Source organism: Neisseria sp. P0001.S005, assembly GCF_051963715.1.
In genome coordinates this window covers 1-57,671 of sequence record NZ_JBQCTZ010000004.1, presented here as the reverse complement: position 1 = coordinate 57,671, position 57,671 = coordinate 1, and the positions used below count along the sequence as shown (strand labels likewise).

At 45.5% G+C, this 57,671-nt stretch carries 51 protein-coding genes, 1 tRNA gene and 2 pseudogenes (1 of these 54 running past the window's edge); 40 read left to right on the top strand and 14 right to left on the bottom strand.

The window, feature by feature from the left end; translation table 11 throughout:
• The 23 genes from ACTHSP_RS01515 to ACTHSP_RS01405 all read left to right on the top strand — a co-directional run.
• Nucleotides 1-131 carry the 3' portion of an SH3 domain-containing protein gene (locus ACTHSP_RS01515; RefSeq protein WP_049352417.1) on the top strand. Its footprint begins 613 nt before the window's first position, so the window shows 131 of its 744 coding nt (coding positions 614-744); its start codon lies off the left edge, out of view; the stop codon is at nucleotides 129-131.
• A 28-nt stretch (nucleotides 132-159) separates the two neighbouring features.
• Entirely contained in the window at nucleotides 160-1,074 is a 915-nt protein-coding gene (locus ACTHSP_RS01510; protein ID WP_440345495.1) for an ABC transporter ATP-binding protein, read from the top strand.
• Nucleotides 1,071-2,324: an ABC transporter permease gene (locus ACTHSP_RS01505; RefSeq protein ID WP_440345494.1), complete on the top strand. Its 1,254-nt coding sequence runs from the start codon at nucleotides 1,071-1,073 to the stop codon at nucleotides 2,322-2,324. The genes ACTHSP_RS01510 and ACTHSP_RS01505 overlap by 4 nt, the downstream gene beginning before the upstream one ends.
• A 633-nt stretch (nucleotides 2,325-2,957) precedes the next feature.
• Entirely contained in the window at nucleotides 2,958-3,641 is a 684-nt protein-coding gene (locus ACTHSP_RS01500; protein WP_318250377.1) for a lytic transglycosylase domain-containing protein, read from the top strand.
• A gap of 67 nt (nucleotides 3,642-3,708) precedes the next feature.
• Nucleotides 3,709-4,020, top strand: coding sequence for a hypothetical protein (locus ACTHSP_RS01495; protein ID WP_250591381.1), 312 nt, complete (start codon nucleotides 3,709-3,711; stop codon nucleotides 4,018-4,020).
• Between the two features lie 22 nt (nucleotides 4,021-4,042).
• Nucleotides 4,043-4,477, top strand: coding sequence for a VirB3 family type IV secretion system protein (locus ACTHSP_RS01490; RefSeq protein WP_049351095.1), 435 nt, complete (start codon nucleotides 4,043-4,045; stop codon nucleotides 4,475-4,477).
• A complete protein-coding gene (locus ACTHSP_RS01485; protein WP_049351080.1) occupies nucleotides 4,377-6,791 on the top strand; it encodes a TraG/VirB4 family ATPase in 2,415 nt (804 codons plus the stop codon). The genes ACTHSP_RS01490 and ACTHSP_RS01485 overlap by 101 nt, the downstream gene beginning before the upstream one ends.
• Nucleotides 6,792-6,840: 49 nt before the next feature.
• Nucleotides 6,841-7,545 (top strand): type IV secretion system protein, encoded by a 705-nt coding sequence (locus tag ACTHSP_RS01480; RefSeq protein ID WP_049351081.1) that lies wholly within the window; start codon nucleotides 6,841-6,843, stop codon nucleotides 7,543-7,545.
• A gap of 62 nt (nucleotides 7,546-7,607) precedes the next feature.
• A complete protein-coding gene (locus ACTHSP_RS01475; RefSeq protein ID WP_049351082.1) occupies nucleotides 7,608-8,522 on the top strand; it encodes a type IV secretion system protein in 915 nt (304 codons plus the stop codon).
• Between the two features lie 23 nt (nucleotides 8,523-8,545).
• Nucleotides 8,546-8,737: a hypothetical protein gene (locus ACTHSP_RS01470; protein WP_152333321.1), complete on the top strand. Its 192-nt coding sequence runs from the start codon at nucleotides 8,546-8,548 to the stop codon at nucleotides 8,735-8,737.
• An 18-nt stretch (nucleotides 8,738-8,755) separates the two neighbouring features.
• Nucleotides 8,756-9,250 carry a hypothetical protein gene (locus ACTHSP_RS01465; RefSeq protein ID WP_049323729.1) on the top strand — a complete coding sequence of 165 codons (495 nt, stop codon included), beginning with the start codon at nucleotides 8,756-8,758 and terminating at the stop codon, nucleotides 9,248-9,250.
• Between the two features lie 192 nt (nucleotides 9,251-9,442).
• A complete protein-coding gene (locus ACTHSP_RS01460) occupies nucleotides 9,443-10,147 on the top strand; it encodes a virB8 family protein (protein WP_152333322.1) in 705 nt (234 codons plus the stop codon).
• Between the two features lie 27 nt (nucleotides 10,148-10,174).
• Nucleotides 10,175-11,008, top strand: a complete 834-nt coding sequence (gene virB9 / locus ACTHSP_RS01455) for a P-type conjugative transfer protein VirB9 (RefSeq protein ID WP_065425730.1) — start codon at nucleotides 10,175-10,177, stop codon at nucleotides 11,006-11,008.
• Entirely contained in the window at nucleotides 11,005-12,327 is a 1,323-nt protein-coding gene (gene virB10 / locus ACTHSP_RS01450; RefSeq protein WP_053090729.1) for a type IV secretion system protein VirB10, read from the top strand. Before virB9 ends, virB10 begins: the two co-directional genes overlap by 4 nt.
• A gap of 54 nt (nucleotides 12,328-12,381) precedes the next feature.
• Nucleotides 12,382-13,509 (top strand): ATPase, T2SS/T4P/T4SS family, encoded by a 1,128-nt coding sequence (locus ACTHSP_RS01445; protein ID WP_049351086.1) that lies wholly within the window; start codon nucleotides 12,382-12,384, stop codon nucleotides 13,507-13,509.
• A gap of 9 nt (nucleotides 13,510-13,518) precedes the next feature.
• Entirely contained in the window at nucleotides 13,519-13,887 is a 369-nt protein-coding gene (locus tag ACTHSP_RS01440; protein ID WP_049323733.1) for a single-stranded DNA-binding protein, read from the top strand.
• Nucleotides 13,888-13,957: 70 nt separating this feature from the next.
• Nucleotides 13,958-15,970, top strand: coding sequence for a type IV secretory system conjugative DNA transfer family protein (locus tag ACTHSP_RS01435; protein ID WP_049351087.1), 2,013 nt, complete (start codon nucleotides 13,958-13,960; stop codon nucleotides 15,968-15,970).
• Between the two features lie 61 nt (nucleotides 15,971-16,031).
• A complete protein-coding gene (locus ACTHSP_RS01430; protein ID WP_440345493.1) occupies nucleotides 16,032-18,467 on the top strand; it encodes an LPD7 domain-containing protein in 2,436 nt (811 codons plus the stop codon).
• Between the two features lie 69 nt (nucleotides 18,468-18,536).
• On the top strand, nucleotides 18,537-19,901 hold the full coding sequence (locus ACTHSP_RS01425; RefSeq protein WP_049351088.1) for a hypothetical protein: 1,365 nt from the start codon (nucleotides 18,537-18,539) through the stop codon (nucleotides 19,899-19,901).
• Nucleotides 19,902-19,963: 62 nt separating this feature from the next.
• Complete coding sequence (gene mobC, locus ACTHSP_RS01420) at nucleotides 19,964-20,479, top strand: plasmid mobilization relaxosome protein MobC (RefSeq protein WP_049351089.1); 516 nt, start codon at nucleotides 19,964-19,966, stop codon at nucleotides 20,477-20,479.
• 10 nt (nucleotides 20,480-20,489) lie between these two features.
• Nucleotides 20,490-21,554, top strand: coding sequence for a relaxase/mobilization nuclease domain-containing protein (locus tag ACTHSP_RS01415; protein ID WP_049351090.1), 1,065 nt, complete (start codon nucleotides 20,490-20,492; stop codon nucleotides 21,552-21,554).
• Nucleotides 21,555-22,393: 839 nt separating this feature from the next.
• Entirely contained in the window at nucleotides 22,394-23,068 is a 675-nt protein-coding gene (locus ACTHSP_RS01410; protein ID WP_049351092.1) for a Fic family protein, read from the top strand.
• A gap of 8 nt (nucleotides 23,069-23,076) precedes the next feature.
• On the top strand, nucleotides 23,077-23,703 hold the full coding sequence (locus ACTHSP_RS01405) for a recombinase family protein (protein ID WP_049351093.1): 627 nt from the start codon (nucleotides 23,077-23,079) through the stop codon (nucleotides 23,701-23,703).
• Between the two features lie 412 nt (nucleotides 23,704-24,115).
• Here the strand turns inward: ACTHSP_RS01405 and ACTHSP_RS01400 are convergent, their stop codons facing one another.
• Nucleotides 24,116-25,123 carry an IS5 family transposase gene (locus ACTHSP_RS01400; protein ID WP_440345492.1) on the bottom strand — a complete coding sequence of 336 codons (1,008 nt, stop codon included), beginning with the start codon at nucleotides 25,121-25,123 and terminating at the stop codon, nucleotides 24,116-24,118.
• Nucleotides 25,124-25,418: 295 nt separating this feature from the next.
• Here ACTHSP_RS01400 and ACTHSP_RS01395 point away from each other — a divergent pair.
• The 8 genes and pseudogenes from ACTHSP_RS01395 to ACTHSP_RS01360 all read left to right on the top strand — a co-directional run.
• Nucleotides 25,419-32,590: pseudogene (locus tag ACTHSP_RS01395) on the top strand (two-partner secretion domain-containing protein); the annotation flags it as partial.
• Nucleotides 32,591-34,016: 1,426 nt separating this feature from the next.
• Nucleotides 34,017-34,427, top strand: a complete 411-nt coding sequence (locus ACTHSP_RS01390; protein ID WP_371464953.1) for a hypothetical protein — start codon at nucleotides 34,017-34,019, stop codon at nucleotides 34,425-34,427.
• Nucleotides 34,428-34,479: 52 nt separating this feature from the next.
• A complete protein-coding gene (locus tag ACTHSP_RS01385) occupies nucleotides 34,480-34,890 on the top strand; it encodes a hypothetical protein (protein ID WP_440345491.1) in 411 nt (136 codons plus the stop codon).
• A gap of 221 nt (nucleotides 34,891-35,111) precedes the next feature.
• Nucleotides 35,112-37,382, top strand: a pseudogene (locus ACTHSP_RS01380) (hemagglutinin repeat-containing protein); the annotation flags it as partial.
• A gap of 8 nt (nucleotides 37,383-37,390) precedes the next feature.
• Nucleotides 37,391-37,852 carry a hypothetical protein gene (locus ACTHSP_RS01375; RefSeq protein ID WP_049351615.1) on the top strand — a complete coding sequence of 154 codons (462 nt, stop codon included), beginning with the start codon at nucleotides 37,391-37,393 and terminating at the stop codon, nucleotides 37,850-37,852.
• Nucleotides 37,853-38,279: 427 nt separating this feature from the next.
• Complete coding sequence (locus ACTHSP_RS01370) at nucleotides 38,280-38,429, top strand: hypothetical protein (protein ID WP_349267077.1); 150 nt, start codon at nucleotides 38,280-38,282, stop codon at nucleotides 38,427-38,429.
• The gene (locus ACTHSP_RS01365) at nucleotides 38,430-38,924 is read left to right on the top strand and encodes a contact-dependent growth inhibition system immunity protein (protein ID WP_049351614.1); all 495 of its coding nucleotides are present in this window, start codon (nucleotides 38,430-38,432) and stop codon (nucleotides 38,922-38,924) included.
• Between the two features lie 157 nt (nucleotides 38,925-39,081).
• The gene (locus ACTHSP_RS01360; RefSeq protein ID WP_049351613.1) at nucleotides 39,082-39,714 is read left to right on the top strand and encodes a hypothetical protein; all 633 of its coding nucleotides are present in this window, start codon (nucleotides 39,082-39,084) and stop codon (nucleotides 39,712-39,714) included.
• 257 nt (nucleotides 39,715-39,971) lie between these two features.
• Here ACTHSP_RS01360 and ACTHSP_RS01355 read toward each other — a convergent pair whose 3' ends face one another.
• The 5 genes from ACTHSP_RS01355 to ACTHSP_RS01335 form a co-directional block, all read right to left on the bottom strand.
• Nucleotides 39,972-41,771 carry a ShlB/FhaC/HecB family hemolysin secretion/activation protein gene (locus ACTHSP_RS01355; protein ID WP_049351612.1) on the bottom strand — a complete coding sequence of 600 codons (1,800 nt, stop codon included), beginning with the start codon at nucleotides 41,769-41,771 and terminating at the stop codon, nucleotides 39,972-39,974.
• Between the two features lie 103 nt (nucleotides 41,772-41,874).
• Nucleotides 41,875-42,417, bottom strand: a complete 543-nt coding sequence (locus ACTHSP_RS01350; protein WP_080974660.1) for a hypothetical protein — start codon at nucleotides 42,415-42,417, stop codon at nucleotides 41,875-41,877.
• 365 nt (nucleotides 42,418-42,782) lie between these two features.
• Nucleotides 42,783-43,337, bottom strand: coding sequence for a hypothetical protein (locus ACTHSP_RS01345; protein ID WP_049351611.1), 555 nt, complete (start codon nucleotides 43,335-43,337; stop codon nucleotides 42,783-42,785).
• A gap of 17 nt (nucleotides 43,338-43,354) precedes the next feature.
• Nucleotides 43,355-44,143: an N-6 DNA methylase gene (locus tag ACTHSP_RS01340; protein ID WP_440345490.1), complete on the bottom strand. Its 789-nt coding sequence runs from the start codon at nucleotides 44,141-44,143 to the stop codon at nucleotides 43,355-43,357.
• Between the two features lie 53 nt (nucleotides 44,144-44,196).
• Nucleotides 44,197-44,595 carry a phosphoglycerate kinase gene (locus tag ACTHSP_RS01335; RefSeq protein ID WP_440345489.1) on the bottom strand — a complete coding sequence of 133 codons (399 nt, stop codon included), beginning with the start codon at nucleotides 44,593-44,595 and terminating at the stop codon, nucleotides 44,197-44,199.
• A gap of 707 nt (nucleotides 44,596-45,302) precedes the next feature.
• On the opposite strand from ACTHSP_RS01335, the gene ACTHSP_RS01330 reads away from it, so the two are divergent.
• Nucleotides 45,303-45,686, top strand: a complete 384-nt coding sequence (locus tag ACTHSP_RS01330) for a hypothetical protein (protein ID WP_440345488.1) — start codon at nucleotides 45,303-45,305, stop codon at nucleotides 45,684-45,686.
• Between the two features lie 46 nt (nucleotides 45,687-45,732).
• On the opposite strand, the gene ACTHSP_RS01325 is transcribed toward ACTHSP_RS01330, so the two are convergent.
• The 4 genes from ACTHSP_RS01325 to ACTHSP_RS01310 all read right to left on the bottom strand — a co-directional run bounded on the left by ACTHSP_RS01325 (nucleotide 45,733) and on the right by ACTHSP_RS01310 (nucleotide 47,728).
• Nucleotides 45,733-45,996, bottom strand: coding sequence for a Txe/YoeB family addiction module toxin (locus ACTHSP_RS01325; RefSeq protein WP_079453728.1), 264 nt, complete (start codon nucleotides 45,994-45,996; stop codon nucleotides 45,733-45,735).
• Entirely contained in the window at nucleotides 45,993-46,241 is a 249-nt protein-coding gene (locus tag ACTHSP_RS01320; RefSeq protein WP_223169026.1) for a type II toxin-antitoxin system Phd/YefM family antitoxin, read from the bottom strand. The genes ACTHSP_RS01325 and ACTHSP_RS01320 overlap by 4 nt, the downstream gene beginning before the upstream one ends.
• 507 nt (nucleotides 46,242-46,748) lie before the next feature.
• Nucleotides 46,749-47,510 (bottom strand): hypothetical protein, encoded by a 762-nt coding sequence (locus ACTHSP_RS01315; protein WP_440345487.1) that lies wholly within the window; start codon nucleotides 47,508-47,510, stop codon nucleotides 46,749-46,751.
• A 2-nt stretch (nucleotides 47,511-47,512) separates the two neighbouring features.
• Nucleotides 47,513-47,728 (bottom strand): helix-turn-helix transcriptional regulator, encoded by a 216-nt coding sequence (locus ACTHSP_RS01310; protein ID WP_049351607.1) that lies wholly within the window; start codon nucleotides 47,726-47,728, stop codon nucleotides 47,513-47,515.
• A 112-nt stretch (nucleotides 47,729-47,840) separates the two neighbouring features.
• On the opposite strand from ACTHSP_RS01310, the gene ACTHSP_RS01305 reads away from it, so the two are divergent.
• Nucleotides 47,841-48,473, top strand: a complete 633-nt coding sequence (locus tag ACTHSP_RS01305; RefSeq protein WP_440345486.1) for a helix-turn-helix domain-containing protein — start codon at nucleotides 47,841-47,843, stop codon at nucleotides 48,471-48,473.
• A gap of 706 nt (nucleotides 48,474-49,179) precedes the next feature.
• Nucleotides 49,180-49,476 carry a hypothetical protein gene (locus ACTHSP_RS01300; RefSeq protein ID WP_371464962.1) on the top strand — a complete coding sequence of 99 codons (297 nt, stop codon included), beginning with the start codon at nucleotides 49,180-49,182 and terminating at the stop codon, nucleotides 49,474-49,476.
• A 273-nt stretch (nucleotides 49,477-49,749) separates the two neighbouring features.
• Here ACTHSP_RS01300 and ACTHSP_RS01295 read toward each other — a convergent pair whose 3' ends face one another.
• The gene (locus ACTHSP_RS01295; RefSeq protein WP_371464963.1) at nucleotides 49,750-50,370 is read right to left on the bottom strand and encodes a hypothetical protein; all 621 of its coding nucleotides are present in this window, start codon (nucleotides 50,368-50,370) and stop codon (nucleotides 49,750-49,752) included.
• Nucleotides 50,371-50,509: 139 nt separating this feature from the next.
• Between ACTHSP_RS01295 and ACTHSP_RS01290 the strand changes: the two genes are divergently transcribed.
• From ACTHSP_RS01290 to ACTHSP_RS01265, 6 genes are all read left to right on the top strand, one after another.
• Complete coding sequence (locus tag ACTHSP_RS01290; RefSeq protein WP_168167216.1) at nucleotides 50,510-50,677, top strand: hypothetical protein; 168 nt, start codon at nucleotides 50,510-50,512, stop codon at nucleotides 50,675-50,677.
• A 111-nt stretch (nucleotides 50,678-50,788) separates the two neighbouring features.
• Nucleotides 50,789-51,340 carry a TrbM/KikA/MpfK family conjugal transfer protein gene (locus ACTHSP_RS01285; RefSeq protein ID WP_371464964.1) on the top strand — a complete coding sequence of 184 codons (552 nt, stop codon included), beginning with the start codon at nucleotides 50,789-50,791 and terminating at the stop codon, nucleotides 51,338-51,340.
• Between the two features lie 29 nt (nucleotides 51,341-51,369).
• On the top strand, nucleotides 51,370-52,248 hold the full coding sequence (locus ACTHSP_RS01280) for a conjugal transfer protein TraL (protein WP_371464965.1): 879 nt from the start codon (nucleotides 51,370-51,372) through the stop codon (nucleotides 52,246-52,248).
• A gap of 1 nt (nucleotide 52,249) precedes the next feature.
• The gene (locus ACTHSP_RS01275; protein ID WP_049351573.1) at nucleotides 52,250-52,684 is read left to right on the top strand and encodes a hypothetical protein; all 435 of its coding nucleotides are present in this window, start codon (nucleotides 52,250-52,252) and stop codon (nucleotides 52,682-52,684) included.
• Nucleotides 52,685-52,950: 266 nt separating this feature from the next.
• Nucleotides 52,951-53,280 carry an excisionase family DNA-binding protein gene (locus ACTHSP_RS01270; RefSeq protein ID WP_080974654.1) on the top strand — a complete coding sequence of 110 codons (330 nt, stop codon included), beginning with the start codon at nucleotides 52,951-52,953 and terminating at the stop codon, nucleotides 53,278-53,280.
• Nucleotides 53,190-54,182 carry a site-specific integrase gene (locus tag ACTHSP_RS01265; protein ID WP_318250515.1) on the top strand — a complete coding sequence of 331 codons (993 nt, stop codon included), beginning with the start codon at nucleotides 53,190-53,192 and terminating at the stop codon, nucleotides 54,180-54,182. The genes ACTHSP_RS01270 and ACTHSP_RS01265 overlap by 91 nt, the downstream gene beginning before the upstream one ends.
• A gap of 37 nt (nucleotides 54,183-54,219) precedes the next feature.
• Here ACTHSP_RS01265 and ACTHSP_RS01260 read toward each other — a convergent pair.
• The 3 genes from ACTHSP_RS01260 to glyS all read right to left on the bottom strand — a co-directional run bounded on the left by ACTHSP_RS01260 (nucleotide 54,220) and on the right by glyS (nucleotide 57,660).
• A tRNA-Lys gene (locus ACTHSP_RS01260) sits at nucleotides 54,220-54,295 on the bottom strand.
• Between the two features lie 59 nt (nucleotides 54,296-54,354).
• On the bottom strand, nucleotides 54,355-55,434 hold the full coding sequence (apbC, locus tag ACTHSP_RS01255; protein ID WP_440345485.1) for an iron-sulfur cluster carrier protein ApbC: 1,080 nt from the start codon (nucleotides 55,432-55,434) through the stop codon (nucleotides 54,355-54,357).
• A gap of 162 nt (nucleotides 55,435-55,596) precedes the next feature.
• Nucleotides 55,597-57,660 carry a glycine--tRNA ligase subunit beta gene (gene glyS / locus ACTHSP_RS01250; protein ID WP_440345497.1) on the bottom strand — a complete coding sequence of 688 codons (2,064 nt, stop codon included), beginning with the start codon at nucleotides 57,658-57,660 and terminating at the stop codon, nucleotides 55,597-55,599.
• Between the last annotated feature and the right edge of the window lie 11 nt (nucleotides 57,661-57,671).

Below are 57,671 nucleotides of genomic sequence, written 5' to 3'. Positions count from 1 at the left end.
ATTACCGCCACAGCGATAAGACACTTTATCTGTTCGGCAGACAAGGTTCGGACGGCAATCCTTTCGATGTCTGCTTTATATTTAAGGACGGTAAATTCCAGCGCCGTTATTTATGGGGTGCTGCGATATAAATATCGCTCGAAAAGGTCGTCTGAAACCATGATTCAAATCCAATCCCTCTCCCACCGTTATCCCAAAACCGAAACCGCCGCGCTGGACAATGTGTCGTTCGATATTGCCGACGGCGAATGTTTGGGGCTGCTCGGCCACAACGGTGCGGGGAAAACAACGCTGATGTCGCTTTTGGCAGGCTTGCAGGAAGTACGGCAGGACGAAATTTTATTTGACGGCAAACCGTTGCGCCTGTTGAGCCGCAGCGAGCGGCAGAAAATCGGTTTGGTGCCGCAGGATTTTGCGTTTTATCCGCAGCTTTCTGTGTGGGACAACTTGCTGTTTTTCGCTTCGCTTTACAAAGTGCGCGACAAAGGCCGTCTGAATGCGCTGTTGGAACAGACCGACCTGACCGCCCATAAAAACAAGGCGGCGAAGCATCTTTCGGGCGGGCTTAAACGCCGTCTGAATTTTGCCATCGGCCTGATTAACACGCCGCAACTGGTGTTCCTAGACGAAATCACGGTCGGCATCGACCCGCAGTCGCGCCGCTTTATCCTCGACAGCGTGGCAGATTTGACGCGGCAGGGGGTAACGGTGGTTTACACCTCGCACTATCTGTCGGAAATCGAGCAGCTTTGCGGCAAAATCGCGCTGCTGCAACACGGCAAACTGGTGTATCACGGCGGTTTGGACGAGCTTTTAAGTACGCAAACCGGTGTCGTGCGTTTTACCGTCGAACCACCACTGCCACCTCAAACGCTGACCGCTTTGGGTGCCAAGCAAGTGGACAGCCGCGGTATGATGGAAACGGCGCACGATGCCGCCGCCGTTTACACCACCCTGCAACAAAGCGGCGCGCAAATCCGCTACTTCCAGCAGGGACACGGTTCGCTGGAAACGTTTTACCTCGATTTCCTGCGCAAAGACGAACCGGCAACAGATAAGCAAAATCCACAATGACGACTTCCTCCCTCCTCAAAGAACTCAAATTGCTCTGCCGCGACCTGCACGGTTTGGCCGTGTTGTTTGTGATGCCCATCGCCTTCATGCTGATTATGTCGTTGGCGCTGAGCCGCGACCAAGACCCGCACACCGACAGCCGCATCGCGCTGGTCGGTGCGGCAGACGACAGTGTCAATACCGCACTAGCCGCTGCGCTGAAAAAAGAACAAATCCATGTCACACTGATGCCGTCTGAAAAACTAACCGACGCGCAAAACGGCCTGCACAACAAGCGTTTCCAACTGGTGCTGCACAACCCGAACGCCTCTTCCGACAAAATCGCCGACAACAAAGCCTTGCCAATCTATGTACCGCCCGATACCGAGCCTTCATGGCTGGCAGCGGTCAAAGGCGTTTTGCAGCAACACTATACCCAAACGCGGCTGGACGCCTATTTCGACAACAACGACGGCATCAAAATCGACAATAAAAAACTGCCCCGCTCCATCCGCAAAGACATCCAGAAAAAAGTCGATGAAAAAAACGACGAACAATTCGCCGCCGTGCGCAGCTTTTTAGATAAAAAAATGCTGGAAGAACACTACCTGAGCGCAGGCAGCGGCACGGTGGAAAAACCCAACGCCGTACAGCACAGCGTTCCCGCATGGTTGATTTTCGGTATGTTTTTCATCATGATACCGCTGTCGAACGTCATGGCGCTGGAACGCCAGACCAACACCATCACCCGCCTGAGTCTCGCCCGCGCCTCCGCGTCCGGCCTGATTGCCGCCAAACTCATCCCCTATTTCCTGATTAACCAACTTCAGTTTGTCGGAATGCTGCTGCTCGGCCGCTACCTACTGCCCGAAATCGGCGTGCCCGCCCTCATACTCAACGGCAGCCTTGTTCCCTACGCGCTGCTGTCCGCCGCCGTTAGCGCCGCCGCACTCGGCTACGCGCTGTTAATCAGCGTCTGCGCCAAATCCACCGAACACGCCGTCGTCCTTGGTGGTGGCGGCATTATCCTGATGGCGGCAATCGGCGGCATTATGGTGCCCGCCCACGTCATGCCCGAAACCATGCAGCAACTCACTTGGATTTCCCCAATGGCTTGGGGCTTGAAGGCTTTTCAGGAATTGCTGCTCAACCGCAGCGGACTGGACGGAATCGGCCGTTATCTGCTTTTATTGTCTGCATTCTCTTTTGCCACGCTGACTGCTGCCGTATTGGTTTATCGTAGGCAGTTGCAGACGCAGGTTAGGTTTTAAACGTTTGTCTGCCAGGTAGAAAGCTTATTTCTCAAAATCATTCCTATAAAACTTCAGGCCGTCTGAAAATATCTTTCAGACGACCTGATGCTTGATGTGCTATGTATTGTTTTAATAACAAAATATGCTCAACAAAATCTTAAAATCCAAACGTAAAAAAACCTGCTTTTTTCAAAGCAGGTTTTCATATTTGGTGGGTCGTGAGCGATTCGAACGCTCGACCAACGGATTAAAAGTCCAAATAATAAAATATAACTAATTGTTTCTAAAAAGAGTTGAGGCCAGCACCTTCAATCTGATACAGTTTAATCTTGCCTTATCTCGGCACAAACTAGACACATACCACAGAACGAAAATCCAAGCATTTTTACTCAATTTGCTTTGATTTTCGTTTTTTCTTTTCAGAATAAATAAAGGAAAAATAATGGGTAGAACAATTCGTAACGAACAACCCGATGGTTGGAACGGTTCGCATCTTCTTGAATGTATGCATTCATTAAATAGTCGGTCTCGGATTGATTACTTGATGTATTGCAACGTGTTGAAAACTATGTCTGACGGTCGTCTGAAAGTGTATGTTTATGGAACACGGTATCACTCAATTAAGGGCGGCCGTATCCGTTATGTAAACGATTGGCAGGTGTCCCCTGCCTAGAAATGGGGTGTGAAAAAAACATGAAGAGAATATTGATATTGACAACATCACTCTTTGCTTTTTACCAAACATCAGCGATTGCCGATGCTCCATACCCTCAATACGCTGCATTAGTTGAAAAGCATGCAGCATTACAGCGTTTGGACAAAAACATTGTATGGGCGGTTATGGGACGGGAAAGCTCAGGTAATCGTTTCGCAATATCTAATAAAAACGCCAGAGGTTTGTTACAGGTTATACCGCCGACGGCCGCAAGAATGGGGGTGAATCCAAAACATCTCTACGATCCGGAACAAAACATCATCGCGGGTACACGTTACCTGCGTTTTTTATGTAACCACTTTCCTGACAAATCCAGCCCACATGGTTGCAATATTGATTTGGTACTGGCTGGGTATAACGCCGGTGAGGGAGCTGTCAGGAAATATGGTGGCATTCCGCCTTATCGGGAAACGCAGCACTACGTTCGCAATGTGAAAGAACGTTACGCACGATTGAGCGGCAATCGTACAGTTTTGGCATCACACTCTGTTCAGCATTTTAAGCCGAAGCCTATACCTGCTGTTGCCCGATCTGATAGCTCGTCTGAAAACATAGTCAAAGTAGCAGCCCAAACACCCGTCAAACGATACGCGGAATGGGATGTATTTAAAGAGTTTTAACTGCCTTCGGGCAATTCTTACTTACCGCTAAATGCGGTTTTTTTTGTCTTTTAAAAAGGAAATGATGATGAATTACATCAAAAAAGCTGTAACCAATACACAAACAGTTGCAACAGTTGCCTTGTTAACGGTTGCGCAAATGACACTCGCAGATGGGTTTAATGAAGTTACAACAATAGCCACAAATATCAGGGCAGGTATGTATACATTGGTAGGTGTTCTTGCCGGTGCTGTCTTACTTTGGACTGTTTTTCAAATCAAGGCCGGTCGTAAAACGTGGTCTGATTTTTTAGAAACAAGTTTATTAACTTTCGTTGCTGGTGGTGCAATCGTATTTGCAACCTACTTGTTTACCAAAGGTGGCTCTATTAGCTTGTAAGTTGATTGAACTGGTTAACTTTATGAAAAAAGAAGATATTCATACAGAGCAGGCAACATTCAACGGTTTAAGTCGTCAGGCTATGCTTTGGGGTATTCCCCTTCCAGCGGTTGTAGCCTGCATATTTGTAGGAATGATGACTGCAATGCTCTCAATGCCTTTCCTCCAAGGGAAGGCATTGTTTTTTCTACTGTTGCCTTTTCCAATTTTGGCTTTCTTCCGCACCATCTGCGTTAACGACGATCAAGCCCTAAGAATTTATTTCTATGAAACAAAATACTTCTTACGTCGCAGAAACGCCAAAATGTTCAACGGCACCAATACCATTCTCGCTACAAAATTCGGGAGACAACAAAGTGATTATCAGCGATTTTTTGAGCAACGCTCTAAAAGCGCAACCGGCACAGTCGGATTTTCTACCGAAAATCTGCCAACACGTTACAAACAACATCGTTAATTACAAAACTGGACATCACGCCTTCGTTATCCGCATGGAAGGCCTGCCGTTTGACGGTGTGGACGACAAGCACCTGTTCACGCAGTTTGTATCGTTACGCAACCTGCTCGCCGGTATGGGCAAAACCTTGGGCAACCGTTTGGCGGTGTGGGGAACGCTGCAACGCCAAAAGATTGTCTTTGACCGTGAGTACAAGTTTCAGACGGCTTTCTGTCAGCAGTTTGCTGACAAGTATCTGAAACGCTTTCAGGAAGCGGATTATTTTGAAAACGTGTTCCATTTGACGGTTTTGATTAAGAACGACTATTTGGAAGCAGGTATTAAAGAAGCAGAGGAGCAAATTCAGATTCTGATGCGTTCACTCGAACCATACGATCCGTATCTTTTGACTGCCTATAAGAATGAAAACGGTGTTGCCTTCTCGGAGGTGTACTCGTTTTTTGGTAGCCTAATTAATGGAACACGGGAAGAGATTCCTTTGTCTTTCGTTGATGCTTATCAGACTATTCCAGGAGCTAATCTGCATTTTGGCTCGGATTTGTGCGAAATTCGTTCCCAAAACGGGACTCGTAAGTTTGCACAAATGTTCGATCTGAAAGACTTTGGGATTAGTAAACCTAAAATCTTGACATCAATCTTGCGCTTGCCTTGTGAGTTCACATTCACTCAAAGCCTTGTGTTCATCAATCCGTATGATATGCAGGGCGAAATTAAGAAACAGTTGAACAATCTGACATCGGTCAATGACAAAGCGACCGCGCAACAGGAAGAGCTGGAAGAAGGTCAGGGCTTGCTGGTATCGGGCGAACTTATGTTCGGCGACTATCATGCGGCGTTGGTTGTGTACGGTAAGACGGCGGAAGAGGCGGCGGCAAACGGTGCGCGTGCTTATTCCACATTCCTGAATGCGGGTGGCTACCGCTTTACCAAGGCTGGGCTGTCTGCTCCGGCGACATTTTTCAGTCAGGTGCCGGGCAGTAAGGAAAGACCTCGCTCTTTCCCGAAAACGACAACAAACTTTGCGACAACCTTCGGCATACACAACTACTCGCACGGTAAAAAACAGGGCAATCCGATTGGTGACGGCTCAGCAATTATGCCGCTGCAAACCACATCCAAGACGATTTACGATTTCAACTTCCATTTCTCAAATCTGAAGGAGGACAACCTTGGTGAGAAAATCGCCGGACACACACTGATGTTGGGTGCAACCGGTACGGGTAAAACCACTTTGCAAACATCAATGATGGCGTTCACAGAACGCTTCAATCCTTATATGTTTGTGATGGACTTGGACAGAGGTATGGAAATCTTTATCCGCGCCATCGGTGGTTCTTATTTTGCCTTAGAAGCAGGTGTGCCTACCGGGTTAAATCCTTTTCAACTGCCTGATACACCTTCAAATCGTGAATTCCTGTACAGCTTGGTCGGTATGTGTGGAGCGGACGAGAACGGCAAATTGACGGCTACGGAAGAAAAAGAGATTCAGGCTGCTGTCGATACCTTGTTCAGTATGGATTATGAAAACCGCCGGTTTAGTCATCTACTGCAAAGCATCCCTGTTGTTCCTGATCCTAACTCACTTCGTATGCGCCTTTCTAAATGGTGTGAAAGTGAAGGTGGACGGTTCTCATGGTGCCTGGACAACCCAACAAACATGTTTGATGCTGAAAAGTTCTTCCGTGTTGGATTTGACCTGACCGATATTCTGAAGGACGACTATCCGCCGACCGCTCCGGTTTTAGCGTATATGTTCCACCTGAGAAATATCATGATGGACAAAGTTGCTAAAGAAGACGGCATTCTCGCTTCCATCATTGAAGAATTTTGGTATGCGGCACGTTTTGAGGCATTGCAGGACATCATGCTCAAGATTCTGAAAACCGACCGTAAACGCGGCGGCTGGTTGATTTTGGTGTCGCAATCACCGGAAGATGCAATTTCTTGTCCTATTTTCCCGGCGATTGTGCAACAAACGCCAACTAAAATCTTTCTGCCGAATCCTGATGCCGAATTTGAAAACAGCTACGAACGTTGTGGCCTGACGCTAAAAGAGTTTGAGGAACTTTCCAAACTCTCGTTGGAAAGTCGCACATTCTTGGTTAAGCAGTCGAAACAATCGGCTTTTGCCATGCTGGATTTGTACGGTTTTCATGATGAAATGGCTTTCCTGTCAGGTTCATCTGATAACGTTGAGTTGTTGCATCAAATTATGGAAGATGTTGGCAGTGAAAATCCGGATGTTTGGTATCGCCCATTTCTTGAAACCCTGCGAGAACGCCGTGCAGAGAAGAAAAATGTGCGAGCCGCATAATATTCTTTTAATTTAACGAAGGCTGTTTGAATTTCAAACGGCCTTTTTTTTGCCGCTTGATGCGGCTTTCAACAAGGAACTTATGATGAAATTGAATCTGAAGAAATTATCCGCTATGGCTCTTCTTGTTACGAGTTTAGCAGCTATGCCTTTAGCAGTTACAGCTAGTGGTATTCCGGTAGTTGATGGTGCAGCAGCAGCTCAACGCGCCCAAAACTTCATTCAGCAGATGATGGAGATGGCTAAGCAACTCGCACAAATGAAACAGCAGTACGAACAACAGGTTAAACAGTTTAAAGCGATGACAGGTTCGCGCAATATGGGCAATCTTTTGAAGGATACGCTCAAAGACCAAATTCCGTCCGAGTGGAGCGAGATTTATAAAGGCGCAAAAAATATCGACTATAAGTCTGTAATTAATAGTAAGGCTTATAACCCTGAAACGGCGCAACGAATGGCTGTGCATAACATGAAGGAGATGGAAAAAGTCTTTAACTCGATGGAGACACAACTTAAATCTCTGTCGCGCTTGATGGACGAAGTCAACAATACACAAGACATCAAAGCCGCTACTGATCTGCAAAACCGTATTTCTGTGGAACAGGCAAAAATCGCCAACAATCAAACCAAGCTGGATATGCTCGATCGGTTGTATAAACGACAACAAGAAATCGAACAGCGCCAGTATGCTTCCCGTGAAGAATGTATGGCACGTCATATCCGTGATCGCAACTATGCGGTCTGCAATCAGTAGTAGCTTTATTGTGCTGCATTCGGGAGTAAGCGAATGCAGCACTAAATAAAATAGGGCAAATTATGGAAACAACTTCTTATTTTTCCGAACTCGCCAACTTTCTACTAAACGGTATGGGAACTAATCTGTTCCAAAAATCAAACAACATGATCAGCGGTATTGCTCCGGTTTTTCAAATCGGCTTTGGGATTTATATCCTGTTGATCGCGTTTGACTATTACAAACGGGGGTTTGATGAAAATGTCGTGGATTTGGGTAAGCGCATGATCGGCTGGTTGCTAATTATCGCTTTTGCGTTCAATTCCAGTCAGTATCAGAAACTCGCCAATATCATGTGGATGTTGCCCGAAAATCTGAGTGGATTGTTGGGGACTTCAACCTATACTGCAAGCGCGTTGGATACCCAAAGCAACAATATCTTAAAGATGATGGAGAATATTTTTGCGTATGCCTCTTCTTTGGATATGCTACAAGTATCAGATAAGCTGATGCTTTATATTGGTGGTACGGTTGCTGTTATATTGGCTTATTTGTTCTTTCTCATTACATTTGCTTATTACCTAATTGCCAAACTATCATTGGCGATGGTAATCGTCATCGGACCTATGTTTATAGGTTCAATGTTGTTTCCTGCAACACGGCAGTGGGGCATGAATTGGATAGGACAAATCCTTAATTACTCAGTTACAGTAGTGTTTTACGTTATTCTAGGTGCATTGCAGAATGATTTTTTCAAGAACCAATTAGAAAGAGCAGTAGTTGGAGAGATCGGATCAGTTGCTCAGGTAGTCGGTTTGATTCCGCTCTTTTTCCTATCAACAACAATTTTTATTTTGGTTGCCTGGAGTATTCCTTCGATTTCTTCCGCTTTAACGGGTGGGGCATCTGTAAACGGTTTCAGTCGAACCGTTATGTCTGTGGCAAGATGGGCAAAAGGTGTGGAACTTCCCGGTGGCGGGAAAGTCAAAAAGGAATAATCCAATTTTAGGAGAATATGATTATGACTTTCGTAACTAAAATGCTTTGGTGGATGTTGTTGCTTTCTGTGAGCACATTGATGTTTATCGGTATGTTCGGCAACTTGATGGAAAGTTCTTTGGCCAGATTAGCCGGGCTATGTATCGGTTTATCGATTTTTGGATTATTTTTTAAACTGCTTGACCGACCAGTACCGGTTCGTTTTGATGATTAATACTCTAAGGGTTTAAATATGGATTATCGCAAGATTACTAAATTTGCTGCTATAACAGCCCTGAGTTTGGGCTTGAGTGCCTGTGCTGAACTGACTGACGGCCTCAGCGCCATCAACGGTACTTTGGCGGGCATTAATTCAGGTATGGCCGGTTCGGGAGCAGGGCAAGCTAAAGACACTTTGTCTTTAGGCAGTAAATCGACAGCTCAATACGAATTAAAAAACTTGAAAATGCTTGTTGTCCAAAGAGGTGGCAGTTATAAGGGGGCGATTCCACAGGCAGATATAACCTTTACTGGTGAGGCTTTAAACAAAACCAATCGTCTGATTGTGGTTAATGTGTCCGTTCCTATTTATGACAAACAGGGTTATTATGTGTCGGCAGTATCAACCGACATCCACATACCTCCTAAAGAGAAAGTCAAAATTGACAACTTTCGTACAACTCTTTCTCTAACCGATGATAATCGTTTCAATATTCAAAAAACGCAATATCACGCAACAACCTATTAATCTATCTGTGAAGAACACCCCAATCGGGGTGTTTTTTTTGGGCTTATCGATTCATAAATCAAGGAAATTCCCGTGAAAACCATCCTTCTTCTCTCCCTTTCTATCGCACTTTGTGCATGTTCCGGAAAAAAGCCTCCTCAACCTCACGGTACGCCTTTTCCGATTAATTCAACTATTCAAGCAAGAGGATAAATGATGCCTGACAATTCACAAAAAGCCAGCAATAACAAAATGGCTATTGAGTTTATTAATGCCGCAAAAGGTTTTGAAAGCGCAGAAATTGTGCGTGTTCATAAATCAGCAAAAATTGCATGGCGCATCAGTGGTGCGTGTCTCTTGATCACAGGCTTGGCAGTTGGAGCAGTAGCAGGTCTGACACCTTTAAAAGAGACACGGCCTTATGTAATCAAGGTCGATAACAACACCGGACAAACGGAAATTGTAACGATGATGAAAAATCAGGAACAGTCATACGGCGAAGTCATGGATAAACACTGGTTGACACGTTACGTCCAACTTCGTGAAAGCTATGACTGGGTAACAATTCAGGATAACTACGATGCGGTTATGTTGATGAGTTCACCTGAGATTCAGGCAGCATTTTCAAAAATCTATAACGACAATCCGCAAGCTCCGCATAAGGTATTAAAAAACCAATACAAGGTAGTCGCCAAAGTGAAAGCCGTGACTTTTATTGGTAGTACCGCGCAAATCCGTTTTGAAAAACGCATGGTTCCGATTTCAGGAGATTTAAATCAGGAAATTCCAGTTCAAAACATGATCGCAACTATCGGCTACGAATATGCGAACCAACCTATGAGTGAGGAAGCCCGCCGTATCAATCCATTGGGCTTTATTGTCAAAAGTTATCGCGTCGATCCGGAAACCGCGCCATAACAGAAAGGGTTAACGATGAATGTAAAAATGAAACTGACAGCATTACTGCTGATGGGACTTTTACCTGCCGTATCCGGAGCGGTATCTGTTCCCAAAGGGTCGGCTAAAGACGGCCGCATCCAAACCGTTGTGTACAATCCCGATGATGTTATTCATGTTCATGCTCGTATTGGAGAAGCTGTTTTAATCCAACTTGAAGACGGTGAATTGCTGACTGGTGATACAAGCGGCTTGGGTATGGGTGATACAGAAGCCTGGAATTTGGCAGTTCGAGGTAACAATCTCTATATGAAGCCGGTTGCTTCCGCTCCAGCCACAAATATGTTGATTACAACTAACAAAAAACGAACATATGCCTTCGATTTGTCGCTAACCGGCAAGAAAAACGGCAAATATGTGCAAAAGCCGACTTATTTACTTCGATTTGTCTATCCTGATACTGCGGAATATAAAGCGCGTGCCGAAGCTCAGAAACAGGCTAAGGCTTTGGAAAAAATCAAAGGAACAAGGCATCGATCCAGTGTTCAGCACAATTACAACTATTGGGGTAAGGGCAATAAAGCACTAGCACCGACAGCGGCCTACGATAATGGCCGCTTTACTTATTTCAGCTTTGATAACGGTCGAGAACTGCCACTGATTTACAAAGTTATGGCTGACGGTACAGAAATGTTGCTTAACAGCCATGTGGAGGGCGATACCGTGGTAATCCATGAAACTGCAAAACATTTTGTTTTGCGCCTCGGAAAATCTGTGCTTGGTTTGGAAAATCGTAGCTTCGATGAACAAGGCACGTTTAATCGAACCGGCACCGGCAATCATGATTTTGTCCGTATTAGTAGAGAGAAGGAAGGCAGATGAAATTCTTCGACAAATTCAAACGAAAAACTAAGCCTAATACCGTAGAAAACGGTGATTTTACAAAGCCTGAAGCCCTATCCCAATCTGTTCAGAACGATAAAATCGAACCCGGCATACCACTGAATCTAAATACTGCTACACCTAATAATATGCGTAAGGTCGCTTTAGCAGGAGTAGGCATTCTTGCGGTAGGTGTCATCGTATCGGGACTGATCGGGATGACGGGTGGGGATGAAGAAGCGGAAGATTCTCAACCAAAGACTGCTTCTGCTCCTGAAGTAACAGGGAGTAAAAACTTTGCCCAGGATAAAGCGGAAATTGCTCTGATGGATCAACAAGCCGCTTCAGATCCCGTTCCGGATGAGGGTGCTTCCGAGCCTCAACCGGAAGTGGCTTCACAAGTCCAAACGGGTGCAGTTCAACCTACTGTTCAACCGGTGGAGCAAGTACCCTACGATGGCACTGTTCAAGCCACACCATCTGAAACTACGCCTTCTCAAACCCCTAAAGACCGCAAAATGAGTGGTAATGTTTTAGTTAAGTTCGATAGTAGTATCTCTGACTTGGGCAGCACTTCATCTGAAAGTAGCGCACAACTGAATACAGGTAGCCCTCCAAGTTTCTTTGGGGGTGAGGATGGAGGTGGTGCTACACAGGGAGGTGGGGGCAGTTTTGGTTCGCGACTGAATGCAACTGTAACAGCTTCAGCCCAAGCACAACAACGTGGAGATTTGACATATCTGCTGGCCAAAGGAACGAATATCCCTTGCGGATTGGATACCAAGATAGTAACAACCCAGCCTGGATTTACCCGGTGTATCGTATCGAAAGATGTATATTCCGCTAATGGACAAACCCTTCTGATCGAACGTGGCAGTAAAATCATCGGTGAACAAACTTCCGCCTTGTTGCAAGGACAAGCACGAGTCTTCGTGTTATGGAATGAGCTGGAAACGCCGACTGGCGTAAAAGTGCCACTAGCGAGTCCAGGTGCAGGGGCTTTGGGTGAAAGTGGTCATGCTGCTTATGTTAAATACCATTTTTGGAAACGTTTCGGCGGTTCTATTATGATTAGCTTGATTGGTGATATTGGTGATGCTGTTGGTAATCGCCAAAATCGAACTTCGGGCAATAATAATCACATCTCGTATGAAAATACGAGCGAGGCCGCGCAACAGATGGCAACCGAAGCCTTGAAAAACAGTATCAATATTCCGCCAACCGGTACGATTAATCAGGGCTCACTGATTAACATCATGGTTGCCCGGGATGTTGATTTCAGCAAAGTATATGAGTTGGTTAATCCTTACGGATACTGATTCAGACGGCCTGCCCCTCCGGGGGCAGGTTTTTTTATGAAAGCCTAATTCCAAATGACACAAAACCCGACAACCTTTCACGGGCAGGCATCTATCCATTCAGATGCGGTTGTCCGCAACTTGATGGCCAAAACAGGTTTGGACGATTATCTCAACCGAGAAGGCGTAACCGAAGTACTGATTAACCGGGAACGCGAAGTTTTTTTGGAAACCTCGGCCGGTTTTGAGCGGATTGAAGACGACCGACTGACACTGCCGATTTTGACTCAGCTTGCTACGGCGTTATGTACCTATAACAGCAAACACATCAGTATGGAGCAACCTATCCACTCCGTTACTCTGCCTGACGGCGAACGCGGCCACATCATGATACCGCCGTCCTGTGAAGACAAAACTATCGTCTATGCTTTCCGTAAACCGTCGCAGACACGTTTTACATTAGACGATTACATACAGACGGATCGTGTTTCCCGTTTTCAAGATGTATCTGCCTTTGGAGCTTCAGACGACCTCAATTTTGGCGAAATGGAAATAGACCACAAATATTTTCGGGATATTTCTGACAAGATGAAGTTGCCACATGACGTACAACTTGCACCTTGGCAATATGAGATGTTGGATCACAAGGCAAACCGTAATATGAACGCCTTTTTTGCTTTGGCCATTAAACACAAACTCAATATCTGTATGGTCGGTGGCACCGGCTCCGGTAAGACGACCTTCACTAAAGCCCTGTCCGATTTGGTACCGGCAGAAACCCGTATTATTACGCTGGAAGACACGCATGAGCTTGACTTGCCCATGCACCTTAATCATGCCCACCTCTTTTACAAAGGCCATATCACGGCAAAAATGCTGATTGCCGCCTGTATGCGTTTAAAACCCGACCGCGTTTTCCTGACTGAGCTGCGTGGCGACGAGGCTTGGGATTATATCTCGCTCTTAAATACAGGCCATCCGGGCGGCCTAATGTCCGTCCATGCCAATGATGCACGGAGCGTCCATTACCGTATCGCCCAACTGGCGAAAGAATCGGCAACTGGCCGGACAATGGATTACGACTATATCCTCAACTCGGTTAAATCCAGTATTGATGTTGTTGCCTATTTTGAAAAGACTCATATGACCGAACTGTATTTTGACCCGGTTGAAAAATTTTATGCCATGCGTGGCCGAGTTTAAGGAAGAAATATGCCATACCTAAACCGTATTGAAGTAATGGGTAATTTGGGAAAAGACCCGGAATTGCGTTATCTGCCCAATCAAACGCCTGTAAGCAGTATTTCACTAGCCTATACAGAAAAATGGCGTGACAAAGCCAGTAACGAGCAACGTGAACGAATCGAATGGTTTAATGTTGTGTTGTACGGCAAACAGGCAGAAACAGTTTGTCGCTACATGAAGAAAGGTGATTGTTTGTGGGTTGCAGGTAAGTTGCAATCACGCCGTTACGAACATCACGGTGTTGAGAAGACTGTGTATGAGATTATGGCTGGAGAAATACAGATTATTCATACAAAAAACCAAAACGAAACTGTGTCCGGTTTGGAATATCTGTAAGTTTTTGAGTTCAAGCTGTAATCGTATGCCCGCTTTAAGCGGGCTATATTTTTTTATGGGGCATTAGAGAATGAAAAACAAGTTAATTGGGCTGTTAGCCATGCTGGGCATTTTTGTTCCAATAAGTTTTGCTGGTGGCATGTACCTAGGTAGTATCGTAATGACGGCATGGTTGAATTTAAAAAGTGAGCCATCCGTTAGCATGTTGTACCACTATTGGAAATACTACGACCGGTTGAGACCTGGCGCTCAGACGGCCTTTGAAGTATCAGTCTTTATTGCTCTTCTGATTCCAATTGTAGTTGCCGTGATAATTTGTGCAGCAATGCTGATGAAACCAAAACGTGAACTGCATGGATCGGCGCGCTTTGCCAATCGTATGGAAATCACAAAGCATGGTCTTTTGAAAAAGAAATTTACTGGTGATGAGGAACCGGATTTACTGATTGGGAAATATGGTAACGATTATTTGCGTTGGTCAGGTAACGAATTTTTATATTTAGCCGCACCTACCCGGTCAGGAAAAGGCGTAGGTATTGTGATTCCAAACTGTCTTCACTACCGGGACAGCATGGTCGTATTTGATCCGAAACTGGAAAATTTCCTGATTTCAGGTGGCTATCGGTCTTCTCATGGGCAGGAAGTATTTTTGTTTAATCCGGCCGGTAGAATGCCTGAACACGAACGCAATCCGAACGCGCCTTTGGTTTCACACCGTTGGAATCCTTGTACCTATATTCGCAGAAATCCCGTCTATACCTACAAAGATGTGAAAAACATCGCTTCCATCATGTACCCAAAGCCGTCTAAAGATAACGGCAGTGCGACCTTTTTCCAGGAATCTGCACAAAACCTGTTTGCCGGTCTGTTGCTCTACATGGTTGAGACGGAATCGGAGCGCGACTTATCTTTACCTGAAAACAAAACCACGTTGGCCAACCTGTTCCGTTTGACGACCCCATCGGATGGTAGAACGTTGGCAGAGTGGATTAAAGATGAAATGACATTGCGCGAACAACAGCCACATACAAAGTTGAGCCAAAACTGCCGCAGCCTACTGATGGGCTTTGCCAACGGTAACGCCAAAACGGGGGCAGACATTTTGGCGACACTGATTGCGCCTTTGGGTATTTTCATTGACCCGGTAGTCGAAGCGGCAACAAGTGGCGACGATTTTTACTTGGATGAAGTACGCAAAAAACGGATGACGGTTTATATCGGTATTGTTCCGACTGAAACAGCCGTATTTTCACGACTGACGAACCTTTTTTTCAGCCAACTGATTACAGTAAACGTCGAGCAGGGTTTGCCGTCCAACAATTCCGATGCGCTGAAATACCAATGTTGCCTATTGATGGACGAATTTACCGCCTTGGGTGTAATTCCAGCCATTCAGCACGGTGTCTCGTATATCGCCGGTTACGGTCTGCGTCTTCTGCTGATTATACAAACTCCATCTCAGGTAACTGATCTATATGGACGTGATGCAACACGCACATTTTTCACCAACTTTGGCTGTCAAATTGTCTATCCACCGCGAGAACAAAGCGATGCTGATGAATACAGTAAACTTATCGGTTACGAGACTTACAAAGCCAAATCTACATCACGGTCAGTAGGGAAAGGGGGAAGTCGAAGCACAAGTACCAGTGATCAACGCCGAGCAGTGATGAATCCGGACGAGTTGAAGATAATGCCGAAAAGCGACTGTATCATCAGCTTGGGTAACAGCCGTCCGATCTATGCCAAGAAAATCGTATATTACACCGACCCCGTATTCGCTAAACGGGCAAATTGGGAATTGCCGGAGATCCCGGTTTTGGATATTCATACCGATGTTAGATCACCCATCACTGCATCTAAAGCAACATTCGTTTCTCCCGATGAGATGGATAGTTTCCATTGGAAGGATGCTTCAAACTCAGAAGAAATTGCCGGTGCAATCCTATCCTCGATTATTCCGCCGGATAGCCCGCCGGAATATATCAATGAACTGATGCCTGTGCTTTTGGAAAATTGGGGTGAAGACTCACTGCCATTTATCAAGCAGTTCATAGGTGATAACGTCCAAGCCGGAGCATAAGAGAAGCGGTCTGCAAAATGCAGGCCGCTTTATTTTTTTCAGTCTATAAGGAATTGAAGATATGAGCGACATTGACGACATTCGCAGTGCTTTGAGTTATATCGACTCACAAGACCGAGATACCTGGTGGCAGGTTGGCGCAGCCGTTAAAGATGAACTGGGTGAGAACGGATACGACCTTTGGGACGAATGGTCTCAACGTGCCGATAGTTATTCTGCTCGTGATGCTAAATCGACCTGGAAAAGCTTGAAGCCAGGAATGTGGCACATTGAAACCGTATGGAAGTTGGCGCGGCAGAACGGATGGCAGCCTACCAAGCCTTATACGCCGCCGAGTGCGGAAGAGCTTGAACGTCGTAAGGCAGAATCCGAAGCAAAACGTTTGGCTGCCGAACGCGAACGGCAACAAACACAACAAAAGGTCAAAATCACAGCACAAAAGATATGGCAAAGCAGCCGACCTGCCTCTTTGCACCATCCCTATCTTGCTGCCAAAGGAATTACCAACCCGGATGCCATCGCCGGTCTGCGTCAAAACGAATATAAGGACAACGACAATCTGATTATCCCCGTCCTGTACGAAAATGAGATCGTCAACCTGCAATCCATCAACCAAGATGGCGGTAAACGTTTCTTGGCAGGAGGTCAGGTTCAGGGAGCATATGCCTTTATCGGTAAGGCTGAGGATGTAGAAAAGGTCGGTGTCGTCATGGCGGAAGGATATGCTACGGCGGCAAGTATCTACGAAGCCACTGGCAAGCCCGTCATCATTGCTTTTGATGCAGGTAATATGGTTGCCGTTGCCGAACGACTGGCACAAAATCTTCCTCAAAACGTACCTGTCGTGGTTGCAGTTGATAATGATGCTTCACAAACCGGCATTAAAAAAGCACGACAGGCGGTTGCTTTATTGGGCGATCGTGCCACGGCAATCCAGCCCGAATTTACCATGACGCAGATACAACAATATCAGAAAGGCAAAGGGGTAGATGAAAAAGGCCGTCCCCCTTTACCGAGTGATTTCAACGATCTACACCAACTGGCCGGTTTAGAGGCTGTCCGCCAAACCTTTAAAGAAGGTATCAATCTCGTCCCAAAGCCCGACATCAGCAGCCAAGAACAGACAATCGCTGACGAATTGGAGGCATGGCGCGAAAGAGCAGATAAAGCCAACGATAGCCGTACCGAAACTAAACACTTGGAGAACCCGATGAATTCCGAGAGCAAAGAGAACATTCAGACAACTTTGGCCACCGAAACAAACAGCATTGAATTTGATGGCCGCAGACAGAACGTCAATGAACCCGAAACTTCAAAAAACACAAAGCCCGAACAACAACCTGATCACAAGCATTCTGAAACTAAACATTCGGAGCCTGCTCAAGAATCAGAGAAAAAGGTGCAATCAGGAAAACAACCCGAACCTGAAACAGAAGCTCCCAAAACTGCAAACTTGTCTGAAAAAAGCCAAGAAACGCGTAAAGTAGTTTTAGATCTGCAATACCGCATTCCGGAAAATATCAAAACTCGCTATCACACCGTAGGGGGCAAATTCTATTCCGTTTCAGACCACAAAACAGTGCTGTTTGAAGATAAAGGCAAGCAGTTAAAAACAGCCCTTTCTGATCCGCAAACAGTCAAGGATATGTTGGAAGTTGTCAAAGCCAAAGGTTGGGACAGCATCAAGTTGTCGGGCAGTAAAGATTTCCGTCAGGCAATGTTTATTGAAGCTGCCGCCCAGGGTATCCGTACCAGTGGCTACAATCCGACTGCCGCTGATTTGCAGCGAGTGGAAGCGTTGCGGGAACGTTACGCGCAAAACGGCATTACACCGGAGATGGTGCGTGAGCAGGAAAGACGACAACCGGAAGTAGAAAAGGAACAGCCAAGACAAGAGCCTCACAAACGAACAGAACAGGGTAACTCTCAAAGCGAAACGGGGAAGCCTACACAGGAGCAGGAACAGCTTAAACCCGAGGTTGAACGTGAAGAGCGCATCCATACCCAGTCCGATGCTGCCATGCTGTCTGCCGCTGATCGACTGAAAGCGCAAAGCACACTGCCATCCGACAGTACAATCAATGCTTCTCCACGAGCTGATACCGATATTGACGTACCGGTTCATTCCATTGGTCGGGAAGAAGTTCCCGCCGAAGTTGTGCATCAGACTGATGATATGAAGGCGACTGCGTTGAATACAGGCTTTGTTGCGGCGAAAGATCATTATATGCAGAAAGCACAAAAGTTGAGTAAGCCCAATCAAAAGAAACTGGCAATGTATGAACGCGGTGTGATGGATTCAATACGCGGGCTGGAAGGTGATGTACGCACAAAAGCCTTGAGAAACTACTACGAGCATACCGCCCAAAATATGCACGGAACGAAGCTGAAACTGCCCGATCCGATTCAGATTCCGTCGCCGGAGCAGGCACGGCAGAACGATCGGCAGCATGAGCACGGCCGCTCCAAAGAGCCTGAAGTGGAACTTGGCCGCTGATTTTTCTGACGGTTTACCTTACAGCCTGAAACCCTGCGGTTTCAGGCTGTTTTCTTTCTTGGAGGCAATATGGCAGAGAATGAAAACAAGCAACCTGCGGGCAGCAGGAGAATAAAAATCCTGCAACAGTCGCTGGCAAAGAAACAGGCGGCGTTCGACCAACGGCTGCAAAACCATTTCGACGACGTTCGCAGTGCGAACGGACAACCGCTCAACGACAAGCGCAACGGACAGGCAACATTGAACCGCTGGGAACGCCAGAACGACGGTTTGCGGACGGCGGACAAGGAAATTGAGAAGACCCTGCGCGCCATCGAACGTGAACAGGCGGCCATCGACCGCGTGAACAATGCCGACATCCCTGCGTTTTTAATACCGATGATTGAGTCCGGCGAAATTACCCAATGGCGCAAATTCCCGAACCGCTTTTTCGTCAGCGGCGTAGAGAAAGCACGCATCATATGGGATAAAGACAAGCAGCAGTTCGGCTATGCCTACCTGCAAGGCGTAAAAGGCGAACAGTTCGCCAAATTCCGCGACACCTATAACCATATCCTTGCCCTGCACCGTCAAGAACGTGAAAACGAAACCAAACAAGAGGCGGTAGCAGAAAAAAACGAAACCCGGCCGGTACAAGAACCGGCAGAAAAGTTACCTGAAATATCTGTGAAACGTCCTCCTCAGCTACCCACAATGCCTGATTTCGGTCTCAAAGGTGAAGACCTTCAAGCCTTCAATCGCGGCTGGCAGAATGCGGCTGATTCGCTGGATGCGGCCATCGCCAAACAATCCGAAAAAATTGCCGAACGAATAGCTATATTGGAAAAAGCCGGTATTCCCTATGTTCGTATGGAAGCATTTATGGACAAAATCAATGGTGGTGAAGTCAACGGATACGGGGAGAAACATACGATGCAACGGTTGACTGAACTGGAACAGTTTACAGAACGGTTGCGCGACAAGACCATGAAACCTTCCGGCTATATTGGCACCGGTTACAAAAATCCCCGTACTACTGCCTTCACAGCCTTGGGTTGCGATATTGCAGATACATACGCCAAGCTGGATCCTGCCATTCCTTATTACGAAGATCGCAACATCGTCGCGTGGCTCAGCCATCACCCTGTACCACAGCAGATCCGCCCTGCCCCAACTATCAAAGGCTCAAACACAGCCGTTATACAACAATCCCTTGAGGAACGTTTACAGGCAGTTCAAGGACAGTACGAAAAGCGGTTATCTGATATGAATGCAGACGGGCAGAAAAAGCACCGCATTTTAGAGGCAGGCATGGAAAACCTGATTAAAGGCCTGCCCGAACAAACACAGATGCAGGCACGCCTGAATTTCTATCAGACCCAATATGGCCGCCTGACGACACAAAAAGACCTGGAACAGCCTCCTGAGCAACAGGAACTGTTTTACGGACGATAATGATAAGAAAGGTCGTCTGAAACATGGTTTCAGACGACCTTGTTTTTTTAAGGAAAAGAACCATGCCTGAAATCAGTGTCTATGGTTTAACCCATGAAGAAATTAGAGAGCTTACGCAACTGGCAAAACAACGGTATGGGAAAGCCAGTGTGTCGTGGATGGCAAAACGGCTTTTGAAGGCGCAGCTTGAAAAGGAAAAACCCGAATTGATCGGACTTCCACCCCCAAAAAGCAGCAAACGCGTTACCGTCCGCCTGCCCGAAAAAGACCGTGCCTACCTCGAAGCCGCCGCCAAAAAGCACAAAAGCAGCGTGAACGACATCATACGCGATATAGTCCAGTCGCACGTCCGTAAGCATCCCCTGCTGACGGCGGCCGAAGTCGAAGTGCTTTTCCAGTCAAACTACCAGCTTTTAAGTATAGGCCGCAACCTCAACCAAATCGCCCGACAGCTCAATATGGGTGAAAGCGCATCCCTCACGTCCGAGCAGATCAAAGCCCTGTCCCAATACATCAAACAGCACACCCAAAGGGTCGGCGATGTACTGCGTATCAACCGAAAACGCCTGTCCGAATAGGAGCAAAACCGTGTCCCTGCACCGCAAAATAGACGACTGGTTCTTGGGCTACAAAACCCGTTCCGTCCGAGCCAAAGATACCGGCCTTTCCGTCCCCAAATCCAAACACAGGGGAAATACCCGCATCCCACTCAAATCCGGCAGCGGTTTGGCCAACCTGACGGCGGCGGCTAAAAAACACCCCGAAGTCATGGTTAAAATCCCTAAAAGGCTAAGTCGAAACTCCAATGGTATGCAGGGCATACGGAACCATTTGGACTACATTTCACGCAACGGTAAAATTACTGTCGAAAATCACTCCGGTGAAAAATTAAACGGTAAAAGAGCCGTCAAATCGCAACTAGAAGATTGGCAGAAACTCAATATCCCCGAAAGAGGCAAACACCGGGAAGCCCTCAATATCGTCCTATCCATGCCTGCCGGAACACCTCCACAGGCAGTATTGAATGCTGCCCGAAATTTTGCCGCCGAACAGTTTGCCGACCATCAATATCTCTTCGCTTTACATCACGAATCCGAAAAAGAAGGCGAACCTGAGCATCCCCATGTACATTTGTGTGTATTGATGAGAGATACCTACGGGCAACGGCTTAATCCGCGTAAAAATGATCTTTTTGAATGGCGCGTCCGTTTTGCTGAAAAACTCCGGGAGGAAGGTGTAGAGTGTGCGGCTACTAAACGGCAACACCGGGGAAAAATCCTCAAAGCTGAAAATGGCATAGTGCGAGCCATGAAAGAACGTGGTGCAACACCCCGCATCGAAAAGCAACGGCTGGAAGAATTAAACCAAGCAATCAAAAACCTGGAACGTCCGACACATCCCTACATTCAGAAGGTCATGCAGACACGCGGTTACATATTGGCTGAATATGGTCTTATAGCCAAGGAACTATATAAGATGGGACACAAAAATGAAGCCCGGCTTATCAGTAAACTGGCTAAGGATATGGTTGGACAGCCTCTAAGCACTAAAGCACAACGGGAATACGATCAAAAGGTCAGACCTCAAATGCAACACGAAACCCGCTCTTTCAAGCAATCAAATGTTGAACAAGACAACGACCTCTCTCGTTAACCGATAAAGTAAAAGCCCTGCGGCCATACAGATGTCTGTATGGCCGCAGGGCTTTTTGTACCTAAAATAGGCAGAAAAATTATTCCAAAATAAATATCTTTTGGAATTAACAACTTATATAAATTCACACTAAATATAATTACTACCCTGTTGACATTTATGTCAACATGCTTCATACTAATATAGGTTGCAAGTCAAATACCCGTTATGGATTCAAGTTCAATGCTGGAACATTAACTTGATCTATAACAGGTGAGTTAGCTTGTTAATTAGTAGAAAGCATCTAGGTTGGTGTGAATACTTCCTAAGTTGCTAGTACGTTATTTACTAATTGTGTTTGATAAGTAACGTATTCTACTTGGGCTTTTAATCAAAGGTCAAGCATTTTGAAACATATTTAATGTAAAACTGATGTTTTAAATGAACATTTTTATAAATTAAGTCTGTCAAAGTAGGAGATCAAAAGAATAAAAGGTTGTAAAGTATTCACGCCTTTTTTGAAAGGCAATTTATGCAGAATCAAGAAGTTATCTTCGAAAACGGCTGGGTTAAATGCCGGTTCCGGAGAGTCAAGAACAGCGACCGCTACCTTGACGCTCATGATTACGGAAGAGATTACTGGATCTTCCCTGTAAAAAATAAAAAACATTAATTTGTTTAGTCAAACCATCCTTCGGGATGGTTTTTTTTATTGCACAATGGGCAAATAGAGTGGATAATTTGAATGTGGGCAATTTAAGTCCACAATATTTTAAATTATCCGATTCTTTGTAATATCTCGAAAATAGGTAATTAGAGCATACCCAAATTAACCACCTTTGTTCGTATAAGGAGCAACAGTGTTTCCAGATAAATATAATCTCAGCCTGAAAGAAAATATCTTTTTGGCCAAAAAGGTATTGGTTGCCCAAATCCACAATCTAAGCCGGTTTGAAAACTGTCAGACAACTTTGTTGCAGACAGAACAGATTATCAATGGGCAAAATGTTGCTTCAGCATCATTGGGTGATATTCAGACTATCTTAAATCTGAAACGTGCTTACCAATATGTAATGCGCCATATTTCAGACGGCCTTCCCGTTGATATACCACTACTAAAAAAAATCAACAGTATTGTTGCCCAGGAAGACTCATTGGCTCCCGGAGATTTCCGTACTGGTACAGTCGGCGTTACCCTGGTTGATGGGTCTCGACACACACCGCCTGCAATGTCGGAAGTTGACGTACAGAACCTGTTGGGACAAATTGAAAACAGAAGTAATTCAACCACTGAAACGGCTATCCGCTCCATGTTGGCCTTTATGCGTCAGCAAATCTTTTGGGACGGTAACAAACGAACGGCCACGCTGTTTGCCAATGCAATGTTGATCGAAAAAGGCTGCGGTATTTTAGAAATTTCAGAACTGCAAATGCCCGAGTTCAACACAAAACTTTCGGATTTCTACCGTTCCGGAGATGATACTGACGTTGCTACTTATTTGTACCAAAATTGTATTTTTGGTATCGACTATTGAGGCTGAACATGAAAGCAGCAAGAATCTACCAACGTGTCAGCACTGAAGAACAAAATCTTGAGCGGCAAAACGCCTTAATTGAGAAAGCTAAGGCAGAAGGTTACTACATTGCGGGGGTTTATAAGGAAAAGGCTTCGGGCGTTCGTGCCGACAGACCTGTATTGAACAAATTGATTGCCGATTTGCAAGAAGGCGACGTGATCATCGCCGAGCATATTGACCGTATCACTCGTCTGCCACTGGTTGAAGCAGAAAAGCTGGTAAACCGTATCCGTGAAAAAGGAGCATTTCTCTCCATTCCCGGCATTATCGACCTGAGTCAAATACAGACTGACTCCGATATTGCCAAAATCGTCTTAGACAGCATACAAACCATGTTGCTTAAAATTGCCCTACAAATGGCTAGAGATGACTACGAACAACGTAAGAAACGCCAAGCAGCAGGAATTGCTGAAGCAAAAAAACAAGGACGATTCAAAGGTCGTCAGGCAGATACTCAAAAACATAAATTGATTATCAGCCTGCGCTCACATCATACCCTTCAAGAAACAGCCAAGTTGGCCGGATGTAGCGTATCCCTGGTGAAACTGGTAATGCGACAACACAAACAATCCCTAATTTCAGAAAAGGAATAAAAATGGCTACCTTAATGCAGAAAGACGCTTTGATTGAACGTGTGGCTTCAGTTTTGGCCATGATTGCGTGAAAAACTCCACGAAGCGAAGGCCGTACACCTGATCAAAGTTGTTTGGTTGCCTTACACCGGGAACTGTATGCTTCAGAACCTGAAGATATTGATTTTGACAAAGTAGTGAGTGAGTGCAATCAGATTTATCAAAAGTATTCTTCTAGTCAGATAAGGAAGGTAGTTATCTATTAGCTGAACAGTACAGCTGTAAATAGGGGAGTGGTCTCGGAAGTAACAGGTTCATTGACGATTCATGTACTGCAAGCTCGGCTGTTTTCATCCCAAATCACTCCTGCTTCTACTCAAATACCCCCTTAATCCTCCCCGAATACCCGATAATCAGGCATCCGGGCCGCCTTTTAGGCGGCAACAGGCACACTTAGCCTGTTAGCCGCTTTCAACAGGTTTAAACACATCGCCTTCAGATGGCTTTGCGCACTCACTTTGAGCAGACCAAAATAGGCTGCCCGGGCGTAGCGGAATTTACGGTGCAGCGTACCGAAGCTTTGTTCGACCACATAACGGGTCTTCGACAAATATCGGTTGCGTTTGGTTTGCGCTTCCGTCGGCGGACGGTTGCGGCAGGCCTTGCGCATAATGCCGTCCAACAACTGATGCTCTTCCAGATGTTGCCGGTTTTCCGCACTGTCGTAGCCTTTATCGGCATAGACGGTCGTACCTTTGGATAGTCCTTCCAACAAAGGCGACAGGTGTTTGCACTCATGGGTATTGGCAGGAGTGATGTGCAGTTTCTCGATATAGCCTTCCTCATCGGTACGGGTATGCTGCTTGTAACCGAGTCTGTATAAACCGTTTTTCTTTGTCCAGCGGGCATCTTTATCTTTGCTCGGTGTGGTTTGGCCGCTGACTTGTCCTTCCTCATCAACTTCTATGGCCTGACGCTGTTTGCTGCCGGCGGTCTGAATAATGGTGGCGTCAATGACGGCGGCGGATGCTTTCTCTACTTTTAAACCTTTTTCAGTCAGTTGGCGGTTAATCAGTTCCAGCAATTCGGACAGGGTGTCGTCTTGCGCCAGCCAGTTGCGGTAGCGGCATAAGGTGCTGTAATCGGGGATGCTCAGTTCGTCAAAACGGCAAAACAGGTTGAAATCGATGCGGGTGATGAGGCTGTGTTCGAGTTCGGGATCGGAGAGGCTGTGCCATTGTCCGAGCAGGACGGCTTTGAACATGGACAAAAGGGGATAGACGGGACGGCCGCGGTGGTCTCTAAGGTAATGGGTTCTTTGACGGTTCAGGTACTGTTCGATCGGTTGCCAATCAATCACTTGATCCAACTTCAATAGTGGGAAGCGGTCGATGTGTTTGGCAATCATGGCTTGTGCGGTTTGCCGGAAGAAGGTACTCATGAGAAATCCCCTAAATGTCCTGGTGGGAATTTAGGGGATTTTGGGGAATTTTGCAAAGGTCTCAAAGTATAAAAAGGCATAGTGAGAGCAAGGAAAGAACGCGGAGCAAAGCCTCGTATTTCAAGCATAGTTACAATAATGACGACAACCACTACCAAATTGTTAAATAACTTGCCGAATGTTGTGACATTCATAGCTAATCCTTTCCAATCCCAAATAAATTTTTCTACACATACAAAGTTAATTCAAGTTAGAATGGATATTTATAAGGAATATTACCGAGAAAGCATTTACTATGAATCGTACCCTGTACAAAGTCGTCTTTAACAAACATCGAAACTGCATGATGGCCGTTGCTGAAAATGCCAAACGCGAGAGCAAAAACACTGCCGACACCCAAGCTGCAGGTATTTCGCCAAATGATATTGCGGGCTTTACAGGTTTTATCCATTCTATCTCTGTTATATCATTCTCCCTTTCATTACTCCTCGGCTCTGCCCTTATTCTGACTTCTCCCTCTGCCAATGCCCAAGGCATCGTTGCTGACAAATCCGCACCTGTACAGCAACAGCCTACCATCCTGCAAACCGGTAACGGCATCCCGCAGGCCAATATCCAAACCCCTACTGCCGCAGGGGTTTCAGTTAACCAATACACCCATTTCAATGTTGACAACCGTGGTGCTATTTTGAACAACAGCCGTCGGAACGTGCAAACACAGTTGGGTGGCTGGATACAGGGCAATCCCTGGCTTGCAGGTGGTGAGGCCCGTGTCATCGTGAATCAAGTCAATTCAGCTGATCCCTCTTTGTTGGGCGGATATATTGAGGTGGGTGGTAGACGTGCCGAAGTGGTGGTGGCAAACCCTGCGGGAATTCAAGTGAACGGAGGGGGATTTATCAATGCTTCCCGTGCCACTTTGACTACAGGCCAACCGCAATATCAAGCAGGAGACCTTAGTGGCTTTAAGATAAGGCAAGGCAATGTTGTAATCGTCGGACACGGTTTGGATGCCCGCGATACCGATTACACGCAGATATTGAGCCGCGCGGTTAAGATTGATGGGCCTATGTGGGGCAAAGATGTGCGTGTGTTGGCAGGACAAAATGATGTCTCAGCTGATGGCTCTATCCAGTCTTCACACTCCCCTGCTGCGAATACAAATTCTGCCAACTCACTGTATGCCATCGATACAGGGGCATTGGGTGGTATGTATGCTGGTAAGATCACCTTGATCAGCACTGATCGTGATGCATCCGTGCGCAATCAGGGGCAATTGTTTGCCTCAGCTGGCAATGTGGCAGTGAATGCTGAAGGTAAACTGGTCAACACGGGTACGATTGCGGCGACGGGAGAAAACCATGCGGTTTCACTTCATGCCCGCAATGTCCGTAATAGCGGTACGATTGCCTCACAGGATGATGCCAATATTCACAGCCAGACGCTAGACAATTCAGGTACGGTCTTATCCTCAGGTGAATTGACTGTCCGTAATTTAGGCCGTCTGAAAAACCAAAACAACGGTACGATCCAGGCTGCCCGCTTAGATATGTCAACAGGTAGTTTGGATAACACGGGTAATATTATTCAAACAGGTTCACAAGCATTGGATTTGGTATCTGCTGGCAAATTCGATAACAGTGGCAAGATTGGTGTGAGCGACGTTCCACAGACCGGTTTGAATCCCAATCCATCAGTCATACCACAGATTCCGAGTACTGCAACAGGTTCAGGTAGCAGCACTGTTTCGGCATCTAAGCCTGGTTCAAACAATCCCGTTTCACCTACAGCATCTGCAAAAGCCTACGCCAGAGGACGCATTCAAACAACGGGAGCACTTGATAATGCAGGATCAATCAATACAGGTGGACAAATCGACATTGCCGCCAAAAACAGTTTGGAAAATTCGGGCAGTCTGAATGCGGTTAAACTACAAGTATCAGGCGATTCATTTAACAATACGGCAAAAGGCAAACTCCAGGCACACGATCTGGCTGTTAGTGCTCAAACTGCTAAAAACAGCGGTCACTTATTAACTCAAACCGGCAAGATTGACAACCATGAACTGCATAATGTGGGAGAAATTGCCGCCAACAATCTGACACTCATTCATTCGGGCCGCTTGAGCAATGATAACAAAAGCAATATTCGAGCTGCACATCTACAGCTTGATACCGCCGATTTACATAACGCAGGTAACATTCTTGCCGATAGTGGAACCGTCACTACCAATAACAATCTTCGCAATACAGGAAAAGTTTCTGTTGCACAACTGAATACCGAAGGTCAGACTCTAGATAATACGCACGGACGTATAGAGGCTGAAACGGTTAGCATCCAAAGTCAGCAACTGACCAACCAAAGCGGCCATATTACTGCTACCGAACAACTGACTATCAATAGTCGAAATGTAGACAATCAAAACGGCAAACTCCTATCTGCAAACCAAGCACAATTAGCTGTTTCAGACGGCCTATACAACCAACATGGTGAAATTGCCACCAACCGGCAGTTGTCTATTCACGATAAAAATCAAAACACTTTGGCGTTAAACAATGCGGACGGCACGATTCAATCTGCCGGTAATGTATCGCTACAAGCTAAATCACTGGCCAATAATGGCACATTAACAGCCGGTAACAAGCTGGATATCGCCTTAACGGATGATTTCGTCGTAGACAGCGACCTCACTGCAGGCAACCAATTAAACCTAAGCACAAAAGGCCGTCTGAAAAATACCCATACCTTACAAGCAGGCCATACGCTCAAACTCAATGCCGGCAATATAGATAACCAAGTTACAGGCAAAATTATTGCCGGAGAGCAAACGAACATCACATCCGAACAGCATGTAGACAACAGGGGTTTGATTAACAGCAACGGTTTGACCCACATCGGTGCAGGTCAAACCCTGACCAACACCGGGACAGGCAAAATCTATGGCGACATATTGCCCTGGACGCGCAAAAACTACTTAACCGAGAAGAAACGACAGAAGGCAGCACCAAAGCGGGGGCAATAGCTGCAAGGAAACGTTTGGATATCGGAGCGAAAGAGATTCATAACCAAGAGGGAGCCCTACTATCCAGCGAAGGTATTTTTGCTATCGGTAATCGACTGGATGAACAACATCATGCGGCAGGCATGGCTGATACCTTTGTTAATGGCAGTGCCAGTTTGGAAGTACAAGGTGATGCATTGATGTCCGTTAGGAATATGCAGAATATCAATAATCACTTTAAAACAGAAACATACTTAGCCAAAGCAGAAAAGCAAGTCCGCGATTACACCGTACTGGGGCAAAATACCTACTATCAGGCAGGAAAAGACGGTTTATTCGATAACTCACAAGGACAAAAAGACCAAACTATTGCTACGTTCCATTTAAAAAATGGTTCTCGTATTGAGGCCAACCAATGGCATGTCCGAGACTATCACATCGAGACTTATAAAGAACGCATCATCGAAAATCGACCGGCACACATTACTGTGGGTGGTAATTTGACTGTTTCAGGCCAAGACTGGCTGAACAAAGACAGTCGAATTATAGTGGGCAGGCGTATTATCACTGATGATTTAAACCAGAAAGAAATCACCAATCAAAGTACAACAGGCAAGGGGCGCATAGATGCTGTCGGCACACAGTGGGATTCCGTTACAAAAAAAGGATGGTACAGTGGCAAAAAAAGACAGCGCCGTACCGAAAGAAACCACACTCCTTACCATGATACCCAACTATTTACCCATGACTTTGACACGCCTGTATCTGTCACCCAACAGAATGCCGCCTCCCCTTCCTTTCAACCCGCAGCATCTGCAGCCAAACTGATTGACGGAGCATCCACAGCAGCCGTCAATGGGCAGCGCATCCATACCGGTAATATGGTCTCATTAAATAACGCTACTGTTACTCTGCCGAACAGCAGCCTCTACACCACCCATCCTGACAATAAAGGCTGGTTGGTTGAAACAGATCCTCAATTTGCAGACTACCGCCGCTGGTTGGGCAGCGACTACATGTTGAAACAACTGCAATTGGACCCCAATCATCTACACAAACGGCTAGGCGACGGCTACTACGAACAAAAACTTGTTAATGAACAAATCCACCAGTTAACAGGCTACCGCCGACTTGATGGCTACAGCAGTGATGAAGAACAATTCAAAGCTCTGATGGACAACGGCCTTACTGTTGCCAAAACATTCGGCCTTACCCCGGGTATCGCCTTGAGTGCAGAGCAAGTTGCCCGCTTAACTTCAGATATCGTTTGGATGGAAAATCAAACCGTCACCCTGTCTGACGGTTCGACTCAAACCGTACTCGCCCCCAAAGTCTATGCCCTGGCACGCAAAGGTGATCTCAATACCTCCGGCGGCCTGATTAGTGCCGAACAAGTCTTACTTAAACTGCAAAATGGAAACCTGACTAATAGCGGTACCATTGCGGGGCGGCAGGCCGTACTCATCCAAGCACGGAATATTAACAGCAACGGCAACATTCAAGCCGACCAAATCGGCTTAAAAGCTGAAAAAAGTATCAATGTCGACGGCGGGCAAGTACAAGCAGGCGGACTGCTGACTGCCCAAGCGCAAAATATCAACCTTAACGGTACAACCCAAACTTCCGGTAATGAACGTAACGGCAATGCCGCCATTGATCGTATGGCCGGTATTAACGTGGCCGGAAGCTATACTGAGCAAGTAGATAACAGAGCTTCAGACGGCATCCTATCCCTGCATGCTGGCAACGATATCAACCTTAATGCAGCCACCATCTCTAACCAAGTTAAAGGCGGCACCACCCAAATTACCGCCGGCAACAATCTCAATCTCGGCACCATCCGTACCGAACATCGCGAAACCTATGGTGCATTAGATGACAAAAATCATCGTCATGTCCGACAAAGTGCCGAAGTCGGCAGCAGTATCCGCACGCAAAACGGCGCAATGCTTAGAGCCGGCAACGACTTAAAAATCCGTCAAGGTGAACTGGAGACCGAAGAGGGCAAAACCGTCCTTGCCGCAGGACGTGATGTCAATATCAGCGAAGGACGCCAAATAACCGAATTGGACGCCGCTGTAAGCGGGAAAAGCAAAGGCATCCTTTCCAGTACCAAAACACACGACCGCTACCGCTTCAGTCATGATGAAGCAGTCGGCAGCAACATCGGCGGCGGCAAAATTATCGTTGCAGCTGATCAGAATATCAATGTACGCGGCAGCAACCTTATTTCTGATAATGGCACTGTCTTAAAAGCAGGAAACAACATCGATATTTCTACTGCCCACAATCGCTACACCGGCAATGAATACCACGAGAGCAAAAAATCAGGCGTCATGGGCACAGGCGGATTGGGCTTTACTATCGGTAACCGAAAAACTACCGATGACACTGATCGTACCAATATTGTCCATACAGGCAGCATTATAGGCAGCCTGAATGGAGACACCGTTACAGTTGCCGGAAACCGCTACCGACAAACCGGCAGTACTGTCTCCAGCCCCGAGGGGCGCAATACCGTCACTGCCAAAAGCATAGATGTAGAGTCCGCAAACAACCGGTATGCCACTGACTACGTCCATACCCAGGAACAAAAAGGCCTCACCGTCGCCCTCAATGTGCCGGTTGTCCAAGCTGCACAAAACTTCGTACAAGCAGCCCAAAATGTGGGCAAAAGTAAAAATAAACGCGTTAATGCCATGGCTGCAGCCAATGCTGCATGGCAGGGTTATCAAGCAGCCCAACAAATGCAACAATTTGCTCCAAGCAGCAGTGCGGGACAAGGTCAAAACAACAATCAAAGCTCCGGTATCAGTGTGTCCGTTACCTACGGCGAACAGAAAAGCCGTAACGAGCAAAAAAGCCGTTACACCGAAGCGGCAGCAAGTCAAATTATCGGCAAAGGGCAAACCACACTTGCGGCCACAGGAGGCGGGGAGCAGTCCAATATCAATATTACAGGTTCCGATGTCATCGGCCATGCAGGTACCACCCTCATTGCCGACAACCATATCAAACTCCAATCTGCCAAACAGGACGGCAGCGAGCAAAGCAAAAACAAAAGCAGCGGCTGGAATGCAGGCGTAGCCGTCCAAATAGGCGACGGCATCAGTCTTGGCATTACCGCCGGAGGAAATATCGGCAAAGGTAAAGGACAAGGGGAAAGTACTACCCACCGCCACACCCATGTCGGCAGCACGGCCGGCAAAACGATTATCCGAAGCGGCGGGGATACCACCCTCAAAGGTGCGCAGCTTATCGGCAAAGGCGTACAGGCAGATACGCGCAACCTGCATATAGAAAGTGTTCAAGATACTGAAACCTATCAGAGCAAACAGCAAAACGGCAACGTCCAAGTTACCGTCGGTTACGGATTCAGTGCAGGCGGCAGTTACAGCCAAAGCAAAATCAAAGCAGACCATGCCTCCGTAACCGAGCAAAGCGGTATTTATGCCGGAGAAGACGGCTATCAAATCAAAGTCAGAGACAACACAGACCTCAAGGGCGGTATCATCACCTCCGGCAAGAGCGCAGAAGACGAAGGCAAAAACCGCTTTCAGACGGCCACCCTCACTGCCAGCGACATTCAAAACCACAGCCGCTACAAAGGCGAAAGTTTCGGATTGGGTGCCAGCGTTGCCGTAAGCGGCAAAACACTGGGACAGGGAGCACAAAATAAGCCTCAAAACAAACACCTGACAAGCGTGGCCGATAAAAACGGCGCAAGTTCATCAGTAGGCTACGGCAGCGACAGCGACAGTCAAAGCAGCATCACAAAAAGCGGCATCAACACCCGCAACATACACATCACCGACGAAGCGGGACAACTTGCCCGAACCGGCAGGACTGTCAAAGAAACCGAAGCGCGTATCTACACCGGCATCGACACCGAAACTGCGGATCAACACTCAGGCCGTCTGAAAAACAGCTTCGACAAAGACGTGGTTGCCAAAGAAATCAACCTGCAAAGGGAGGTAACGCAGGAGTTCGGTAAAAATGCCGCACAAGCCACAGCAGCCGTTTCCGACAAACTCGGCAATACCCAAAGTTACGAACGGTATCAGGCAGCCAAAACACTGCTGGAGGCCGAACTGCAAAATACGGACAGCGAAACCGAAAAAGCCGCCATCCGCGCAACACTCGGCCAAGTAAACGCCTATCTTGCCGAAAACCAAAGCCGCTACGACACCTGGAAAGAAGGCGGCATAGGCAGGAGTATCCTGCACGGGGCGGCAGGCGGACTGACGACCGGCAGCCTCGGCGGCATACTGGCCGGCGGCGGCACTTCCCTTGCCGCCCCGTATTTGGACAAAGCGGCGGAAAACCTAGGCCCGGCGGGCAAAGCGGCGGTCAACGCACTGGGTGGGGCGGCTATCGGCTATGCGGCGGGCGGGAATGTCGGTACGGCGGCAGTAGGGGCGAATGTCGATTGGAACAATAGGCAGCTGCATCCTGATGAAGTGAAGTGGTTACACAGTAAAGATACACTACAAAAATATATTAACTATTTAAAAAACAAAGGATTAAATTTAACTCCCCGAGAGGCTCAAATTCAGCTAGACCGCGCAGCTGCCGCAATGGTAGACAGCGAATGGGCAATACTGCATGGACGCAATGAACTTGCAGAACAGTTTTTATCTCAAAACACATCTAGATTCCATTATGTAGATAATTTTGGTGCAAGCCATCAATTCTTTACAGCTACTAATCATGAATATTTAGATCAAGACAGAAATTTAAAAGCATTATTTAGTGCTTATACCGATAAAAACAAAAACGAAATAAATAAATTCTTGCATAGTATTCAGATTCAAAACCGTAATGCCTCAACGGATTTTAGAAGAGGAATGGAACAAGGCTATAAAGATAGCAGTAACGATGCACATAATGATCCAAAGATAATTGGGAAAGGCATAATTTCCTTGCCGAGATACGTCTATGATTCGTCTACCAGTGATGAAGTGGGTCCACTAGACGATCAACAAATGGAGACTAACCGTATAGCCCTGCTACGTTTACAAGGGAGAGATTACGATGCAGGTAGAATATATGAATACAATCATGCAACCCGACAACGGTTAATGTGGTATCAATTGCCAGTAATGGAGCTAGCAGGACGTATCCCTAGTAAATTGGCTAACAAATATAAACTGTACCGCGAAGGTAAGTTATCTGCTGCACAACTGGCAGCAGAAATAAAAAAACAAGCACCAGTTGTTCCAAATGGAAAAGCATTTGATTTTACCAGTGGAACATTGATATCTAATCAAACCGTTAAGCTCACACAGGCACAGAAGCTGTCCAATGGAACAACCCTGCCAGTAGGGACAATTGCACGACTAACAGACAAGGGAGTGGAAGCAACTTTGCCCAATGGTAAAAATGTTAGTTATGCAGGGGTAACTGAGCAAAGGGCGTTGCCTAAGCCCGATAGCTCTGTACCGAAGATAAGACCTAATGGTACAGTAGAGCTGTTTACAGACAGCAAAGGGGTACAAATACCTGGAGCAGTAGGAGTTAGCCCATCAGATCCGATGGCTGTTGCAAGAGATGCACGTTCTATGCCCAATATACCGACAGGCAGTCAGGCGAGAGTTATCGCAAATAATCCTTATATCCCTAAACCAGAAGGGAAATTTACAATAATGGATTATCTTCCTGAAGCAGCACGTATTACAAAAAAAGGGGGAGAAATTGTGATTAATGGCACATCAAACAATAAGTATTTAAGAGGAATTCCAAATGAAGCAGAACTGGCCCGAATGGGATTAAGGTTAAAATATAATGGGCCGTTAAAGGAAGAGTTTAAACGACTGGAATTTCATCAGAGTAATGGAAGACAATTAGTATCAGATGAGCTTAAAACCATTGTATTTGAAAAGGTAAAATAATATGACAACTTATACTATTCCAAGAAAAGATCATCAATTTCTGTATATAATTGAGGGGTCTCTATTAAGCTATACTTTGAAAAATGATGAATTCCATATCATCGTCAATTGTGTGGATTATCCGGACTTTCCTCAAGAGATCCCTATGCCAAATTATTCAGACTGGGTAAGGATTAAATTCAAGCAGTTCAGCTATCTGAAATTTATCTATGTATACGCTACGAAGAGCCAAGATAAAAAGATCAAAAATGTATTGGAGCTTGGCGAATTAAAGCAGGATGATGAAATCTTGGATTATGGAGGTACACTGGAATTGATAGGCGGTAGGTATGATCTTCCGACCGGTTTTAGCATAGATATAGTTTGCCGGGAAATAGAGTTAGAATTCTTAGATCAGGAGAGTTTCAATTAAACGAGCCGTAGCTTGTCATGCTGCGCAAGCAGACTTTTGAAGGTAAAATAATATGACAACTTATACTATTCCAAAAAAAGATTATCAATTTCTGTATATATATGAGGGCACTCTATTAAACTATACTTTGAAAAACGATGAATTCCATATCATCGTCAAGAATGTGGATTATCCGGACTTTCCTCAAGAGATTCATACACCAAATTATACAGACTGGGTAAAAATTAAATTCAAGCAGTTCAGCTATCTGAAATTTGTCTATGGATACGCTACAAAGAGCCAAGATATAAATATCGATAATACATTGGAACTTGGCGAATTAAAGCAGGATGATGAAATCTTGGATTATGGAGGTGCGCTGGAAGTGATAGGCCGTAGGTATGATCTTCCGACCGGTTTTAGCATAGATATAGTTTGCCGGGAAATAGAGTTAGAATTTTTAGATCAGGAGAGTTTCAATTAAACGAGCCGTAGCTTGTCATGTTGCGCAAGCAGCCTTTTGGAAGCTCTTGACAAGGCTGGTTGGGCATATGTGCTTTATCACTTAATATTACTCAACGCGAATGTGTGCGGAACGCACATATGCGGTTCTCAAGGTTTGAGCTAAGAGGCCGTCTGAAACAATAAATACGGTTTCAGACGGCCTTTCTTTCAACAAGCCACCACAGCCATCAGACAAAAGCAACCCGCCGCCACACCCATATCGGCAACACGGTCGGCAAAACCACCATCCGAAGCGGCGGAGATACCACCCTCAAAGGTGCGCAGATCATCGGCAAAGGCGTACAGGCAGATACGCGCAACCTGCATATAGAAAGCGTTCAAGATACTGAAACCTATCAGAGCAAACAGCAAAACGGCAACGTCCAAGTTACCGTCGGTTACGGATTCAGTGCAAGCGGCAGTTACAGCCAAAGCAAAGTCAAAGCAGACCATGCCTCGGTAACCGAGCAAAGCGGTATTTATGCCGGAGAAGACGGCTATCAAATCAAAGTCAGAGATAACACAGACCTCAAGGGCGGCATCATCACCTCCGGCAAGAGTGCCGAAGACAAAGGAAAAAACCTTTTTCAGACGGCCACCCTTACTGCCAGCGACATTCAAAACCACAGCCGCTACGAAGGCAGAAGCTTCGGCATCGGCGGCAGTGTCGACCTGAACGGCGGCTGGGACGGCACGGTTACCGACAAACAAGGCAGGCCTGCCGACAGGATCAGCCTGTCCGCCGGCTACGGCAGCGATGGAGACAGCAAAAACAGCACCACCCGCAGCGGCATCAACACCCGCAACATACACATCACCGACGAAGCGGGACAACTTGCCCGAACAGGCAGGACTGCCAAAGAAACCGAAGCGCGTATCTACTCCGGCATCGACACCGAAACTGCGGATCAACACTCAGGCCGTCTGAAAAACAGCTTCGACAAAGACGCGGTGGCCAAAGAAATCAACCTGCAAAGGGAAGTAACGCAGGAGTTCGGTAAAAATGCCGCACAAGCCACAGCAGCCGTTTCCGACAAACTCGGCAACACCCGAAGTTACGAACGGTATCAGGCAGCCAAAACCCTGCTGGAGGCGGAACTGCAAAACACAGACAGCGAAACCGAAAAAGCCGCCATCCGCGCAACACTCGGCCAAGTAAACGCCTACCTTGCCGAAAACCAAAGCCGCTACGACACCTGGAAAGAAGGCGGCATAGGCAGGAGTATCCTGCACGGGGCGGCAGGCGGACTGACGACGGGCAACCTCGGCGGCATACTGGCCGGCGGCGGCACTTCCCTTGCCGCACCGTATTTGGACAAAGCGGCGGAAAACCTCGGCCCGGCGGGCAAAGCGGCGGTCAACGCACTGGGCGGGGCGGCAATCGGCTATGCGGCGGGCGGGAATGTCGGTACGGCGGCAGTAGGGGCGAATGTCGATTGGAACAATAGGCAGCTGCATCCGAAGGAAACGGCACTGGCAGACAAATATGCCGAAGCCCTCAAGCGTGAAGTCGAAAAACGCGAAGGCAGAAAAATCAGCAGTCAAGAAGCGGCAATGAGAATCCGCAGGCAGATACTGCGCTGGGTGGATAAAGGTTCCCAAGACGGCTATACCGACCAAACGGTTATTTCCACAATCGGCATGAAAGGCGAAGACAAAGCCTTGGGTTATACTTGGGACTACCGCGACTACGGCGCAAGAAATCCGCAAGCCTACAACGATCCGAAGCTGTTTGAGGAATACCGCCGACAGGACAAACCCGAATACCGCAACCTGACCTGGTTGCACAGCGGGACGAAAGACACCAAAATCAGGCAGGAAGAGCGGAAAAACGAAGAGCTTGCGCTGAACGTTACCGACTGGCTGACGAGCTTTGTCAACCCCAATCCGAGGGTAAAAGCCCCGATTCTTGCGGGCGTTGGCAACCTGAAAAACATCAGGTCGACCGTTACCGGCAGCGATCCCTTATTGGCGGGTGCGGGGAATATCCGTATCCCTGCAAACGGCAATGTTGCGAAGGTGGACAGGATTCCGGGTGCGGCATTGGCGTCGAAGAGTCATCAAAAGAATGATTTTGGTACGTCTAAAGGACAGGGAGCAGAGTCTTCTATACCTGTCCCTCAAGCTATCCCAATAAAAATTAAAAATCCAGATAAAACGGTTAGTGAAACTACTTATAAATCTAATCCTAAACATACTCCTGGTCAGTTAGGGTTTAAGTTTGATGCTGGTATTGAGCCAAAGAATTCAGTTCAGTTAATTGAAAGTTCAGTACAAATTGGTAAACAGCGATTTGCAATTGATGATAAAGGACATATTCATCGTTATAGGGGGGGTGATAGGAAAAATGAACCTTGGCATTGGGCTGGTTCTACATCCGATAAGAAGAATCCCTTGTCCTTAACAAGTCAACAAAAAGCAGGAATTAAAAAAGCATACCCCGATCAATCAAAGAATAAGTTATTAAAATAAGGATTTATATGAATATTATTATGGACTCAACAAGAAAATTTGGGATTTTATGGGAAAAAAACTCTGAATGTAATGGTTTTATTTATGGAAAAATTCAGATAATAATAGGAGAGAATATATATCCTAAGATATGCCCATGTAAGTATTTTACACTAAATACAGTTTTTAATAGTTTGAAATCATCCTTTGAAGAGAAGTATTATGCAGGTGGAAACAATGGTTTGGATTTTGGAGAGCAACTATTTGATATAGATAAATATAATTCTCTGGAATTATGTAATATATTTTCTATTGATACCACATATATGAGTGGAGGGAGTAATTGTGAAATAGATTGTTTAGTATTAGAGATGGGATATTCTGGTGAGGAAGAGAGACTTTTTTATAGTTTTGATAATGGGAAAAACTTTAAAGAAATCAGATATAAGAAAGGTACAGTTGAATCTGTTATTTTTCAATTGAATCTATAATATATTTTAGCAAACCATAGCCTTCACGAATTCTTCACGTTTTTTGCAGGCATCCGTAATCTGTGAAAAACATCAAACCGACCATTACCGGCAGATTCCCTTAGTGGCAGGAGTCGGGAATATCCGTATTCCGGCAAACGGCAATGTTGCAAAGGGGGATAGTAAGCCGTAGCCCATATGAAACCTAAACTCAATACGTAGGATGTGCGGAACGCACGCATGCGGTTTTCAAGATTTGAGCTAAGAGGCCGTCTGAAACAACAAATACGTTTCAGACGGCCTTTCTTTCAACAAGCCGCCACAGCAATCAGACAAAAGCAGCCCACCGCCACACCCATATCGGCAGCACGGCTAGCAAAATCATTATCCGAAGCGGTGTAGAGACAACTCTAAGACGACAAATTTTGAACGTCATAGCCTTTCGGGTATGACATTAAGGGCCGACATGATCAAACAGCGCGAAATCCATCTGGCCATACCCGCACAAACTAATAAGGAGCAAAGATTGCAGTTACAACGTGTGATAGAGTATGGCAAAAGTCAAAACATTACAGTCAAAATTACGGAGATTGAATAAATGACTTTTAATCAAGAACAAGATTATTGGGCTGGCTATAAGGCAAATGAAAGAGCCTTGATTATTCAAACATGGTCAGGATTTGGGCGATATGCTCCAGACCACCTATATCCCCCCCATATCCTGCCATTGGATACCGACAATGAAACTTTAGGCACGACGGTCTTGCAAGCGTTGGCAAACAGCAGGACTTTCGTTTATGACAGTCCAGAAGACCAAGATTTTTTTGATACCGAAAAAATTCGGCAACGCTATGAGGATTGGGTTGCCAACCTATGCGGGAACTTGGGCTATAAAACCAGACGCGCCCTATTTAAAAACATGATGAGCGGGGATATTTGGCTGCACAACGGTTGCCTGAAAATCAGCCCGAGCCGCCATGTCAAGCTGGAAGCGTGGGATGCCATTGATGCAGACGATGTTATTTTATCATTGGATAACAGCCCTGAAGAAATCGGAGCAGGTTTAAGGTTGGCATTGAGCCGCTGCCGATAATATTTGGCAAAATGTCGTCTGAAAGCTGGAAAAATGTTTCAGACGACCTTTTTATTAGACTCAAGCTCGCGTGCGTGCGTACCGCGCACACCTTCGCTGCAGATTTAATGTGGGCTACGACTTGCTGAAGATAAAGTTATTAAGGAATTTGTCAAATATGGAAAAAATTGAGAAATTTAAATCTGAATTATTAAATGCCATCTTTCAATATACTCAATGCATATCTATTTTTGTCTATAAGAAAAAGATATATTATTTGATTGATTATAAAGAAAATTTCATATTAAACATGAAATTAGATCTAGATTTGGATTTTAAAAACGGTAATATTACGTTAGAACAATATCAGGATGAAATGAATAGTTATTATTACCGAAACGGTATCTGGCAGTTAACTAAGGACAATTTTGAAAGCTATATTCAATCAGATTCAGTCATTGTATTAAAAAAAGATGAATTGAAGGAACTGATGTTTCAGGGGTTTACTTCTGATGAAGCGGTAAGGTTATATTCCGTTGTCGAGAACAAGCTGTCGTACAATGATCCTATCTCAGACTCTGGCCCGCAAAGTGATTTCTTAAAAATCAATCAGATTTCCTCGAGGCTGCCTTTGTTCTATATCAATTTTGATACGGAAGTGTATCTGCATATGGATTGGGACAGATGTCATGAAGATTATGTCTATGATGGCTGGTTTTCAAAGGCAATGGATTTTGGGTATTTAATACCGGACGAATTCTGTTACTGGAAAATTGAAGGACGAGATTATTGGAAATTTAGACAATTATAAATATAAGCAAGCCAAGCCATAGCTTGTATGAATTCAAAAGGCCGTCTGAAAACAGCAAAACCGTTTCAGACGACCTTTACTTACCTGTATAACAACACACATCCTGAGACCTTTGCAAAATTCCTTTTCCCCCAACAGCTGAACCCCAACACAGGTTTTTGGCTGTCAGTAAATAGGTGAAGAGAGGTATTTTGCAGGGTCTCAGCTATTATCAAATTTTATTATCTCTTCCTTATAGCTCATTTGACGATACTGTTTTAAAACGTATAGCTTATCTGGAAACCGCTTGCCCATTTCTTTGATTGGAAAAATTCGGGTTTTTTCAATGCGCGGCCGGTAAATATATCGTAATGTAGGTTTCCGCCAAGCTTCATTTGTCCGCGTATCCCCATTGCTGTACCAGCTAAAGTTTGCCCCAACAACCATTGAGCGGATTGTCCTGAAACATGTCCCACATCAGCCCCAAAATAAAGTTGATGGCCTGGTTTAAATTGCCAACTCAAATCGTTGCGCCAATACCAGCCTCGCTCAGCCGACAAACTCATTTCACCGTCGAAGCCACGCACAGTGTAGCGTCCGCCGATGGCTAGTTTGTCTTGCGATGTCAACGGGGTTTTGTTCCATTGTGCGTGAACAGATGTATCGTAGGCAAATAGCTGGTTACCGATTTGAAAAGGAATGTTTACATCAGCCGAAGCCGTCCAAATTTTCATACGTGACGAGCCTTCGTTAAAGGCTTCTTCGGGTGCGCGCAGAGCATCTTTCATGCCGGTACCGCGTTTATATTTCAACTTAAAATCTGCCGTACTGCGGCCGATATATTCTTTGTGGGAAAGTTCTGCCAACCAACCTGCAGTTTTACGCCTTTGTACAGTCAGTTCGGCATCATCAATATAGCTTTTTGTTTCCCTTGTCCACAGTTTTACACCAAGATACGTTTTGCGTTTGGCATCACGATACAACAGGCGGTTAAAACCGAAATCAGTATTATAACTTTTCCCATTATAATCATACACTTCCGACAATCCGGCAACTGCCTGATGGTAACGGTAGCCGTTATGATTGAATGCCCATGTCCATTTACCGAAAGGAACTGAATAATGTACTGCGTAATTGTTTGATCCGCCTTCTTTGCGATGGCCGTCAAAATTTTCCTCATTGGGCGTATCGCCAATTGAATGTCCATAATTTACATAAAACATATCACTCAGTCCAAAAGGATTGTCGGCAGAGAAAGTGATATTTCCTTGATATTTCCCCGTCGCTTTACTGCCTGAATTATCCACGCCTACACTTACACGGTAGGGCAGCAGACGTTGCCGCCATTGCACCACAACATCACTTTGGTTTGGTTCGTCCTCTACAGGAACGATTTGAATATCGACTTCTGCTGTTGGGAGCCGTTTGAGATTTTCCAACCCTTGTTCTAAATCACGCAGATTCAACAGATTGTCTGAGCGGGTGGGAAATTTGTTTTGGAATGCTGCAATGCGTTCAGCATGGGTTTGGGCATCATTAGATCTATCGATTCGTATGAAGCGCAGATAGCCCGGCATCAGTGTTAATTGAAGCTTGCCACTATTCAAATTTTGTGGCGCAGCCAAAATACGTGTCGTGGTATACCCCCTGCCGATCAAAGCATTTTGCGCCAAAGACATGATTTGATTGATATCGCCCGCATGCAAACACTTGCCGGGAACAAAATGTGTTTGGCGCAAAGCCTGATTGAGCGCAAATCGAAATTTAGCGGCTCCTTTACCTACCAATTCCACTTCAGAAATAGGAAAGCATGGGCTTGCTTCATCCGAATTTGCACTATCTGCCTGTGTTGCCATCTTCTCCCTACCTGTATCAGCATCATCTAAACGTACATCTTGTTCAGGCAACATCTGTTCACGCAGCTGCTTCTCCCGTTGACGCTGGAGAATATCCTGTTGTTGTGAAATGGCTTCGGGAGTGGGAGCGGCTGATGTTGGGACAGGAAAGGCAGCTATCAATGATAGGAATAATAGTGATAATGGAGGAAATATGGCTTGGGAGTAAACGAAGGATTTCATAGATTGGGCTAAGTAATGTAAATGGACAATTATAGCAATGAACAAAAAAAAGAGAAAAAGAGACCTTTTATTAGCTCTAGTAGATAAAAGCTCGGTTGGATGTTTATTCGTTTTCCATTGGGCGGTGGCATATGGCAATTTCGAATGAAGTGTTACGGCATATTTCATTTATCCGGTAAATTTCCTGCCATGCCTTATGCAATAAAATGTTCCGCACAATTGGGGTGGCTTTCAATATCCGGTATCGGTAAAAATAAATTTTTCGTCGGTTACACCAAATCCTCAAAAGCTCGTCTTCGTCATTAATCACAATATGCTTCAGAATCAACCCTTTTGAACCCACAGGAAGCAGGTAACGCGGATCAGGGTTATCAAAGTGCCGTCCTGATCCGTTAAAGTCATAAAGAATGTTTGGCTTCATCCCCGCAATATCATGGGTATCTCGTGGTTCAGAAATCTCCCCTTTCCATTCAAAGCACAATGTCGCTGATCGGTTTCCAAGCTCGTGTACCGGGACTTCGCCAAACGTACCCAAAAAATTCATCCCACCATCGTACTCCGTAATTTTAAATGGAGTATCAAACCTGCGGTTTGCTATCAACATATCAAACAAGCGATCAATGTGTTCACGCCTTAGTAAAAGCATTAGTTTTCCTTATGTGTTATTTTCCATCCCTGCCCACGTCAAACACCACTCAAAATCGACAAAGGCAGATATTTTGTCTAAATAGCTCCAGTTTAAGAGCTGTCAGCTACTAGATTGAATAGTACTAATTTTTCATAAATAAAAAAGCCCGCCGTAGGGGGCAAGAGAGAAATAGGCGTGGCAATTTTGCAGGCTGCCGAAGGTGCCGGAAAAGTTGCCTAAGTCTGTTTTTCTCTTGGGGGCGTGGGGACGTTTCTGCCGAACTTTGAGAGGCGGTAACGGGGCTGCGGCGGGCTTCTTTTTTTCAATTTGGCTTAGACAGATAAAGGTCATCTGAAACCGTGATTACAGACGACCTTTATATCTTAGTCATTATAATTAATCTGCTCTACCGTCCACCAAGTGTGAGGGTAATGCGCCTTAAAATCTTCAATTTCCCATTGAATTTCTTCATCATCAATACCTGTATCATAGATATATTTTTTGTTAGAACCTATAAAATGTGTTGCTCTTATACAACCTTTTCTAATGCTTGCTTCAATTTCAGAAACATTTTCCAACATTAATAGATTAATTAGGGCTTCGGTATCCAGCCTCGTTTCAGTAGGAATTTTACCTTTTAGGCATTCTGAAAACATTTTGTCATACGTTTCTCGTGGTAATAAGGCAAATGTTTCTGTCATTGTTCCAACACTGTAATCATGACAGGTGTCTTTCAGCAAATCATAGGTCAAATCTGAACTGCCTTTTAAAGCGGTTGCAAAAAGTTCAACACAATCGTCAGCCGTCAAACCGTAATTTAGTGCATCCATATGTCGCCACATCCGCATAAAAATTTCTCGGATTTCCTTCGGGCTTAATGTCGAAACCTCATTTAAAATACTGTCAACCTTATCCACTTTTTTCACATCTTGAATCATCACGCTTCTTCCTTTCCTTAAAACAAGACCAACTGTTCTTCCAAAGTCAACAAAGGGGCGGTAATCTTCGTTTCTCTATGGTGTTGCTGTGCTGCATCGAAAGCGGCTTTTTTGTCAGCGACGATTTCAGCTTTCATCTCGTCTTCAAATCCTCCACGCAACCAATGCACCGTCCGCCAAGCCGTATGAAATTCAGGTTTCAAACTGTCGCCATGTATAATTTTTGCGGGAATACCGTAAAAATGGCATTGCACAAAACACATCCACACACATAAAACATCAATATCTACCGCAACCGCTGCCATATGTAAGCTTGGAATTTTTCCGCTATCGGCGATATGTTCGGCGAAAGCAAGCAGATTCGCACCACTGCCACAACATGGCTCAAGTAAAGAAACAAATCTTTTATTCGTCAGCTTCTCCACCGTGTTGATTCCTGCCAGTCTTGCCATCACTCTTGATATAGACATTGGCGTAAAAAACTGTCCGTTACGCTCGTTCGACGCTCCCAAGTCCATATAAAGTTCGCCCAAAAAATCTTCGTAGTTTCCGACTTTCACCGCTCGAATACAGCCCGAAGCCAAAACGCCTAATAGCTCAGGAAAAATTTTAAAAGCCTCTTCTTTATATTGTCGGCGGATAACGTGGTATCGCTCTTCACGATTTTCCCAATCTTCATCCCGAATATAGCTGTTTAAAACGGCAATCGCTGCCAGCTCAACGAAATCACGAAAAACATCAGAGGGTTTGTATACAGCACCAAACGAATAAATACGTTTTTTCAGCTCTTTAACAGTGTTTTCCATCTTCTTGCTCCCTATGGTTTCAGACGGCCTTTACCGCCTGAAACCGTGTACCATTACCACCAACTGTCATAAAACACTGCTTGTCCCGTAGCTATCGCTAGACGGGCATTAGCAATAAAGTTTTTAGTTTCTGTAATGTCTTCGGGATATATCTCATCGTCTCCAAAGAAAAAGCCCGGCGTGTATTCCAATTTTTCTTCATTTAAATCAGATTCCAGACGGTCTAAATCTTCAAGTTCTAGCCGAACAGTGCAGCAATTAAAGACTTCAGCTTTTCCGCCTTTTTGACGATATAAGTTTTCCATCCAACCATGAAGATGGTTAAATTTTCGCCAGTAGGCAAAATGATTCAGTGCTGCTTCTTCGCGTTCATCTTCACTCACATTCACATCGGTTTGACGGTTGCCGACAAACTCGGCTTTCATGGTATAGCCATACATATCTAATCCCATCTGATAGTCCTTTCATAAATGTTCATTCATAAATAAACAACCATCGGGGGCATCTGCCGCCGTGTTGTGATGTCGTTAAAAATTTCAAAGCGCAAAAAGTCCAGACTGGCTTTGTGCGGCTTTCATCTTTGTCCGGCGCGCCTTCTGTGGCGTGGTGGAAAAGGTGGAAGCCGTGCAGAGACACTTGTCTTGGTCTGGACTTTTTGCGCTTTGAAATTCAGACATCAACCAACAACACGGCGGCAGATGCCCCCGATGGTTGTTCAAACCTTCAGCCGCTTTGCGGCGTTTCCGCCCTTTTGGGCGGAATCAGGGTGGTAAAACCACCCTGTTTTTGGCACTCGTTGCCTATCCTGCGTTGTAGTTAAAATTTATTGGTACTTAGCCAATATCCTTTTTTGAGAGAAGAAGTACGCGTGGAGAGGAGGTATTTGTTGTTTAATTGTTGTATATGTGTTGTTATTTGGTTGTTAATAGGTTGTATAGTTGTTGTAATAATGTTGTATATGTTGTTTTATTGTTGTAATAGGTTGTATTAATGTTGTAAAAATTCTTGTATATTTGTTGTTTGAATGTTGTATATATGTTGTTTTTAGTTGTTTATTGTTGTAATAGGTTGTATAAGTGTTGTATAAGTGTTGTATAAGTGTTGTATAGGTTGTAAAATAGGTTGTATAAATGTTGTTATGATGTTGTAAGAGGTGTGTATGAGTGATTTAGAAGATTTCATCAAATCGTATGAAAATAAATTGAGTTCAGGGAAACGATCCGTACTGGAGCCTTATAAAGATGAAATTTTAGAAATGAAGCAGCTTGGGTTTACTGAAAAACTGATATTGCAGTTTTTGGCTGAAAAGAAAAATGTAAGAGTAAGCCAACAGGCATTAAATCGATTCATCCGTTCCCGGCTTCAAAAAATGAATTTAGGAGCTGAAAAGAAGGTAGAAAAATCTCAAAATGATAATAAATTAACTAATTCAAAAAGCCCCGTTTCTGAACCTGAAAAGCAAAAAGAAACTTTGGCTCAATCTAATGCCGGAAAGAACAAATTTGATTGGCAAAAACCGATTAACCCAGACGAGTTCAAATGAAAAAGCCGTCTGAATTTTCAGACGGCCTCAAAGTCAACAAGTTGGTTTAGCGTTCGTAATGGTATCGGCAGGCATATACAGTTACCGTATCTTCATCTACCGAATAAACCAAACGGTGTTCCCGATCAATCCTTCGCGACCATAAGCCCGATTTATGGTGACGAAGTGGTTCGGGTTTCCCGATTCCCTTCGGATGGTTGGCTTTAATATCTTCCAAAAGCAACTTAATCCGTTCAACCTTCCTAGCATCATGCTTTTTCCAATATGCCAAATCTTCGGCGGCATCAGCGGTAAAACGGTGCTTTCTCACAGATCAACCTCTACAAATTCCCCCTGTTCTGCCTGAGCCAGCGAGTGCTCCAAACGTGCAGCATTAGTAGGATTTCCGAACAGGTAAAGTGTCTCCATAATAGAGCTGTACTCTTCCTCAGACATCAAGACACAGTTCCCTCCGTTCCGGCGCGTAATATGTGTTACTACTTGGTCTTCACAAACTTTAGTCATAACTTGCGCCAAATCTTCACGGGCTGCGGTGTAGCTGATTACATAGTCCATTTTTTGTATCTCCATTAGGCAATATAATTTATTGTACAGTAACCCTGTACATATTTCTAACGATTTATCCACAAAACCTGTACATATCTCTCCCTCAAAAAGAGTCTATATCCTCTCAACCATCAATATCCATCTACATCCATTATAAATTGCACAAAAAACAGTCAGGCGTGAGCCTGTAATATTTTTTGATAGTGGTCTGTGAACGTGATCTTTGTATAAAGGCCGTCCTATACGGACAAAGTTCTATGTCCTCTAAAGCCAAAGTTCTTTGCTCATTATGTACAAACACAATATTTTCAGATACTTATTTTCAACATAAAAACCGATTTTTTAAATCTGATTGGGATAAAAAAGGGAAATGGAGCAGAAAAACAGCCGATCACATCTCTAATTTTTGAAGAGAACAGGAAAAAATCACTTTCAGACGGCCTAATTACCGGCAAAAAAACACAAAAAAAGCTGCCGGAGCAGCTTTGGGGCATGGCTGTGCCAACAGCCTGATGATTACTGTTTTTTCTTATAGTAATTTAGGAGATTTTGACGGTGAGGGTTGTCAGGATTCCGCTGTCCGTCTATATCAGGAGGATGAACGGATTGTTTGATTTGTACCTCATATTCTGCCAGCACCTTAAGGGCTTCTGCTTCGGGTGTCGGCTGTGAGCGGATAGGCGATCGGTCGGATGCGTAGAAGCCTGCCCAGCCGTTTAGAATGGCTTTTCGCATAGCAGCTTCCAAGTCGTAATTTTTATTTTTGAGGTCTTTGAGTTGATTGAGCAGGATCTTTTTCTGCTTCAGACTGACTGGCTTGCCTTTTTCGGCGCGCATTTTGAGGAAGTCATTCCAAAGGTCGAGATTGATCCATTTTTCAAGACGGAATTTGTCGATGTCGAGATGGTAACGGCTGTTGAATTGCGGCACTGGTTGGCCTTTGACAAGATAGCATAGCTCTAACAGACGCTCTTTATTGAGTTGCCAGTGCATCCTGCCGTGTACACCTGCACGTCGGCATTGGATAACGCCTTTGCCTGAAAGGAATTTTCTTGCCTTTTCATAGCCACGCCGTGTCAGTCCGAACTCATCGAACAGCTGGGAAGCGGTTTTATAAAACCAACCCTGACGTTTTGGTTCTTTATCGGCCACGTCGCTCCACCAAAACAGCCCTGACAATAATGTCGCTGCCTGAATATTGGAGCCGCACAAAAGCCCGAACTCGCGGTAAACCACGAAGTCCGTTGTTATGTGGTGGCGGATTTCGGCTGTGAGCATTGTTATTTGGTTTCAAAACGTTCTGGATAAAAAAGATGAACCTCCGTGAGTCCATCTTCTCTGAATAACTCAACCAGTTTTGCTGCCAAATCCCTATTCGGGATTTGTTTCGCTCTTTCAATTCTGGAAATATTCCCACTATCGCTGCCAACCAATTCGGCAACTTGTTCCAACGTCAGTTTTCGCCCTAGGCGAGCTAATTTTAAAGGTGAAGTCATAATCTGATTCCTACTAAAAACTTTTTTATTATGCGTTAAACGCAGAAAAATAACAAGGCTATTCTGCTTTCACAGCTTTGATGTATTTCACGCAGAATTAGAGAATGTAAGAATGGATATTGGACAAAACATTCGCGCTAGGCGAAAAGAATTAAAAATGACTCTTGAGCAATTAGCTCTTGAAATTGGTTCGGATACTGGTAACCTCTCAAGAATAGAAAGAGGTCAACAATCCTTGACTACTGAAAAGATAAGTGTAATTGCTAAAGCCTTAAACTGCTCCCCTGTTGACTTGATGTCATCTCATATAGCAAAGGATATTTCTCTTCCATCTGGCTATCATAGGATTCCTTTGTTAAATAAGCAGCAAATATTAGATTGGGATAAAATCCAAAGTCATGTTGAATTTTTAAAAATCGACGAGTGGTTGATAACTGAAGAAACAATTTCAGCACAATCTTTTTCATTTGAAATAAATGATTTAAGTATGAGTCCAGATTTTCAGGTAGGCGATAAGATTATCTTGGACCCAACTTTGCAAGCCGAAGCTGGAGACTTTGTTTTGGCCACAAGTAATGGTCAGGATATTTTTTTCAGAAAGTACCGTGCGCGTGGCATCGTTGATGGAAAAAAAGTTTTTGAGCTATATCCATTAAATGAAGATTTTGAAATTTTCCATTCTTCCCACTCTGACTTGAAAACGTTGGGGGTCATGGTTGAACATCGAAAATATAGAAGAAAATAATTACGCCTATCTCCAACCTGAATAATGATTTGCAAGGAGTTTCTGTAAATCCAAAGCTATTCTTGAATGAATCACTCTGTTATTTAGGAATAGTGGCAAATGTTCACAGATAATCTTCAACTGCCCAATAAAAAGGCCGTCTGAATTTTCAGACGGCCTTTTTATTTTCATCAAAATGCAAATTTGCACTTGACGCAGAAAATAATCTGCTTATAATACAGATATATTCTGCAAATAACGCAGAAAGATCTTTAAATATTTGGAACGAAGCAACCGGCCTTCGGAGATGTTTTGGCCTGAAAAGACTGAAACATCATGCGTAAAAAAGGTGATCGAGCCTTTGGGTAAATCGGACAAACGGTTGCAGGCATCATCCGACCTGCCAAAAAAAATGCCGCGCATCCGGGTTGCCCAGTGGGGTCCGGTAACAGGCGGCAAGTTGGACGTATTTCTTAATCGGGACGTATTCCCGATGCAGCAGCGATAATCTGCGGACAAGCTGCAAAATACATTTTGATTTTTATATTCCCTGCCGTGAGCGGGTATTTATCGGAAAAGTCCGATAGGGCAAATGCCCAAATGTTCAGACGGCGCTACCCGTCTTTAAACATGTATCCAAATCCAAGCCCGCTTGTGCAAGAAGCGGGTTTCCGTTTGGGTTCATCTGAAATAATCAGACAAATTATTATAGTTCAAAGGTGTCATTATGATGAATATGATAAAGGCTAAGATTAAAGAACTGCAAAACAAGGCAGCAAAAATCAGTGAACATTTTGAAAACCAATCGTCAGTTTATGTGCGTTCGGGACAGGATATTTTTGAGGCGAACCGTGAGAATCACGATGACGCATTCCTCGCATCGCGCGTCGCAAATGAATACTGGTGGAAATTCGAGTGGTTTCTAAATGACAGTGATCTTTGGAAAGATAGCGATTTTGACGATATTGAAGAGATTGCGGAGGAATTTGAGGGTAGGTTTGCGGGATTTTTTCGGGAGAGTTGAAAACAAGGTTGTCTGAAAACGTGCTTTAGACAACCTTTTCTACCGCCTTAGTTCACATTTGGAGATGAATGATAAGTGGACTGCTGCAATAAAATCAGACTGTCTATAATTTTAACATGGGCGTTGTTGCATTCATTCTATATATTCCGAGGCTGGAAAGAGTACGATAGGCAATCGGCTCTGACAACGATAGCCATCGGCTTTCAGGTGTGGATTATATCGGAAATGATTATTTGGTTATCCTTGGATGTCGGCTCATGCCACGGTTGCTCCTCATGGTTTAGGTGATGGATATTCCTGCATCTCTACTTTGAGTGGATAGCTAAGTATGAATCGGTAACACGTTGTATCATCTTTTCGTATGGCAATACTACCTTGACTTGTTTTGCAGTCGGAATAGCTGTACGCATCCAACATGAGTGGCCAGCGATCATACTCGGTAGCTTTATCATATGCTTTGATAATAAGCCCCCACATCATTAAGAGTGTTATTGCATAGATACCTTTTTTAAAAGATTTAAATAACGGGGCATTTCTACCCTCTATCATGAGTTTGAGTATATGCCACAAGATTGGAAGTGTTAAAAACGTAATAGCAGTGATGATAGTCCATACAGAAATTGAATAGTTAAGATATTCGGGATAGATCCCATATTTGTGATTGAAATGATGGATCGAAAATATTTTGGCAATAAATAATGCAAGTGCTGAAGAAACAAATAGTTTCCACGTCCATTTGAATTTTATTGAGATTTCACTATGGTTTTCCCATAGCTGCCAAGCGGAAAATATCACGCATAAAAAAATAAATAGAGGCAGACTTTTTATCAAAAGCGAGCCATAAACAACACTGATAGTAATATTTTCAAATAACTCTTTTTGTTTGTTTTTCATGGGCATTTCTTGTTTCGTGTAAAGAGAAGATGTGGTAATCCAATCTTAACACGGGTAGAGAAATGCCCGCCTATTCTCAAGGTCGTCTGAAAATGGTTTCAGACGACCTTCACTTCATCTAAAAGCGAAAGGAAGTAACATGAAAAAAATCCGCAAGCCCGTTAAGCAAATCATTATTGGTACTTATCATAGTATGAGAGCCGCATCTAAACAGGTTGATCTGTTGATGAGGGGTAATGGTGATTTGTGTGTGAATATCGTTCAGGATGGATGTAAGTTCCAAGTTCGCACAGTTGTTTGGCAATGAAAAAGCCGCTTTCATTCAAAAGCGGCTTTTAAGTTGAGATGGATGATCTCGTAGGGGTACGCAGATTATCCTTTTTTTCGTCTTTTATTTCAATATGGAAAAGGTGTGTGTATGAAAAAATCTTTGGGTTTGTTAATTGCGGCGTTACTGGGAGCAGCGCCGGCGACTTATGCTGACGATGTGCTTACAGGCGATACGCGCTTGGCGTGTGAGGCAATTTTATGTCTGTCATCAGGTGATCGTCCAAGCGAATGTGCGTCTTCTATTAGACGATATTTTTCGATTCGCCACAAAAAATTGGGCGATACCATCAAGGCGCGTCGTAACTTTTTAAAAATGTGTCCAAGTAGTTCGGAAAGTGCCGAAATGTCGGGTTTGGTTGATGCAATTGCAAATGGAGCTGGCCGGTGTGACGCTCAAGAGTTGAACCGTATGATGCGTTATTCAAGGTTTGAGAAGGTATGCGAACAAAAAAACAAATATCGCTTTGGCCGACAATATACGTTTGATGAAAATTGCCAGACGGTTAAAAAGTTTTACGTCAGACCTGATAAACCGGAATACTGCAAGGCTTATTACGACCACGGATGGACGACTGCGGGCGATAAAGTTCGATATGTCGGCGAAGAGAAGAATGGTGGTCGCTGGGTAGATATTCGTTAAATCTTCACTCCTGCTCTACATAGGCATAAATGTTTAGCAGCTTCGGCAGCCCTGCTTATAGGGCTGCTTTTTTTACAAACACAAACTTGTTCAGGGACGAGCAGGTTTCTTTTTGTAAAAAATCATTTGAACAAACGAAAGGTTATGCCATGAAAGAAGTCCATTTTATTGCACAAGGTAAAGGCGGCGTTGGTAAATCAACGATTGCAAGTTTTTTAGGTGACTACCTCAAAGCAAAAGCCAGTGGAGAGCAACTGCATTGCTTTGATACTGATCCCGTAAATCCTTCTTTTAGCCGTTTCTCGGCGTTAAATCCTGAAGTAATCGATATTTTAAATGACAGTAATAATATTGATTCCCGCTATTTTGATGGATTGATTGAGAAGCTGGTAAACGAGGAAGGTATTGCTGTCATTGACAACGGGGCTGCTACTTTTGTGCCATTGATGTCTTATATGGCAGAAAACGAAGTACCGTCCTTCTTGGCCGAAAACGGTATCCGCATGATTATTCATGTACCACTTGTAGGTGGACAGGCTCTTGATGACTGTATTACAGGTTTGGTGCAAACGTTAAATGCTTTACAGGCTGAAGTGGTTATTTGGCTTAACGACTTTCAAGGTGTGGTAACTAAAGATAAACCGTTTGAAGAATTTGGTGTTTATAAGCAATACAAGGATCGTATTATCGGTGTGGTACATATTTCACATCGCAACCCTGATACGTTTGGTGCAGATATAAAGGAAATGACAACCAAAAACCTGATTTTAACTGAAGCACAAAATTCAGGTGAATTTGGCTTGATGCCTCGCCAACGTCTGCGTACGGTACAGCGTGAGTTGTATGAACAACTGGATCAAATAGAGTTTTTGGCTACTCAACGCCAACCGGAAAAATCAGAGGCATGATATGGGAAAAGCAGAAGTAGATGCCATTATTGCCGACGTGTTCCGGGTTTCAGGTATCAAACTTACAGCAGACGACCCGGTTATTGCTATTCTGTTGGTACAGGAAAGCCGGCTGAAAGCCTTGTTTGAAGAACAACGTAACCGTACTTGTGAGGATTTTGACGGAATTACTGCTGAAATCGAAGAACCGTTGAAAACGGCAGTTCAAATTGCTGAAGATTTGAAGACTTATCGTGAACAGATTATGGCAGATCTTCTAGCAGGGTATGGTAAAGAGCTAGCTGAAAGTGAAGGCAAGATGTACGCCTCAATCCAAGCCAAAATTGACAAACAAATGAAGGGATACCTTGACGAAGTAACAACGAAGATAAACCGGTCATGGTTAGTTGCGGCACTGATTTTCTTCTGTTCCATACTTGTTCTGAAATTTGTTTAGGGAACTTTATGCTGATAGAGAAGAGTGTAGAAGTTGTTACCGTAAAAGTAAGCGCCCTGTTTAATCCAAAGGATGATCAGTTTCCTCACTTCCGTCTCGTTCCACTCGAAGCAGACAGGCAGGGTTATCTCTGCCTGCTGTTTTATATCGACCGAAACAACTTTTTAGTATTGGAATCCCGTATCAAGCGATATGCGTCAGTTAGACGGCTGTCGCTACTACAGGAAAACGCGCCCTACACGGTTTATGAAATATCGAGGTAATCCATGAAGACATATGACGTGAAAGAAGCGGCTCAATACTGCAAATGCCATCCCGAAACTATACGGGAGCATATCCGCTCCGGCCGTTTGGCAGCCTCCATGCCCGGACGGAAATATTGTATCACGCAGCCCGCACTTGACGCATTTATAAACGAACTGGAAAATGCGCGGATGCTGGCTTCACTCGAAAGTAGGAGTGAACAAAAATGCCGATCTATAAACGCGAAAACGGCGTCTATTACATTGACATCACAACGCAAAGCGGTCAAAGAATTAGACAATCTTCTCGCACCAAAGACAAAAATGAAGCCCAAAGGCTGCATGACAAACTGAAACATGAATTGTGGCAGCAGGAACATTTCAACGAAAAACCGAAACGACTGTGGGATGAAGCGGCAGTCCGGTGGATTGAAGAGATGGGGGACAAGAAAAGCATAAGGGATGACATAAGCCGTTTGCGCTGTCTAGTTCATTTCAGAGGTATCTTCTTGCACCATATGAGCCGTGATTTCATCATGCAGACTATTAACCGCATGACTTGTTCGGACAGTACCAAAAATCGCTATCTTGCCTTAATCCGATCGATTTTGAATAAGGCGGAAAAAGAATGGGGCTGGCTGGACAATGTGCCGAAGTTGAAACTGTATCGTGAAGCCAAACGCCGTATCCGTTGGCTGAAGCATGAAGAAGCCCAAAGGCTGATTGATGCCCTGCCGGAGTATTTAGCTGATATGGCAGTGTTCAGTTTGGCGACAGGCTTGCGGCAACGCAATGTACTGGGGCTGAAGTGGTCGCATATCAATCTAAGTCGCAAGACGGCATGGATTGAGGCAGACGAAGCCAAAGCAGGACGCGCTATCGGCGTTGCCCTGAATCAGACGGCACTCGGTATATTGGAAAAACGGATGGGCAAACATCCATCTTTTGTTTTTACTCTACCAAACGGTAAACCCGTGAAAAGCATCAGTTCGCGTGTTTGGAAAAACGCATTGTCTCAGGCAGGCATTGTTGATTTCAGATGGCACGATCTTAGGCATACATGGGCAAGTTGGTTGGTACAAGCCGGAGTTCCGCTCGCCGCTTTGCAGGAAATGGGTGGTTGGGAAAATGTCGGGATGGTTCAGAAGTATGCCCATCTAGCCCCCGAACATTTGCACGGACACGCGGCTATATTGGACAGTGTCGGTCTTGGCTTCGACACAAAACAGGCACACCCCAATATAGGCGGTAGCTAAGAAAAAAGCCTAAACAATTGTTTAGGCTTAGGAAAAGTGGTGGGTCGTGAGCGATTCGAACGCTCGACCAACGGATTAAAAGTCCGCTGCTCTACCGACTGAGCTAACGACCCGATAAGCTGTGCATTATAGAGACGGGTCACACAGCTGTCAACACCTTTTTTAAACTTTTTTATTCGACGACGATTTTCGGGAAGCGGCTGCTGAAGTCTTTGCCTTTATCGGCAATGGCCAGTGCAATTTGGAATGCGGCTTCGGTGTAGATGTCGGCGATGGTTTGGTTGTTTTCAAACAAGGCCGAAGATGTGCCGTTGTCCATGGCTTCGCGTACAGGCAGGCTTAATGGAAGTTGGCCAAGCAACGGTACGTTCAAACGCTCTGCCAGGTTTTTGCCGCCTTCTGCGCCAAAGATTGCTTCGGCATGGCCGCAGTTGGTGCAAATATGGACAGACATGTTTTCCAAAACGCCCAAAATCGGAATATTGACTTTGTTGAACATATCCACGGCTTTGCGTGCATCAATCAGGGCGATGTCTTGCGGCGTGGTGACGACAACGGAGCCGGTTACGGGGATTTTTTGCGACAGGGTCAATTGAATATCGCCGGTACCGGGCGGCAGGTCGATGAAGAGATAATCGACATTGTCCCATTCGCTTTGGAACATCAGCTGTTGCAAGGCTTGGCTGACCATCGGGCCGCGCCAAACGACGGCTTGGTCAGTATCGACCAGAAAACCGATGGACATCACTTGAATGCCGCTTTCGGCTTCAACGGGAATCAGTTTTTTGTTTTGTTGGTCGGGTTTGCGGTCTTGTACGCCGAGCATGGTGGGCTGGCTTGGGCCGTACAGGTCGGCATCGAGTACGCCGACGCGCGCGCCCATTCTGGCCATTGCGGTGGCAAGGTTGGCAGTGGTCGTTGATTTGCCGACACCACCTTTGCCCGATGCAACGGCGATGATGTTTTTCACGCCTTTGATGGTTGCCACGCCGGGTTGGACTTTGTGCGTACCGATTTCGGTATCGATACTCAAATAGATATGCGTGTCGCCGGTATGTGCCATGACGGCTTCTTGGAGGGCGTTGGCAATGTCTGCGGCGATATGGGCAACTGGGAACGCGAATTTCAGGCCGATATGCAGGCCGTCTGAACGCTCTTCAAGGAGTGTAACGGCTTTTTCGCTGCCTAAGGTGCGCATTGTATGGGGAATCAATACGGCATCGAGTGCGGTTCGGATGGCTGGGATATTCATAATCTGCCTCTTGAATGTGGGAAATTGTTTATGTGCGCGATTTGTCGTGCGACAAATCTGCCGAATTATACCCTTGAACGCCATGCAAGGGATACGCCCGAAAAACTTCAGGCTGCCTGAAATATCGGGCAGCCTGAAAAAAGGGTCAACTGAAACGCGGCCTTATTCGCTCAAGAGCGCAATGTCGGCAACTGCGTTCATTTGTTCTGCCAAGCGGTTCAGCAGGTTCAAACGGTTTTGTTTCACGGCGGCATCTTCGGCCATTACCATCACGCCGTCGAAGAATGCGTCGACTTGCGGCTTGACGGAAGCCAGCTCGGACAAAGCAGTTTGGAAATTGCCTTCGGCAACTGCGGCGGAGATTTTCGGCTGTAAACCTTGCGCGGCGGCGTACAGGGCTTTTTCTTCGTCCTGTTGCAGCAGGCTTTCATCGACTTCACCCAACTCGGCATCGGCTTTTTTCAGCAGGTTTTGTACGCGTTTATTGGCTGCGGCCAATGCGGCGGCTTCGGGCAGCTGTTTGAACGCGGCAACGGCCTGCAGTTTGGCCACTACGTTGTCCAAACGGCGCGGCTGTTTCGCCAATACTGCGGCAACGATGTCTTGCGGATAATCGTTTTGCAACAACACGGCCAAACGCGCCTGCATGAAGTCGGCAGTTTCAGACGGCGTTTTCTCGTTGAGCAAACCTTGCGGGAAGCTGTTGAAGGCCGTCTGAATCAGTTCGTTTACGTCCAAACCGTACTGCATCAGCATACGCAAAATACCCAATGCGGAGCGGCGCAGGGCATATGGGTCTTTGTCGCCGGTCGGAATCAGACCGATACCCCAAATGCCGACCAAGGTTTCCAGTTTGTCGGCCAAAGCAACGGCGGTTGCCACTTTGCCGTTCGGCAGGTTGTCGCCGGCAAAGCGCGGTTGGTAGTGTTGCTCGATGGCTTCGGCGATTTCTTCGGTTTCTCCGTCCAAGCGGGCATAGTATTTGCCCATGGTGCCTTGCAATTCGGGGAACTCGCCGACCATTTCGGTTACCAAGTCGGCTTTGGCCAAACGTGCGGCGCGCTCGGCTGCGGCGGCATCCGCGCCCAATGCTTTGGCGATATGGGCGGCAATGCTTTGCAGACGCTCGATGCGCTCGGCTTGCGAACCGATTTTGTTGTGGTAAACCACGCTGGACAATTTCGGCAGGCGGCTTTCCAAAGTCGCTTTTTGGTCTTGTTTGTAGAAGAACTCGGCATCAGACAAACGCGCGCGCAATACGCGTTCGTTGCCTTGAATGATGTGTGACGGGTCTTCGGTTTGCAGGTTGGACACTAGCAGGAAGCGGTTCATCAGCTTGCCGTTTTGATCGAGCAACGGGAAGTATTTTTGGTTTTGCTGCATGGTCAGAATCAAGCATTCTTGCGGTACGGCGAGGAAGTGTTCTTCAAAACCGGCTTCCAATACCACAGGCCATTCGACCAATGCGGTCACTTCATCCAACAATGCTTCATCGGCGGCAACGGTCGCGTTCAGACGGCCTGCCTGCTCGTTCAAGGCCGTTTGAATGGCGGCTTTGCGTTCGGCAAACGATGCTTCCACTTTGCCTTGCTCGCGCATTTGTGCGGCGTAGCTGTCGGCATTTTCGATGGCGATTTCGCCGCTGGAGAGGAAGCGGTGACCCAAGGTTTTGTTGCCGCTTTGCAGGCCCAAAACGCTGACATTTACGATGTCGCCGCCGTGCAGCACGATCAGGCTGTGTACAGGGCGCACGAAGGTAAATGTGCTGCTGCCCCAACGCATGACTTTAGGAATCGGCAGTTTTTTCACTGCTGCATTGATGATGTCTTCCAAAAGCTCGCCCAGCGATTTGCCGGTTTGGACGTACTCGTAGGCGTACACGTCTTGCTTGCCGTCATTGATGATGGTCAGGTCTTCGATTTTCGCACCTGCACCGCGCGCAAAACCTTCCAAAGCCTTAGTCGGCGCACCGTCTTTCATAGCATTCGCCACGGCCGGGCCTTTTTTCACGATTTTTTGGTCGGCTTGAACGGCTTTCACGTTTTTGACTTGAACGGCCAAACGGCGCGGAGAAGCGTAGGCAGTGTATTCGGCTGCGCCGTCAATCAGTTGCGCCTTTTCCAAGCCTTCAGCAACAGAAGCGGCAAAATGGTTGCCCAGATTATTGAGGGCTTTTGGCGGGAGTTCTTCAGTGAGAAGTTCGATTAAAAGGGTTTGGGTTGTCATGTGCTTATCGT

Excerpts from the sequence above, each read along its gene's own strand:
- ACTHSP_RS01510 (WP_440345495.1), top strand. The coding sequence starts at position 160 with ATGATTCAAATCCAATCCCTCTCCCACCGTTATCCCAAAACCGAAACC.
- ACTHSP_RS01505 (WP_440345494.1), top strand. The coding sequence starts at position 1,071 with ATGACGACTTCCTCCCTCCTCAAAGAACTCAAATTGCTCTGCCGCGAC.
- ACTHSP_RS01495 (WP_250591381.1), top strand. The coding sequence starts at position 3,709 with ATGAATTACATCAAAAAAGCTGTAACCAATACACAAACAGTTGCAACA.
- ACTHSP_RS01490 (WP_049351095.1), top strand. The coding sequence starts at position 4,043 with ATGAAAAAAGAAGATATTCATACAGAGCAGGCAACATTCAACGGTTTA.
- ACTHSP_RS01475 (WP_049351082.1), top strand. The coding sequence starts at position 7,608 with ATGGAAACAACTTCTTATTTTTCCGAACTCGCCAACTTTCTACTAAAC.
- ACTHSP_RS01470 (WP_152333321.1), top strand. The coding sequence starts at position 8,546 with ATGACTTTCGTAACTAAAATGCTTTGGTGGATGTTGTTGCTTTCTGTG.
- ACTHSP_RS01465 (WP_049323729.1), top strand. The coding sequence starts at position 8,756 with ATGGATTATCGCAAGATTACTAAATTTGCTGCTATAACAGCCCTGAGT.
- ACTHSP_RS01460 (WP_152333322.1), top strand. The coding sequence starts at position 9,443 with ATGATGCCTGACAATTCACAAAAAGCCAGCAATAACAAAATGGCTATT.
- virB9 (WP_065425730.1), top strand. The coding sequence starts at position 10,175 with ATGAAACTGACAGCATTACTGCTGATGGGACTTTTACCTGCCGTATCC.
- virB10 (WP_053090729.1), top strand. The coding sequence starts at position 11,005 with ATGAAATTCTTCGACAAATTCAAACGAAAAACTAAGCCTAATACCGTA.
- ACTHSP_RS01445 (WP_049351086.1), top strand. The coding sequence starts at position 12,382 with ATGACACAAAACCCGACAACCTTTCACGGGCAGGCATCTATCCATTCA.
- ACTHSP_RS01440 (WP_049323733.1), top strand. The coding sequence starts at position 13,519 with ATGCCATACCTAAACCGTATTGAAGTAATGGGTAATTTGGGAAAAGAC.
- ACTHSP_RS01435 (WP_049351087.1), top strand. The coding sequence starts at position 13,958 with ATGAAAAACAAGTTAATTGGGCTGTTAGCCATGCTGGGCATTTTTGTT.
- ACTHSP_RS01430 (WP_440345493.1), top strand. The coding sequence starts at position 16,032 with ATGAGCGACATTGACGACATTCGCAGTGCTTTGAGTTATATCGACTCA.
- ACTHSP_RS01425 (WP_049351088.1), top strand. The coding sequence starts at position 18,537 with ATGGCAGAGAATGAAAACAAGCAACCTGCGGGCAGCAGGAGAATAAAA.
- mobC (WP_049351089.1), top strand. The coding sequence starts at position 19,964 with ATGCCTGAAATCAGTGTCTATGGTTTAACCCATGAAGAAATTAGAGAG.
- ACTHSP_RS01405 (WP_049351093.1), top strand. The coding sequence starts at position 23,077 with ATGAAAGCAGCAAGAATCTACCAACGTGTCAGCACTGAAGAACAAAAT.
- ACTHSP_RS01400 (WP_440345492.1), bottom strand. The coding sequence starts at position 25,123 with ATGAGTACCTTCTTCCGGCAAACCGCACAAGCCATGATTGCCAAACAC.
- ACTHSP_RS01390 (WP_371464953.1), top strand. The coding sequence starts at position 34,017 with ATGACAACTTATACTATTCCAAGAAAAGATCATCAATTTCTGTATATA.
- ACTHSP_RS01385 (WP_440345491.1), top strand. The coding sequence starts at position 34,480 with ATGACAACTTATACTATTCCAAAAAAAGATTATCAATTTCTGTATATA.
- ACTHSP_RS01375 (WP_049351615.1), top strand. The coding sequence starts at position 37,391 with ATGAATATTATTATGGACTCAACAAGAAAATTTGGGATTTTATGGGAA.
- ACTHSP_RS01370 (WP_349267077.1), top strand. The coding sequence starts at position 38,280 with ATGACATTAAGGGCCGACATGATCAAACAGCGCGAAATCCATCTGGCC.
- ACTHSP_RS01365 (WP_049351614.1), top strand. The coding sequence starts at position 38,430 with ATGACTTTTAATCAAGAACAAGATTATTGGGCTGGCTATAAGGCAAAT.
- ACTHSP_RS01360 (WP_049351613.1), top strand. The coding sequence starts at position 39,082 with ATGGAAAAAATTGAGAAATTTAAATCTGAATTATTAAATGCCATCTTT.
- ACTHSP_RS01355 (WP_049351612.1), bottom strand. The coding sequence starts at position 41,771 with ATGAAATCCTTCGTTTACTCCCAAGCCATATTTCCTCCATTATCACTA.
- ACTHSP_RS01350 (WP_080974660.1), bottom strand. The coding sequence starts at position 42,417 with ATGCTTTTACTAAGGCGTGAACACATTGATCGCTTGTTTGATATGTTG.
- ACTHSP_RS01345 (WP_049351611.1), bottom strand. The coding sequence starts at position 43,337 with ATGATTCAAGATGTGAAAAAAGTGGATAAGGTTGACAGTATTTTAAAT.
- ACTHSP_RS01340 (WP_440345490.1), bottom strand. The coding sequence starts at position 44,143 with ATGGAAAACACTGTTAAAGAGCTGAAAAAACGTATTTATTCGTTTGGT.
- ACTHSP_RS01335 (WP_440345489.1), bottom strand. The coding sequence starts at position 44,595 with ATGGGATTAGATATGTATGGCTATACCATGAAAGCCGAGTTTGTCGGC.
- ACTHSP_RS01330 (WP_440345488.1), top strand. The coding sequence starts at position 45,303 with ATGAGTGATTTAGAAGATTTCATCAAATCGTATGAAAATAAATTGAGT.
- ACTHSP_RS01320 (WP_223169026.1), bottom strand. The coding sequence starts at position 46,241 with ATGGACTATGTAATCAGCTACACCGCAGCCCGTGAAGATTTGGCGCAA.
- ACTHSP_RS01315 (WP_440345487.1), bottom strand. The coding sequence starts at position 47,510 with ATGCTCACAGCCGAAATCCGCCACCACATAACAACGGACTTCGTGGTT.
- ACTHSP_RS01310 (WP_049351607.1), bottom strand. The coding sequence starts at position 47,728 with ATGACTTCACCTTTAAAATTAGCTCGCCTAGGGCGAAAACTGACGTTG.
- ACTHSP_RS01305 (WP_440345486.1), top strand. The coding sequence starts at position 47,841 with ATGGATATTGGACAAAACATTCGCGCTAGGCGAAAAGAATTAAAAATG.
- ACTHSP_RS01300 (WP_371464962.1), top strand. The coding sequence starts at position 49,180 with ATGATGAATATGATAAAGGCTAAGATTAAAGAACTGCAAAACAAGGCA.
- ACTHSP_RS01295 (WP_371464963.1), bottom strand. The coding sequence starts at position 50,370 with ATGAAAAACAAACAAAAAGAGTTATTTGAAAATATTACTATCAGTGTT.
- ACTHSP_RS01290 (WP_168167216.1), top strand. The coding sequence starts at position 50,510 with ATGAAAAAAATCCGCAAGCCCGTTAAGCAAATCATTATTGGTACTTAT.
- ACTHSP_RS01285 (WP_371464964.1), top strand. The coding sequence starts at position 50,789 with ATGAAAAAATCTTTGGGTTTGTTAATTGCGGCGTTACTGGGAGCAGCG.
- ACTHSP_RS01280 (WP_371464965.1), top strand. The coding sequence starts at position 51,370 with ATGTTTAGCAGCTTCGGCAGCCCTGCTTATAGGGCTGCTTTTTTTACA.
- ACTHSP_RS01275 (WP_049351573.1), top strand. The coding sequence starts at position 52,250 with ATGGGAAAAGCAGAAGTAGATGCCATTATTGCCGACGTGTTCCGGGTT.
- ACTHSP_RS01270 (WP_080974654.1), top strand. The coding sequence starts at position 52,951 with ATGAAGACATATGACGTGAAAGAAGCGGCTCAATACTGCAAATGCCAT.
- apbC (WP_440345485.1), bottom strand. The coding sequence starts at position 55,434 with ATGAATATCCCAGCCATCCGAACCGCACTCGATGCCGTATTGATTCCC.
- glyS (WP_440345497.1), bottom strand. The coding sequence starts at position 57,660 with ATGACAACCCAAACCCTTTTAATCGAACTTCTCACTGAAGAACTCCCG.